The sequence below is a fragment of the Paraburkholderia phymatum genome, from assembly GCF_040965635.1.
Classification (GTDB): Bacteria; Pseudomonadota; Gammaproteobacteria; order Burkholderiales; family Burkholderiaceae; genus Paraburkholderia; species Paraburkholderia phymatum_B.
The window spans coordinates 1-49,797 of record NZ_JBFRCH010000046.1; the positions used below are offsets into that span (position 1 = coordinate 1).

The window sequence follows — 49,797 nt, forward strand, 5'->3', positions numbered from 1 at the left end:
GCTGCCCATTCAAACACCATCCTTCGACACTGCGTGATCTTTAACCCATGAAAAGCAACCCCTGAACCCCTTAAACCCGGACATCTCTATCTAGCCGGGAAGCGGACATCTGAATCTGGCCTCGACAGAGCTTGCAAAACCGTTTGGGTCACGGCCACTGTGCACGGCTTCGACGTTCCGGAAGACCGAACCACGAAGCCTTACCCGAATTTGATCGTCAACTGACGGACCCGTTGTCGCGTCCCCGAGTCGCTTAAGACTAGCGCTTGAGCAACCACGCTGGCATCGACGAGCCGCGCGGCACCAATACCGCCGCGTAATGGCCCGGCGTGCGCGTCATGCGCACCTGGTCAGTGACGCCTTGGTAACGGCCGACTGGTGTATCGGCCGTAAAGAGATCGGGCTTTGCGTTCTCATGCGCACTGCTCGAGCCGGCCATCTCGTGCGCGTAGGTCTTATCGAACAGGCCAAGCGAATACAGCCACAACGATGCGCGCGACAACGACACATGCACGCGATAGCTGCCGCCCTCTTCCGCACGTCGCATCAACGCAGCGAGCGCGCCCGTGGTCGCGAGCCACGCAACCATGTTGTCATTGACGACCATTACAGGCGGCAATTGAGGCGCCTCGGGGGAACCCTCCAGCGTCGTGATCCCTGTGACGGCGCCCGCAGTCTGGTCGAAGCCCGCGCGCGGTGCCCATGGCCCCATCTCGCCATGTAGGATCACTGTCACGTGGATGATGCCGGGACGCAGTTGCGCAGCTTCTTCGGCAGTAAGTCCGACCTTGTCCAGAAACCCATGGCGCCGGTTCGCATAGAAGATATCCGCACCGCGCAGCAGCTCCTTGATACGCGCGTTGCCTTCGCTCGAACCTACGTCGATGAGTGTGGAGCGCACGCCGACATTCGCGGTCCTGTACATCGTGTCCACTTCGAAATCATCCGGACGCCAGACGTTCAGCACATCCGCGCCGCGATACGCAAGCGCGCGCCCGATCGCGGCCCCCGCGATCACCCTTGCCATGCCGAGCACGCGCACGCCATCCAGCGGCGCGACAGGGTCGCGCGCGAATGGCTCGGGGTCCGAGTCACCGATCTTTTCGATCTGAACAAGCGGCATTGAAGACAAGTGGTCGACGTATTGCGTCTCTCGCATGAACTCTTCCGCACTGCGCACCATAGGCATCACGACGCCTGCTACCGAGCCTGCTTCCTCGAGTTCGCGTGCATCCCATTTGCGGAACGCCGCCGCGACTGCTGCGGGTTCGTCAGTGCTCTGCAAGAGCCGCAGCGCGGATGAGCTGAGCCGTGGATTAAGGTTGAACGGCATCATCCAGCGACCATCGCGAGTTTCGAAGAATGCGCGCACGAACGGATTGGTCGGATCGGCCGTATTGCGCGGCGCGTAACCATTCAGCAGTTCTCATTTGCGCTCCCAGAACGGACAAAGGCGACGTGGCGCTTTCCTGATGTCGAGATGGAGATCCTGCCCTTCGCCCGTGCGCATCGCCCATAACGCTGCGATTGCGACGGACTTCGTCATCAGCGCGAGGCCCGCTGCCGCGCCGAGACGGAACACGCTCGGTACGATGGGATCGGCACCTTCGAACGCGGATCGGCGTGCTGCGCGCGGCGGGCCATGGTCCGTCGTTTCTACGCATCCTTCGACGCGGCGGTCCCGCCGATATCCGTGCACTAGAAATCACCGACGAAGTCGGGCTGCTCGACAAACGCAACGAGCCCGCCGCCCTGATCTCGTATGCGGACCAGCGCGCGCTGGAAATTGCACTCGCGCTTGCGGGCAACCAGAAGGTATTGCTCTTCGACGAGCCGACCGCGGGCATGAACAAGCACGAAACCCACAACATCATCGAACTGCTGCAGCGGGCTGCGCGAGGCCGACAGCTCACGCACGATGGTCATCATCGAACATGACATGGATGTGGTGTTCGAGCTCGCCGACCGGATCTCCGTGCTGGTGTACGGCGAGATCATCGCGTGTGATACGCCCGCGCAAGTCCGCGCGAACCGCGCGGTGCAGGAAGCGTATCTGGGCACGCCGGCGGGCGCGGCTCAAGCCGCCGTGCAATCACAAAGGCATTGAAGCGATGAACACACAGTCAAACGCCGAATCGTGCACACGTTGTGGGCCGCTTTTCAACGCATCCGGAATCGTTGCCGGTTATGGGCAGAGCCAGGTGTTGCAAGGCGCGAGCATGCGCGTCGAAGCGGGCGAAACCGTCGGGCTGCTCGGGCGCAACGGCTCCGGCCGTTCGACGTTTCTCAAGGCCGTGATGAAGCTGTTGCCGTCGCGCGGTGCGATCAGCTTCAACGGCGTACCGCTCGAACGCGCGAGGACGCACGAGATCTCCCGCGCCGGAATCGGCTATGTGCCGGAAGACCGGGCGATCTTTCCCGACCTCACCGTGCGCGAAAACCTGTCGGTCGGTCTGCCGCAATCGGGCCGCATGAAAACGCCGTCGTCCGCACGTTTCAAGCCGTGGACCGAAGACGAATTCTTCGAGCTCTTCCCGAATCTCAAACGGCGCGCGAACGTCGCGGGCGGCGCGCTGTCCGGAGGCGAGCAGCAGATGCTGACGATCTGCCGCGCGCTGATGGGCCAGCCCGCGCTGCTGCTCGTCGACGAACTGACGGAAGGGTTGAGCCTCTCGATGGTCGATCACGTTGCTGAGCTACTGAAGGAAGTCGCGAGACGCGGCGTGGCCGTGCTGCTGGTCGAGCAGAAGCTGATCATCGCGCTCGGACTGTGCGACCGGATCAATGTGATGGGACACGGCCGGATCGTGTTCGACGGGACAGTCGACGAGTTCGACGACAACCCGGGCGTGCGGGCGGAATGGCTCGAAGTCTGAGTGGCCAGCGAGCCGTTCGCCGACAAACGCAACAGATATCAGTGAGTGATGTGCGGGCGGAATGGCTCGAAGTCTGAGTAGACAGCGAGCCGTTCGCCGAGAAACGCAACAGATATCAGTGAGTGAGGAGCACAAAATGATGAAGTACATGACGGCGGCCGTGCGGCACGTGCTGCGCGCCGGCCTCGCGATCACCGCCGGCGCGGCGTTGCTGGGCAGCGCACATGCGGCGGCGCCGATCAGGATCATGGTAATCGAGCCGATGTCGGGGCCGCAATCGTCGACGATGGAATTGTCGGCCAAGAACCTGCAGTTCATCGTCAAGCGCGACAACGCAGCGGGCGGCGTCCTCGGCTCGAAGATCGAGCTCGAGTTCTGCGACGACAAGTTCAGCCCGAAAGACGGCAAGAACTGCCTCGATCGCGCGATCGGCAACGACGTGCATTTCGTGATGCAAGGCGTCGGCGCGAACGTGACGATGACGCTGCTCGACGCGATCGAAAAGTACAACGCGCGCAATCCCGGCAAAGAGATCATCCTGATCAACTGGGCCGGCCTCGATGAAGCGATGACGGGCAAGTACTGCTCGTTCTGGCAGTTCCGCACCGACGGCCACATCGGCATGAAGATGAAGGCCGCCGTGCTGTCGCTCGACCCGAAGGTCAAGCGCGTGTATCTGATCAACATGGACTACTCGATGGGTCAGAGCGCCGACGCAGCGCTCCGGCGTCTGCTCAAGCAGTTCCGCCCCGATATCCAGATCGTCGGCAGCGAACTGCATCCGCCCAACAGAGTGCAGGATTTCACGCCGTACGTCGCCAAGATCAAGGCGGCGAATCCCGACGCAATCTTCAGGGCGAACATCGGCACTGACCTGAGCCGTCTGATTCGCGCGGGCAACGACATCGGCCTGAATGCGCCGTGGTACACGGTCTATGCATCGCAGCACGGCCAGGTGACCAGCATCGGCGAGAAAGGCGTCGGCAAGGTGTATCAGGCGTCCGATTCGATCATGAGCATGAACATCCCCGCTATCGACCAGTTGATGGATCAGTCGTGCGCGGGCGGCTATGGCGACTTCGAAGGCATGCGCATCTATCGCGGCTACCTGTTCCTGACCGACGCGATTCGCGACGCGAAGTCCACCGAGCCGCTCGCGGTTGCGAAAGCGATGGAAAAGACGACCGTGTCGATCGGCGACTACAAGGCGACGATGCGCTCCACCGACCATCAGGCGCAGTTGCCGTTGAACCTGTCGGTGCTGACCAGCGATGCAAAGTACAAGCAGGACGGCACGCCCTGGGGATTCAAGCTGATCAAGACCTTCCCCGCCGCGCAGGTGAGCGAGCCGGTGGACGGCTGCAACATGAAACGGCCGCCGGGCGCCTGAGCGCGGCAGCATACTTCGGCATCGGCGCTTATACGACGGCACACTGCCTTAACGCATTCGGCGAGGCCGTGTCCGTCGTGCTCGTGCCGTTGGTCGGCGGCATCGCAGGGCTCGTTCTCGGCGCGTGCGTGGCACTCTTCACCGTGCGCAGCGGCAAAGTGGTCTTTGCGATGATCTCGCTCGCCGTCGGCCAGCTCGCGTATTCAGCGGCGACCATCATGACCGGCTTCTCGGGCGGCGACGAAGGCATCCGCATCGATCCGACGCACGCAGCTGGATGGGGCATCGATTTCGGCTCGCCTGTGAACGTGTACCTGTTGATCGCCGTATGGGCATGTGCGCGGCGCTCGCAATGTACGCGTTGACGTTCATACCGCTCGGGCGGCTGATGAACGCGACGCGCGTCAATCCGGAGCGGATGGACTTCGTTGGCTTCAACCCCGTTGTGATTCGCGGGTTCGCGTTGACGCTGTCGGCGGGATTCGCGGGCATTGCGGGTTCACTCTACGCGTTGGGCTTTCAGGTCGTTACGCTCGACACACTGAGTCTCGCCCAGAGTACGGCAGGCATGCTTCACGCGTATGTCGGCGGCTACACGTCGTATTGTGGGCCGGTGGTGGGCGCGCTCCTGATCACGCTCGCCACGGCACACCTGTCTACGCTCCCCGATGCATGGCCGTTGTACCTCGGCGTGTTCTTCGTCACAGTGACGGTCTCATGGCGCTACGGGCTAACGGGCGGTCTCACAGACCTGTTGCGTATCGCGCCCAAAACATGGCGGCAAAAAGGACCGGCTTACGTCGCCCGATGCACCCTGCCCGTGTTGTTGGGCGCGCTCGCTACCTGCGCGGGATTCGTCCTGCTCATCGAAATGATCCAGTCGCTCAATGCGAACATGGGCGCGCCGGTGCGACTCGCGTTCTGGCCCGGCTCCATCGCCGCCGACCCGCGCAGCACCATACCGCGGATCGTTTCGATCGTGCTGCTCGCAACGGGGCTGGCCTTGCTCTACATGAAGCGGCACGCGACACGTACATAGAGCGAAGCCGTCATTGTTTCTCCGTGGACGGGCGCGTCGCACGCATTGCCCGTTCACGTCAAAGGATCGTGTCTGCCTGACACGGTCCTGAATCACTCGCAATCCATAGCCTGTCGTTTCGCTCGCTGGCCGAGCAAGGCTCTGCTGTTTCGCCTGCTCGCCGTACCAAAGTGCGATACCAAACCAATAACTACAGCAAGTAATGGAGACTTCAATGAAAAGGCTTTGCTTTGCGGCGCTTGCTTTGGCAGGAGGCGCTGTGTCCGCTGCCCATGCTCAGAGTTCGGTGACGCTCTACGGCATCGCCGACAGCGGCATTCTCTACAAGACACATGCTGCAGCAGGCGGAGGCTCGGCGTGGTCTGTCGCGAGCGGCATTGATTCGACGAGCCGCTGGGGTCTCACCGGACGCGAGGATCTCGGCGTGGACTGCAGGCACTGTTCGAACTCGAAAGCGCCTTTCGCATCAACACCGGCCAATCCATCAACGGCGGCCAGCCGGCGAGCGCGGGCAACGTATTATTCGATCGCGGCGCGACAGTCGGCATCGGCAGCAAGACCTTCGGCAACGTACTGCTGGGCAAGAATCGCTCGCCGTTGCTGCGTATCCTGAGTCGTCTCGACATCGAAGGTTATTCGAACTTCGGCTCGCTGAACACCTGCTCTATCAGAACCTTTCGGGTTATACCGGCTATCAGTACTCGTGGGTCGACAACTCGGCCGAATACATTAGCCCCGAAATCGCCGGTTTTCAGGGCATGGCGATGTATTCGTTTGGCGGTGCAGCGGGAGATTTTCAGAAGAAGAGCGCGATGTCGTTCGGGGCAAGCTACAAGATCGGCGACTTCATGGCTGCTGCGGCCTACTTCAACGGCCGCGACATCACGGGAGCAATCGATTCAACTACGGCACGCGCATACACGGCCGGAGCGAACTACGGCTTCGACGCATTCAAGTTCATGCTCGACTTCGCCAACTTCAAGAACCCGGCGCGCGGCACCAGCGACAACTTGTACACCGCTGAATTTTCGTATGCTCCAACGCCATTCTGGACCATCAGCGCAACTTACATCCGTCAGGACGACCGCGTCACGAATGATCGGAACGCGAGCCTGTACAAACTCGGCGCGAACTATTCGCTGTCGCGCGCGACATCGCTCTATTCTTTCGTTGGCTATGTGAAAAACAACCGGCTCGCGACACTCGGTTTGCAGAACTCGACGCCTGCCGGTGTTCCGGGCGGAAACCAGTTTGGCGTCGCTATCGGGGTTCGGCATCTGTTCTGAGTTCAGTCGGTTGCGGGTATGGCTCCACACCACCGTTGAACATCCTGGCGGAGATGAAAAGTGCGGCCCGGCTGCTATCTTGCGAGACGGGTCGCTGTACCATCGCCGGACGATCTCCCCGAAGTCCGGCAGGCACTTTTCCGCTGACCTCCCTTAGCCGATGTCCGCAGCGTCGGCAGGCCGCGGCTCTTCTCCTGAGCGCTCGATCCACCCGCCCCCAAGCGCACGATACAGATCGACAAGGCTCGTCAGACGCTGCATCCTCGCGGTGATCAACGACTGGCGCGAAGCGTACAGGTCATTTTGCGCGGTCAGCACCGACAGATAGCTGTCGACGCCGCGCCGGTACCGCAGCTCCGACAGCTCGAGCCGACGCTGTTCAGCCAGCGTGTCATGCTGCCGGGCCTCGATCTCCTGATCGTACGTGCCGCGCGCCGCAAGCCCGTCAGCCACTTCGCGGAACGCGGTCTGGATCGCCCTTTCGTATTGCGCGACCTGAATCTTCTTCTGCACGTTGGCCAGATCGAGGTTCGCGCGGTTTTCTCCACCCTGGAAAATCGGCACGGATATCTGTGGTCCAAAGGCCCATGCCGCGGAACCCGGCTTGAACAGCCCGCCCAGCGACGGACTGAGCGTGCCGAAATTGCCCGTCAGCGAAACCTTCGGGAAGAACGCTGCGCGCGCCGCGCCAATATTCGCATTCGCCGAGATGAGGTTCTCTTCGGCTTCCATGATGTCCGGCCGGCGACTCAGCAAATCAGAAGGCAGACCCGCCGGAATGTCCTTCAGCAAATCCTGTCCGCCGAGCGTCGCGCCCGGCGGCAGATCCGCAGGCAGCGGTTCGCCGATCAGGAACACCAGCGAGTTCTCGGCCTGAGCGCGCGCACGTTCCTGTGCCTGCAAGTTCGCCTGCGCCTCGTCGACCACCGTCTGCGCCTGGCGCAGATCGAGCTCAGAACCGGTGCCATTGTCGAACCGCAGCCTCGTGAGCCCGTACGAATCCTGCGCGGTCTTGAGTGTGTCGCGCGTGACCTGGAGCAGCTCATCGTAGGCGATCATCGTCAGATACTGGTCCGCCACTTCCGAAACCAGCGAGAGCTCGGCGGCCTTGCGAGCCTGCGATGTGGCCAGATATTGCGCGAGCGCCTGGTCCTTCAAGCTTCTGATCCGGCCAAAGAAGTCGATCTCCCAGGATGCGTTCAAGCCGACCGAATACACGTCTGAGACGGTGCGCGACGTAGGCGATAAATCTGCCGGCGTGCGCTGCTTGTTCTGCGAAGCCGCCGCATGGACCGTTGGAAACAATCCCGCGCGCGTGATCTGATACTGCGCACGTGCAGCCTCGATGTTGAGCACCGAGACGCGCAAATCGCGATTGTTCTTCAACGCAATCTCAATGAGTTGCTGCAGGCGCGGATCGACGAAGAAGTCGCGCCAGCCGATGTCCGGCGCCGCCTGTCCGTTCGCCGAGCGCTTGCCGCTCTCTGCTAGCGGCTGCGTCTGATAAACGCCACCGTTCGGGAACGACGCCGCCACCGGCGCATCGGGGCGATGGTAGTGCGGCTCCATCGTGCAGCCGGTGATCAGGATCGCAAGCGCGATTGGCATCAACGAAAGTTCTCGCATTCCACTGTCCTCAACCGGCCGTTTCATCGTGGACGCCAACCTCGACGCGCTCGCCGGAAGCATCGGGTTGGTGCGGCTCGTCGTGCGGGAACGCGTGAATCGAGTCATCTTTCTCACCGGAGAACATCGAACGGACTACGACGAAGAACATGGGGATCATGAAAACGGCGAGGAACGTCGCTGTCAGCATCCCGCCGATCACGCCCGTGCCGATTGCGTGCTGGCTTGCCGATCCCGCGCCGTTGCTGATGGCGAGCGGAAACACGCCAAGGATGAATGCCATCGACGTCATCAGGATCGGCCGCAGCCGCAAGCGGGACGCCTCGAGCGCCGCTGCCACGGGCCCCATGCCCCGGGTCTGCTGCAATTCCCGCGCGAACTCCACGATCAGGATCGCGTTCTTCGCGGACAGGCCCACAGTCGTCAACAAACCCACCTGAAAGAACGCGTCGTTTTCGAGTCCGCGCAACGTCGCGGCGAGGAGTGCGCCGATCACGCCGAGCGGCATGACCATGATCACCGAGAAGGGAATTGACCAGCTCTCATAGAGCGCCGCAAGACACAGAAACACGACGAGGATCGAGATGCCGTACAAAACGGGCGCCTGCGAGCCGGACTCGATTTCCTGGAGCGACAAACCGGTCCATTCGAAGCCGACGCCCAACGGAAGTTGCGCGGCGATCTTCTCCATCGCGCCCAGCGCCTGCCCGGTACTGCTGCCCGGCGCGGCCGCACCCTGGATTTCCACGGCCGACACACCGTTGTAGCGTTCGAGCTTGGGTGACCCGTATGTCCACTGGCCAGTCGCGAACGCGCTGAACGGCACCATCCCCCCCGAAGCATTACGCACGTACCAGACATTCAGGTCCTCCGGCGACATCCGGAACGGCGCATCGCCCTGCACATACACCTTCTTGATCCGGTTATCGGTATCGAGGAAGTTGTTCACGTATTGCGACGCCCATGCAATCGAGAACGTCTGGTCGATGGCGGCGGGGGTGACGCCGAGCGACAGGGCTTTCTCGCGATCGATGTCCACCTTGAACTGCGGCGTGTCGTTCAGACCGTTCGGGCGTACGCGCGCGAGCGCGGGATCCTTTGCAGCTATCTCCAGCAGCCTGTTGCGCGCCGCCATCAGCACATCGTGCCCCACACCGGCGCGGTCTTCGAGTTCGAAGTCGAAGCCGGACGCCGTCCCCAGTTCAGGTATCGACGGCGGGTTGACCGGGATGACCAGTGCCGTCTTGTACGGCGCGAACCGCGCGGCGAGTCGGGCGATCAACGCTTGTACCTTCTGATCAGCGCGTTGCCGCACTGAGTAGTCCTTCATCCGGATGAAGACGAGACCGGAGTTCTGGCCACGCCCGGCGAAACTGAAACCGTCTACCGTGAACGTGGCGTCGACAATGCTCTTCTCGTCGTTAAGCAGGTAGTCGGAAATATCTTTCAGCGTACGCGCCGTGGTTTCCTGGGTCGAACCCGCGGGCGTGCGGACCAGCACGAACATGGTTCCCTGGTCCTCGTCAGGCAGGAACGACTTCGGCAGCTTCACGAACAGCAGGCCCACTGCGGCGATCACCGCGACATAGATGATGAGCCAGCGGCCTGAGCGCCTGATCACGTGGTGCACGCCCGAATGGTACCTGTCGCGGCTCTTGTCGAAGGTGCGGTTGAACCAGCCGAAGAAGCCCTTCTTCTCTTCGTGATGATCTTGCGGAATCGGCTTGAGGATCGTCGCGCACAGCGCGGGCGTGAGAATGAGCGCGACCAGCACGGACAGCACCATCGCCGCCACGATGGTCAGCGAGAACTGCCGGTAGATCGCGCCGACCGAGCCGCCCGAGAACGCCACGGGCACGAACACGGCGGCCAGCACCAGCGCGACGCCGACCAGTGCGCCCGTGATCTGGCCCATCGCCTTGCGGGTCGCGTCGCGCGGCGACAAGCCTTCTTCCGACATCACCCGCTCGACGTTTTCGACCACCACAATCGCGTCGTCCACCAGCAGGCCGATTGCGAGCACGAGACCGAACATCGACAGCACGTTGATCGAGAAGCCCACCGCGCTCATGATCGCGAACGTACCGAGCAGCACCACGGGCACCGCGATCGTCGGAATCAGCGTGGCGCGCAGGTTCTGCAGGAACAGGTACATCACGAGGAACACGAGGACGATACCTTCGAGCAACGTCTTGATCACATCCTCGATGGACAACTTCACGAACGGCGTCGTGTCATACGGATACTTGACGACCAGACCATGCGGAAAGTACTTCGACAACTGGTCGATCTTGTCGCGCACGGCCTTCGCCGTCGCGAGCGCATTCGCGCCCGTCGCGAGGTAGATGCCGACGCCCGCGGCCGGTTGGCCGTTGTACTTCGTATCGATGTTGAAGTTCTCGCCGCCCAGTTCGACATGTCCCACATCCTTGATGCGGATCTGGGAGCCGTCCTGATTGACCTTCAGGAGGACGTTGCCGAACTGCTCGGGTGTGCGCAGCAACGTAGCCTCCGTGATGGTGGCTTGCAGCGCCTGGCCGGGCACGGACGGCGTGCCGCCGATCTGGCCGGAAGCCACTTGCACATTCTGCGTCTGCAAGGCCTGTTCGACGTCGACGGGGGTCAGCCCGAAGTCGTCGAGCTTGTGCGGGTCCAGCCACACGCGCATCGCAAACTGCGTGCCGCCCAGGAGCGTCACCGTGCCGACGCCGTTGATCCGGCTAATGGGATCCTGCACCTTCGAGGCCACGTAATTGGCAAGGTCGTACTTGCTCATGCTCCCGTCTTCGGACACGAAAGCCAGGATCAGCAAGAAGCTGCTGCTCGACTTGGTGACCTTCGTTCCGAGTTGCTGAACCGCCTGCGGCAAAAGCGGTGTCGCCAGTGACAGCTTGTTCTGCACCTGCACCTGCGCGGTATCGGGATTGGTGCCGGCCGCAAAGGTCAGCGTGATCGTCGCGTTCCCGAAGTCGTCCGACTGCGACGAAATGTAGAGCAGATGATCGAGACCGTTCATCTGTTGCTCGATCACCTGGGTGACGGTGTCTTCCACGGTCTTTGCGGACGCACCCGGGTAGGTCGTCGTCACCTGGATCGACGGCGGCGCGATTGTCGGATACTGCGCTACAGGCAGCTTGAAAACTGATGCCGCGCCTGCCAGCATCAGGATGATGGCGATGACCCAGGCGAAAATTGGGCGATCAATAAAGAAGTTGGCCATGACTCACCCGTTATCGCGCGGCAACCGCTTTCACGACTGCACCCGGTCGAACCTTCTCGGTGCCTTCGACGATGACGCGATCTCCGGGGTTCAAGCCGGCTTCAACGATCCAGTTCGCGCCGGAAGTCGACGATGTCACGACCTGACGCAAGACCACCTTGTTGTCCTGCCCGATGACCAGCGCCGTTGCACGGCCCTTCTGATCATGCGCGATGCCGATTTGCGGCACCACGTATGCGCCTTGCCTGACGCCCTCCTGAATTCGCGCGCGCACGAACATGCCCGGCAGCAGAATATGGTTCGGGTTCGGAAAAAGTGCGCGGATCGTCACCGACCCGGTGGTCTGATCGACGGTCACGTCCGAGAATTGCAGCTTGCCTTGCAATGGATAAACGCGGCCATCTTCGAGGACCAGCGAGACGGCAGCCGCGTTCGGTCCGGCCGCGTCAAGCTTCCCCTCCTCGAATTCGCGGCGCAATCTCAAGCCATCGAGGCTCGATTGCGTCACGTCCACGTACATCGGGTCCAACTGCTGGATCGTGGCCATCAGCGTCGCCTGGCTCGTCTGCACATACGCGCCAGGCGTGACTTGCGATATGCCTACCCGGCCCGAGATCGGCGATATCACGTCCGTGTAGTTGACATTGATCTGCGCGGTATCGACGGCCGCCTTCGCTGCGGCAATGTCGGCTTCCGCTTGTCCAGCCGCAGCCACGGCGTTGTCGTACTCCTGCTTGCTGATAGCGTTTGCAGCCGCCAGCGGTTTATCGCGCTGAGCGAGGGCATCGGCGGCCATCGCGTTTGCTCTCGCCTTCGCGAGCGAAGCCTTTGCGCTATTCAACGCGGCGATATAGGGCGCCGGGTCGATCTTGTAGAGGCGTTGCCCTTCCTTTACGTCGTCGCCTTCTGTAAATCCGCGGTGTTGGACGATGCCGTCGACGCGTGCCCGAACCTGTGCAACAAGAAACGCATTCGTGCGGCCCGGTAGTTCGGTTGTCGTCGTGACCGCCTGCGGTGCGACTGTAATCACGCCGACCTCAGGCGGCCCCGGTGGATGTACGGGCGGCTTTTGCCCACATGCGGCGAGAGCTAGCGTTCCCGCCACCGCGCCCACCATTCCCAACTTGATCCGTCTGACATCCATAACCAATCCATACAAGTAGCAAAAATTCGAGTGCGGGTAGCCGGCAAACGAGGTATTACGGTTTTCGAAACCAACCGTGCATATGCATACTTTCGTGCATGGTTAGTCAATCGACTCCGTTCGTCATCAGCAGAGGCGGACCTGAAGTGCGTGCAATGTGACCGGCGACAACGCAAAGGCGAGGCGGACTACGCCACTATCGCGCCGTCATCAGCCTTGAGTTGAACGCAGCGATAGCGAGGCTTCGGGGAGTGACCTGCGCAAAGGTGCAGGAGGAACGACTGTCTTCACGACGCCGGTTTTGACGTCGTAGACCAGCCTTAACACGAAGTGCATTAGTCATTGAAAAATCTTTACTCGTGAGCGGCTTTATACGCCTCGCCATATGGATGCATGCTGTGCATATGCACGTATTGGCGAAATTTAGTGCATCCACGCCATCCGATCAAGAGGAATTGCGGTACATAAATTGCACTTCACTGTTTCACAATTTCGCGGGGCGTCCTGACGCCGTTGCGCTGGAAATGGCCGCGCCCAGGCAGGCCAGCAGCCGGCTCGCCAGCGCGCTCCCGATGCCCGGTGCCAATGCAATGACCCGAATGGCAAGAACGAAGATCACAAGACAGGTGAGCAGCAATCGCTTGCCCTGCCATGGCGGCGATGAATGGCGACAGTAGCGCAAAGCTCAGCGTGTACCGATTACCAACTGCTAATCCGCTGGCAGCTCGTTCGCGATCGACGACAAGGCAGATGCACTTTCTTTACCCAACATCCTTTTCGCCGTCTGCTGAGCTGCACGCCAGGCCGGCATGGCAGTCACCAGCAATTCACGCCCAGCATCGGACAGCACGATGGGACGACTGCGTCCATGTGTAGGCTTCAACTCCTCAACCCAGCCCTGATCCAGTAGTAGCTGAAGATTGCGCGTTGAAGTCGATCGCTCCAGATGATTGGCGCGGCCCAATTCAGCGCGGCTGCCACCGTTCATTCTCGCGATCAGGACCAGCATGGAAAATTGCGAAGAATTGACGTCATACGAGCGAAGTGCCCGATCATAGATGCCGGTAACGACACGCGAAATGGATCGCGTTCGTGTGAGCAAACAATGCCGGGTTACCTCCTCGACCAGGTCAGGTTGGAATCCCTGCTTGTTCGGTGATTTGGTAGTCATATGCTGTACTAAAGTGTAGATGCCGCTGATGCATCATATGTCAATGTATGGCGCTGGCTGCGTCGACGGCGCACTCGCTCAGTCACTCTCAGGATTGCCCCCCGCGCTGAACGCGGCCCGGACTTCGTCCACCGTCTGTTCAGGCGCTTGCAGATGCGGATAATGGCCGAGTTTAGGGAGAATTGTAAGCTTCACACCGTTACGGTTCGCGTACTCAACGCCCATTTCCTTCTTGATGTAGATATCCTGCTCGCCCCACACTACCTTCACGGGGACCTTCAGCATTGCCATATTGGCTTCGAAGTAGTCCTGATCGCGGGTGAAGTAGGAGTAGTAGTGGTAGAAGGCGTCTGCCGCTGTGATATCACCGCCCCAACCTTTCGCGATATCGTCCCTGAACTCCTGGGGCAATGCGTAGCGTTCCTCCGCCGGCGTGCCGCGGAAGAATGTGTTTGCCAGGATTTCGTCACGGTTCTTGTTCATCGCGGCATGCACGGCGTCAGACGAAGGCTTGGACTTCAGGCCCTGCAGGCTTTCGTACATGTACTGTGGGCGGTTGAACGGGGCAAAGTCGCCAACGATGATCTCCCTGGCGATATTCGGTTGCTCCAATGCTGCCAACAGCGCCGGTAGCGCCCCGATATCGGTGGCGTAGATCACCAGCTTCGAACTGTCGATGCCCGACGTGCGGATATAGTCTTCCAGCACATGGGCGTAATCCTTCGGCGCATACGAGAAGCGATCGGCGCCTGGACGTGAGGACTGTCCGTAGCCCGGCCAGTCAAACGCATGCACCTCGTAGTCGCTGGACAGGGATTCGGCAATCGGCTTCCACGCATACATCGTCTCCGGGAAGCCGTGCAGGAACAGTACCGTGCCCTTAGGATGCGCGGGCCGATAGACCATATGACGCAGCTTGATGTCAGGATTGACCTGCACCTCGCCGACTTCAATCTTCGCCGCCGACGAGGATGACGCCGGCAGACTGGAGCATGCGGAAAGGCTCATGGCTACCGCGGAGAAGACTGTCGCCTTCGTTAAAAGTTTGAACATGATCGTGGTTCTCGTTTAGTGCTTGTGTGACGCATTCGGTGCATATGCACGATAAGAGGCCATGCAGTGTAGATACATCATATGCTCAAGAGAAATTGCGTTAAGTAAAGTGCACTTCAATGTTCCAGAATTCCGGACGTCTGCTGAGTATTCGACAGTAGGCTCCAGCGCCTTCTATTGGGGCGAGATCGGATTTACAAGCTTGCTCAACGGCTTCAGTGGGCCTATTGGGAGGAGCGAGAATGTCATCAGGTGCGCTTTCCCCAAGGGAAGTGCCTCAAGCATTTCATGTGCTAGAGCCACATCCGTAACGTTCAGGATGAACGCCACCCCGGCTCGATCTTGCAGCGAATACCACTGGTCAATCTTGCCTTCGAGGTAGAGCTGCGCCGTCTCGCGAACTTCGGTTGGAAGTATGTGTTGGACAAGTTGCATGTCCGTGCCCGGGGGAAAAGTGCCAATCGCCAATATCTTCGTGGTTGGCGTGGTTGGCATCGGAGTGGTGTGTGCCATGGAGACTCCAGCAGAAGCGACCATCACGGACGCCATTGTCAAATTAAGAAGAAGGCGTTTCATAGCGCGCAGCTTCAGGTCCCGTCAGATAACAATCGCGGAAGCGCTCATCGACGCGTTCCCACATCAGTTTCGAAAACAGCAGCGCTGCGTCAAGCGGACGATGATTGATGACCACGGAATCCGTCTCGCCGTGTTCGTTCAGATGCGCGACGACCACCGTCTCGATCGGCACGCCCTGAATCTGCGAGCGATAGGATTCCATGTACAAACCGTTGCCGATCTCGCCCTTGTAGCTGTGATGCTGGAACTCGTAGAGCGAGACTGCGTGTTTGATCACAGAGAGAATATCGGCTCGTCCCTCGATCGGACTCTTGAGGACGGTGGCTTCGAGCGTCGCGTTTTCAGCGAGGTTGGCCAGCCAGAGTGGCGGACCGCCAGCGGGTGCCATTACGGGGGCTGTGTCGTTGAATTTCATGCTGGGTGCTCCGTTACTGTTTGTTCGTGATGCCCGCGCTAGCGACATCGAGCGCTGCTTCGAGCGTGATGCGCGCCTTCTCGCGGCGGCGTCGCGCGAGGCGTTCAACGCCCGCGCCGCGCTCTGACTCGCCCGCGAGCAGCGCATGAATGTCCGGCAGCTTCCAGATCGCGCCGCGCGTCCCCCACGCGCCATCCGGTATCTCGGTCGGGAAGACCCACACGCGCGGCGCGACGTCATCGAACGGCCGGTTTTCCGCGCGCGCCACCGCTTCCGTCACGCTTCTGACGAGCGAGCGACGCGATTCGTCGGTGTATTGCCCTTCGGGTACAGACGGAATGATCCGGTAACGTATCGTGTTCGTGCGTTCACCGCCGATATAGATCGCAGCGGGTCGATGAAGATGGAATACGGTGACGCGTTGTGCGATCGGACTGGCGGGATCGTAGCCCTCCGCCTCGATGAGGATATCGGTCAGTTCCTTGACGAGGCGCGCTTCGGCCTCAGACGCCAAGGCGTCTTCGGGCCACAGTGCATCGATCATTGGCATGGTGCTGCTCCTGCTTTCGGTTCATCGGATGCGGCCATGATCGGGGTTTACTCGTGCGCCTGGAAGTGGCAGTATCGCCATTATTCATGGAATTTCAGACACGCAAATGGCCATCGTCCGCATCTGGGTCTATGACGGAATCCTCGCATCCGGCGTCGCGGGTCCTGTTGACGTCTTCAGCGCGGCCAATCAGTTCCATGCGCGCAAGGCTGCGCCAGGCTCGACCTCCGCGCCCGTGTTCGGGTGGCGGGTGGAATCGCTCGACGGGCGGCCCGTTACGGCCGCGTCAGGCCAGACCATTCACGTCGACGGCAAGATCGACCCGCGCAAACGGGCCGACGCCGTTCTGCTGACAGCACCGTTCTTCTCGAACATCGACGCGTTCATCGGGCGCCGCGAGCAGTTGAACGAACTGTCTTCCGCGCTGCGGCGCCAACGCAAAGCAGGCGCCGTGCTGGCGGCTTATTGCACGGCCAATTACCTGCTCGCCGAGGCCGGGCTGCTGGATGGCCGCGCCGCCACGACTCACTGGGCGAGAGCCGCGGACTTCGCGCGCCGCTATCCGCGTGTCGAAGTTCGCGCACAGGAACTGCTGATCGAGCAAGACGGCATCATCTCGGGCGGTTCCGTGACGTCGTATCTGAATCTCGCGGTGCGGCTCGTCGGAACATTCGCCGGCGAAGAACTCGCGGCGATGACCGCGAAGGCCCTGTTGATCGACATGAACCGGAATTCGCAGGCTTCCTATGCAACGCTTCTCGACGAACATGGGCACACCGACACGCTCGTCGCGCGCGCCCAGCAGCAGATGGAGGCAACGTTGCAGCAGGGATTCCGGTTGAGCGATCTGGCGGCATCGCTTGCTGTCAGCGAACGCACGCTCAATCGCCGGTTCAAGGAAGCCGTCGGGCTCGCACCGTTGACGTATCTGCAGAATCTGCGCATCGAGGTCGCGAAACGGTTGCTGGAAACGCGGCCAATTGGGCTTGAGGCGGTCAGTCAGCGTGTCGGTTACGGCGATATCAGCACATTCCGGCAATTGTTCAAGCGGAAGACCGGGTTGTCGCCGAGTGAATATCAAATGCGGTTTTCGCGCGCCGCGGCGACGGAGAGCGTAGAAGTCGAGCCAGGCAACAACAGCGGCTGAGGCTTCGCGACGTCACGTCACCGCCCTCGTCATTTCCCTTCCCTCTCGCCCCGCACCTTCCCTTTGTATCCCTAGGTATCTGCAAACAGATAGGGATACGCGCGTCACCAACTTTCGGACACGAGTGCGATACGCTCGTCCGCTCAAATACACCCATCGCGAGCAGAACGCCGTACCGCAAAAACTGGGCTTACCGAGGTAGTGCATATGCAACACGAGAACGAAATCGTTGAACTGGACCGCACAGCGGATGAATCGCTGAGCATCCAGATCGCGCGCAATTGTCTGCTGACACGTGCCCGACAGTTTGCGGCATGTGAAGAACCGATGATCTTCGCGAATGAAGTGCGCACGGCGTTGAGACCTTTGCGTGCGTAAAGTGCGAAGCGCTCCGATGCGCATGCGTCGGAGCGCTCGTCGATTGGTTCGGTCATTTTCGACGAACGCTGGCGCGTGTGTCTGATATTCCTCGAAAGATGGCGACATTGCCACTTCCGCCCGTTTCACCAAAGCCCGATGATCGGGCGAACTTCCATTGCCGGTTCCCTAATATGACGACAGACGCCTACTTCTCGACAAACCTGCTGCTTGCCTACGCAGCGTATTTCGTTGGCACCGCGAGCCCCGGGCCGAGCAACCTTGCAATCATCTCCATAGCGGCCAGTCACGGCAGGAAGGCGGCGCTGATGTTCGCACTCGGTGTCATCTCAGGATCGATGTTTTGGGCGACGGTGGCAACGCTAGGCGTGTCTGCTGCCCTGATCGCCTATTCTCAATTTATCATTGCAGTCAAGATTTTTGGCGGTCTGTATCTCTTGTGGCTAGCCTTTAAATCCGGACGCAATGCGCTTGCGGCTTCAACTGCGTCGGTAGTGGAGGTGGAACGAACACCGACCTTGACGAGCATCTACTCACGCGGCGTGATGCTCCATCTCACCAATCCCAAAGCCATCCTCGTGTGGGTTTCGATTGTTGCTCTATCGTCGAACGGCACAGGGCCTACCCATAGTGCTCTGGTTATGGGCTGTGCGGCCATCGGATGTCTCGTGTTCGGCAGTTATGCAGTACTGTTCTCGACGGATTCGGCTCGCAGGATGTACGTGCGGACCCGCCGCGCCCTGGAAGGATGCCTGGCCGTAGTATTCGGGATTGCCGGCATCCGCCTCCTGGCGTCACGTCTGTAGAGCGCTATCGGTCAGTCCATCCCGCGCTGCCCAGCCGATGCGAGCGCGCCATCAACCGCAGCCCGCTCGCGATTCCGCCTATGCCCGCGAAGATCGCGCCGCCAAGCAACGCGAGTATCGGCCCGTGCTGGCCGTCCAAACCAAAGCACAACGCGACCAGCGCGGCGCCCGTGGCCTGGCCGATCAGACGCGAGGTCGCGACGACACCGCTGGCGCCGCCGCTGCGCGCATGAGGCGCGCTTGCCATCAACGCCTTGATGTTCGGAGACTGAAACAGGCCGAAGCCGACGCCGCAAATGGCCATCCGCACCGCGATCGCGTACACGGAAGGATGAGCGGGCAACAATGAGAGCGACACAAGGCCCGCGCACAGACAGGCGAGCCCGGCCGCGCCCAGCGCGCCTGGCGGATAGCGGTCTGACAGGCGTCCGGCAACGGGCGCCACGAGCGCTACGACAACCGGCCAGGGTGTAATCAGGAACCCCGTCTCGATCTGACTGAGATGCAGCGCGTCCTCGAAATAGAACGGTAGCGACACGAACGCGAAGCCCTGCGCGGCGAAAGCGCAAACGGCCGTCACGGCCGACAGCGCGAACTCAGGCCGCTGGAAGAGATCGACGGGCAGCATCGGCGCGAGTCGCGTTGCCTCGCGCCGCATCAGACACACGCCGAAAACGAGTGCGATGACGAGCGCGCCGAGCACGCGAATCGTGGGCGCACGCTGCCCTCCTTCACCGAGCGCGACAATCAGCGATGCAAAAGTGATGACGTTCAGCACGGCCGCAACGGGATCAAATGGATGCGTGCCTCGGGGCGTCTGCGGCAGCGCTGGCAGCGCAAACGCGAGGGCAATGACTCCAAGCGGCACGTTGATCATGAAGAGCCATGACCACGACGCTGTCGAAAGGATCAGCGATGCGATCGTCGGCCCGACAGCAACCGACACGCCAACGACGAGCGCATTGACCCCGACGCCGCGTCCAAGCCGGTGTCGCGGATACAGCGCACCGACGAGCGCAATGCTGACGCTCGTGATCGCGCTGCCGCCCAGCCCTTGCAGAAGACGCGCGGCGGTGAGCAACGGCAGCGTCGGCGCCGCCGCGCAAGCCAGCGATGCGGCCGTGAACAGTGCCAGCCCGCCGATGTAGACGCGCCTGTGCCCGAAAACGTCGCCCAGCGCGGCGAAGGGCAGTATCGTCGCCACCATCGCGAGCTGGTAGCCGTTGACGATCCATACCGATTCGGCTGGCGTCGCGTGAAGACCGGTGGCTATCGCGGGCAGCGCTGTGTTCGCGATCGCGGTGTCGAGCGTCGCCAGCGCAACCGCCAGCATGACGGCCACCATCGCGAAGCGGTTCGCGGCCGGCATTGGCGCATCAATGCCGGTTGCGCACGCATTGGAAAGGTCGGACAAGATGCCTCCTCGAATCGAACGAAACATGATGTCGTCATTGTTCGACGCATCGCTCGGAAAGCGAGGCGAGCTTTGATTCCCGGGAGGAATACCGTCGCCGCGGTGATTGGATTTACGCTAGAGTGGGACTGGACAACGGCTGGCAGAGAACGAATGAGAATCGAAGACTTGCGCGTGTTCTCCATGCTCGCTCAAACGCGCAACCTGCATCGCGTTGCGCAGAAAACGGGGCTGACGCAATCCGCCGTGTCGAAGATCCTGCAACGGCTCGAAGCGGAATTCGACACGCGCCTCGTCGATCGCAAGGGCCGTGGCGTCGAACTGACGGCAGCAGGACGCGTGCTCCTGGAGCGTGCCGCCGATGTCGGTGCGTCGGTCGCGCAAACCTACGCTGACATGGCGGCGGCGAAGTCTGCGTCGGCGGACAAGATTCGCATCGGCGTCGTGCCGGCCCTGCTGGAATCCGCGCTACTGCCCATCCTCGCCCGTTATACAGCGCGCGAGAGCGCCGTCTCGTTCAGACTTTCCGTGCAGGTATCGGCGCTGCTGTTCGACGAACTGAAGGACGGGCAACTCGATCTCGCGCTTTGCTTCATGCCGGACACCATAGAAGACGAAGAACTCCAGTCCGATGAGATCGGCGGGCAGCGCTACCGGATCGTTGCACGGCAAGGCCATCCGCTGGCGCATGCACCCGCCGGTCCACGCCTGCTGCGAGGGGCGAAATGGTTGCTGCCGCTGCCGGGACATGGACTGCGCCAGATCGTCGATCGATACTTTCAGGACCACGATCTGGCGTCACCGCAGGCGGTTATCGAAACCGACGCGTCGATTTCGCTGCTGACAGCGTTACTGCGCAATAGCGATCTGATTACCATGCTGACGGAGCAGATGCTCCAGACCTATGCGGGCCGCGATCTCGCTGCCCTGCCCTACAAAACGGCACTATTCGAAAGCAGGATCCGGCTTTTCTACCGCAGGAAAACAACCATGTCGCCGGCCGTGCAGAGATTTCGCTCGACGTTGCATGAAGCACTGACTGGCCCTTGAACGCGATCCCTGGCGCTTCAATGGTCGGTGGCTGTCATGGGCAGCGAGCCCGTCTGCCCATAAAACTCCTGCAAGGCAAAAGCTTCGCGCTCCCGCTGCGCGCGAGCACCGCGATCCAGCATCGAGAAAGTCCAGATTCCCGCGAACGCGAGGGGCACTGAAACCAGCGCGGGATTGTCGAGGAACACGGGCGTATGCGCGTGATGCAGCACGTCGACCCAAACCGATTTCGACAACAGCGTCAGCAGCACGGCAGAGGTCAGCCCGAGCGCGCCGCCGATTACCGCGCCACGCGTCGTCATGCCCCGCCAGAAAATCGACGACACCAGCACCGGGAAGTTGGCGCTCGCCGCGATGGCCGCCACGAGGCCGACCAGAAACGCCACGTTGACGTGTTCGAAAAGGATGCCGAGTCCGATTGCGGCGACGCTCAATATCAGCGTGGCTACGCGCGAGATACGCATTTCATGTGCTTCGCTGGGTTTGCCCCGCGCGAGCCAGCACGCGTACAGATCGTGCGAAACCGTGGTGGCCCCGGAGAGCGTGAGGCCCGCCACCACGGCCAGGATCGTCGCGAACGTCACGGCGGCGATGAAGCCGTAAAACAGGTTGCCGCCCACAGCCTGCGCCAGCTTGACAGCGACCATGTTCGAGCCGCCGAGCAGATCGCGCGTGAGATTGAAATGCCCGTCCGCCGCCGTCTTGAAGAACTCAGGATGCTGCGCGAGCAACGCGATCGCGGAGAAGCCGATGATGAAGGTCAGCAGATAGAAGTAGCCGATGAACCCCGTCGCGATGAATACGGACTTGCGCGCCTCTTTCGCGCTGGGCACCGTGAAAAAGCGCATCAGGATATGCGGGAACCCCGCCGTGCCGAACATCAGCGCGATGCCGAGCGACAGTGCGTTGAGCGGGTCCTTCAGCAGCTTGCCGGGTGCCATGATACTGAGCGCGCCGGGATGAACATCGACAGCGCGCCGGAACATCTCATCGGGACTGAAGCCAAACTGCGCCAGCGCGGTGACGGCCATGAAAGTCGCGCCGCACAACAGCAGCACGGCCTTGATGATCTGCACCCACGTGGTTGCCGTCATGCCGCCGAAGAACACGTACACCACCATCAGCGCGCCAACGATCACTTCCGCCATCCAGTACTGCAAGCCGAATAGCAGCTGGATCAGCTTGCCGGCGCCGACCATCTGCACGACCAGATAAAAGACTACGACGACGAGCGACGTGCTCGCCGTCAACAGACGGATCGGTGCCTGCTCGAAGCGGTAGGCGACCACATCGACGAATGTATATTTGCCCAGGTTACGCAAGGGTTCGGCGAGCAGGAACATCACAAACGGCCAGCCGACCAGAAAGCCAATCGAATAGATCAGGCCGTCGAATCCGAACAGATACACCATGCCGGAAAGGCCCAGGAACGATGCCGCCGACATGTAATCGCCGGCGATTGCGAGTCCGTTCTGGAAACCGGAGATACCGCCACCCGCGCTATAGAAGTCGCGCGTCGTGCGCGTTTTGCGCGATGCCCAGCGTGTGATGCCGAGCGTTACGAGCACGAATAGCAGGAACATGCCGATCGCAACGGGATTCAGTTCGACGTGACTGGGCACCGGACCTTCGATGCCCGACGCACGAGCGAGCCCAGCCGTCGATGCGAGACACGCGCACAGCAGGGAGCGAACGAGCTTCATGCTTCACTCTCCTTCTGTGCGAGGAGCAATGCGCGCATCGCAGGATCGAGCGTGCGGTTCGCGTGAAGCACGTACCAGCCTGTCAGCCCGATCGCCACCGCAATGATGCCGACGCCCACGACGACGCCGAGCGTGGTCGTCGCGCCCGCATACAACGGTCGCGCCAGCAGATGTGGCGCCACTGCGACGAAGAGGATGAAGCCGTAGTACGCGGCGATCATCAGCGCGGTCAGCGTGAAGCTGAAACGGCGGCGTGACGCGATGAGCCGCCGGTATGCGGGGCTCGCCTGGATTGAATCGATGTGGGCTTGCTGCATGCGTTTGTCTCCTGTCGGCCGGAGTTGGAGCTTTAGCCCCTTACCTTGGCCCCATGCAAGTTGGTTGAGGCCTGTTGTCTGTCGCCGGAATGAAATGAGCCTCTTGTGCTCGATGCAACCGCTCTGCGGGCTTCTGTCGGCACCGCTTGCGTGCACAGCGTCAGTGGCTGGCCAGCCGTCCCATCGCCTGCCGCATGTCGTTCTCGAACCGGCGCACGATGTCGGCAAGCGGCTCGACCTTGTCGGTGAATGCGAGCGACTGTCCCGCGGAGAGCAGTCCCTTCGACCAGTCGCCCGTCACGTACGCGTTGCGGCCGATCTTGCCCGCGACCATCGGCATCAGGTCCTGAATCGTGAGGTCCGGGTTCTGTGCCTCGAGTGCCTTCACGGCGGCCGTCGTCTCGTTGCGCAGCGTCCGCACGGTATTGCGCACGGACTGCATGCACAGATCGGTATCGGTCGGTCCTGCTTCCACCAGACGGCGCTTGTAGTCGTCGTGCGCCCAGATCTCCTCGGCCACGGCGAAGCGCGTGCCGACCACCACGCCCGATGCGCCCATCGCGAGTGCCGCGGCAAGCTGCGAGCCGCGACCGATGCCACCGCCGATCAGATAGGGAATGTCGAGCTGGCTTTCGGCCCATGCGGCGTTCACGAACGAGCCCACCATGTCGAGTCCGGGATGACCGCCGCATTCGGCGCCGACGATCGCCACAGCATCGACGCCGACGGCAGCCGCCTTGACCGCGAATCGAACCGCGGGCACCTTGTGGAGTACCTTGACGCCGGCCTCTTTGAGCAGCGGCATGAATTCCTCGGGATTGCGCCCCGAGGTTTCGACGCATTTCACACCTTCATCGACGATCAGCTCGAACACTTCGCGCGTTCTCTCGCCCGGAACGAGCTTCGGCAACATCGACACGTTGACGCCGAATGGGCCGCCCTCGCACAGTTCGCGGCAGCGCCGGATCTCGGCGCGCAGCGCATCAGGTTCAGGGAAGCTCGCGGCCGTGATGAAGCCGATGATGCCGGCACGCGAGGCGGCGGCGACATAGTCGGCATCGGCGAGCCACATCAGGCCACCGGCGACGATAGGGAGCCGTGTGCCAAACAGCTCGGTCACGGCGTTGGAAAAAGCGGTCTGGCTCATTGAAAGTCCTTGCGCAATAACGCGCGATGCAGCGTCACACGACGCCTTCTACCTTCAGTTGCGAAAGCCGTTCGGCGGACAGCCCGAGCAGCGACTGGAGCACTTCGCTCGTGCCTTCGCCGAGTTGCGGCGGGGCGCTGCGCACCGGAAGGCGCGCGCCGTCGAAGCGATACGGCGGCGCGAGCACATGCGTGGTACCTGCTTCGGGATGCTCGAACGTCGTCAGCAACCCGCCTTGCGACGCGCGCGTCGAGGTGAGCGCCTGATGCAAGCCGAGCACTTCGCCGCCCGGAATCCCCGCCCGCGCCAGCCGTTCGAGAAGCAGCGCGCGCGGTCTGCCGGCAATCTCGCGCTTGAGTTCGGGCACGAGTGTTTCGCGGTGCGTCGCCCGCACGAGGTTCGTGCGATAGCGGTCGTCGTCGAACAGATCCGGCCGTTCGATCACCTCGCGACAAAAGCGCTCGTACTGGCCGTTGTTGCCGACCGCGATGACGAGCGGCCCGTCCTGCGCATCGAACACGCCGTACGGCACGATCGAAGGATGCGCGTTGCCATAGCGCGGCGGGTCTTCCCCCATCAGCATCGACTCCAGCCCGTAATACGAAGTGATCATCAGGCCGCAATCGAACAGCGCCAATTCGACATGACGCCCCTTGCCCATCTCCCGACGCTGGAACAGCGCGGCGAGCACCGCTTGCGCGGAATACATTCCAGTGAACAGATCGACGGCCGCCACGCCGAACTTGAGCGGCGGCTGATCGGCATTGCCATTGAGCGCCATCAGCCCCGCCTCGCCTTGCAGCACCACGTCGTAGCCGGGACGCGCCGCTTCCGGCCCGTGCCGGTCGTAGCCGGAGATCGAGCAGTAGATGAGGTCCTCGTGTCCTTCCTTGAGTTGCTCATAGCCGAGGCCAAGCTTTTCGGCGCCGCCGAACTTGAAGTTCTGGATCACGACGTCGCTCTGGCGCGCCAGGTCCCGTGCGATCTGCTGCCCTTCTGCCGTTTGCAGATCGAGACACACTGAGCGCTTGTTGCGGTTCACGCTATTGAAATAGGCCGTTTCGGTAGTGCCGACGCGTATGCCCCAATCGCGCGTGTCGTCGCCGCGCTTCGGATGCTCGACCTTGACGACTTCTGCGCCAAGATCGCCGAGCACCATCGCGCACCACGGCCCCGCCAGCACGCGGGATAGATCGAGAATGCGAACACCGGCAAGCGGCAGGGAGGAATCGAGGTTCGACATGAAAGATCCGGAATGACAAAGAGTGACGAAGGCGCCGCGTCTAGTGAGAACCGACTTCGGACGCGCGGCGCAATGCTGAAAAATCAGCGGCGCGTTTGTCGAAGAAGGCGTTGATGCCTTCGGCGGATTCGTCGTCACCGAGCGACTCCGTCATGTATTGGGCTTCGAGTTCGAGCTGCGCTTCGACCGTGTTTCCGCCTGCCTGGCGGCACAGACTTTTGATCCGTCCGATTGCGCGCTCGGGTCCCGCCGCCAGCGATTGCGCCAGCGCAACAGCTTCCGGCAGCGCACTGCCCGGCTCCGCAAGACGGTTCGCGGCGCCGAGCGCGTGCATGCGTTCGCCCGTGACAGGCCGCCCCGTCAGACACAGCTCCGTCATCAGCTGACGGGAGAGGACACCGGACAGGAAAGCCGTCGCGCCGCCGTCGGGCGACAAGCCGACCTTGACGTATGTCACAGAGAACGACGCATTGCGCGCGGTCACCAGCATGTCGCACGCGAGCGCGATCGAAAGCCCCGCGCCTGCTGCCGCGCCCTCGACTGCTGCGATCACCGGCTTGCTGCAGTCACGCAGCGCGCGAATCATGTCGTGCAGACTTTCGATGCCCGCGCGCCGCTCGGGCGGCGTCACCGCGCGCCGTTGTGCGAGCCGTTTCAGGTCGCCGCCCGCGCAGAACGCGCCGCCTACGCCTGTCAGCACGATCGCGCCGACTTCCCGATCGTTTTGCGCCGCTTCGATGGCAGCCGGAAGCGCCTTGTACACCTCGGCCGTGAGCGCATTGCGCGCAGACGGATTGTTGAAGGACAGCACCTGCACCGCGCCTTCGCGGCGCGCAAGGATAGGTTCGTTCATGGTGTCAGCTCCTGCTCAAAGTGATATAGCGTTCGAGATGGTGATCTTCGTCGCCCAGCTGATGGTCGATCATCACGAGGCGCTTCGCGTAGTGGGCAAGCGGCAATTCCCATGTCATGCCGATGCCGCCGTGCAGCTGGATGGACTCTTCGGCCACTTGCGCACCGACGCGCCCGATCGTATATTTCGCCGCCGACAACGCGCGTTCGCGCTCTACCCGGCTCCCGCCAAACGCGGCGGCGGCATTGATGACCGACGAGCGTGCCTGCTCGATCTCCAGTAGCAGATCGGCCATGCGGTGCTGCAATGCCTGGAAGCTGCCGATCGCGACACCGAACTGCTTGCGCGTGCGCAGGTATTCGAGCGTGTGTTCCTTCGCGACTTCCATCGCGCCGAGCGCCTCGGCGCACAGCGCGAGCACGCCCGCGCCGATGCTGGTTTCGAGCGTCGCGAATCCCTTGTCCCTTTCGCCGAGCAATGCAGCGTCGGGGACGCATACTTCGTTCAGGTGCACCTCGGCGGCCCGTCCACCATCGATATTTCGATAGCCGCGCACTTCGAGGCCCGGCATCTCGCGCGGAACGACAAAGAGCGAGATCCCTTCTTCGGCTTCGGCTGTGCCGCTCGTGCGAGCCGAGACGAGATAGAAGTCGGCCTCCGCGCCCTGCTGCACAACGGTCTTGACCCCCGCCAGCACCCAGCCGTTCGGGCCCCGGTCGGCGCACGTCGACACCCTCGCCAGTTCGTAGTGCGAGCCGGGCTCGTCGTGTGCGAATGCGGCGACGGCGCGTCCCTCTATCAGGCTTGCGATGAGAGGTTTGTGCGCGTCGTTGCCTGCATGGGCAAGTGCGTGCCCGACAGCGAGCGCGCCCAGGAAGGGCTCGACCACGAGGCCGCGCCCAAGGCTCTCGAAGACGACGGCGATGTCGAAGCCATCGCCGCCGAAACCGCCGTCGGCGTCGTCGAAGAGCGCGCCGACGACACCCAACTCCGCAAAGCGAACCCATAGTTCGCGGCTGAAGCCCGACTCGCTGCACGCGAGCTCGTCGCGCTTCACGAAGCCGTACTGCTCGCTCACGAAACGGTTGAGCGTGTCCGCCAGCATGCGGCGGTCTTCGGTATGCTGGAAATTCATCGCGATCCTCTTACAGTCCCAGGATCATCTTCGAGATGATGTTCTTCTGGATTTCGTTGGAGCCGCCGAAGATCGACAGCTTGCGGTTGTTGAAGTAGAGCGCGGCGGCGCTCGCGGCCTCGTCGGGGCCGATCGGCGCGTCGTCGTAGCCTTCGTGCAGCGCCTCCTCGACAAACGGCTGCGCGTACGGCCCCATCGCGCGGCGCATCAGTGACGAGATCTCCTGGCGAATCTGCGTGCCGCGAATCTTGAGCATCGAGCTTTCCGCGCCCGGCACGCCGCCGCCCGCTACTGCGGCGATCACGCGCAGGTTGGTCGTCTTCATGTTTTCGAGGTCGATTTCGACGCGAGCAAGGCGCGCCGCAAAGAACGGATCATCGGCTAGAGGACGGCCGTTGCGCGTGACCTTCGACGCGGCCCGGCGCAGGCGCGCCAGCGCCGCAACCGAAAAGCCGACGCCCGCGATGTTGGTGCGCTCGTAGGTCAGCAGATACTTGGCGACCGTCCAGCCCTTGTTCTCTTCGCCGACGAGATTCGCGGCGGGCACGCGCACATCGGTGAAGAACACTTCGTTGATCTCGTGTTCGCCTTCGAGCGTGATGATGGGGCGCACTTCGACGCCCGGCGAATTCATGTCGACGAGCAGGAAACTGATGCCCTCCTGCTTGCGTACATCCGTTGCCGTGCGCACGAGGCAGAAAATCATGTTCGCGTGCTGGCCGAGCGTGGTCCACGTCTTCTGGCCGTTGACGATGTAGTGCTCGCCTTCTTCATCGATGCCGCGCACCGCGCTCGTCTTCACCGACGCGAGATCGGAACCCGAGCCCGGCTCCGAATAGCCCTGGCACCACCAGTCGGCGCCATCGAGGATGCGAGGCAACCAGTGGCGCTTCTGCGCTTCGCTGCCGTACCTGATCAGCACGGGACCGAGCATGTTCACGCCGAACGGCACGATGCGCGGCGCGCCCGCCAGCGCGCACTCGTTCTCGAAGATGAACTTCTGCACGGCGTTCCAGCCCGGGCCGCCGTATTGTTCGGGCCAGTGATTCGCGAGCCAGCCCTGTTCGTTAAGGATCGCGTGCCATTCGGCCATGTCGCCGCGCGTGAGGCGCAAGCCGTTGCGCACCTTGCCGGAGAGCCTCGGAGGCAGTTTGTCTTTCAGGAAGCGCACGACTCGCTCGCGAAAGGCTTCCTCTTCGGGGGTAAAGTTCAGATCCATATCCTGCTTCTTTCAATAGATTTCGAAGAGACCGGCGGCGCCCATGCCGCCCGCGATGCACATCGTGACGACCGCGTACTTCACGCCGCGACGGCGGCCCTCTATGAGAACGTGGCCCGCGAGGCGCGAACCCGTCATGCCGTACGGATGGCCGATGGAGATCGCGCCGCCGTCGACGTTGAGATGCTCGGACGGAATGCCCAGGCGCTGCTGGCAATAGACCGCCTGCGATGCGAATGCTTCGTTGAGTTCCCACAGGCCGATGTCGCCGACCGTCAGCCCATGGCGTGCGAGCAGTTTCGGCACGGCGAGCACGGGGCCGATGCCCATTTCATCCGGCTCGCAGCCGGCTACCGCGAGCCCCCGGAATGCGCCGAGCGGTGTGAGGTTTGCGCGCTCGGCGGCTTTCGCTTCCATCATCACGCAGGCCGAAGCGCCGTCGGAAAACTGTGACGAGTTGCCTGCCGTGATGTACTTGTCCGGACCCTTGACGGGAGCGAGCTTCGCGAGTGCCTCCATGGTGGTGCCGGGGCGATTGCAGGTGTCGGCGGAGACCGTCACCTCGCGCTGACTCACTGCGCCCGTCTCCTTGTCGGTCACGGCCATCGTGGTCGTTACGGGCACGATCTCGTCGGCATAGCGGCCGGCGAGTTGCGCTTCCGCCGTGCGCCGCTGGCTCTCTACCGAGAACCGGTCCTGCGCTTCGCGGCTGATGCCGTAACGCTGTGCCACGATGTCGGCGGTGTCGATCATCGTCATGTAGAGCGAAGGCTTGTGCTCGACGATCCACGGGTCGAGCGCGGTCACGCCGTCTTCACGCGTGCGGATGCTGGAGATGCTTTCGACGCCGCCGGCGATGATCGCCGGCGCACCGTCGACGACGATACGGCCGGCCGCCATCGCGATGGCCTGCAGGCCGGACGCGCAAAAGCGGGTCACCGTCGTGCCGGCGATCGAAAGAGGCAAGCCCGCGCGGATCACTGTCTGGCGCGCGATGTTGCGGCCCGTGTTGCCTTCCGGATAGCCGCAGCCGAGAATCGCGTCCTCGATCAGGTCCGGGTCGATGCCCGAGCGTTCTATGGCTGCCCGCACGGCGAACGAAGCAAGCGTGGGTCCGGGTGTGAGGTTGAATTCTCCACGGTGCGCTTTGGTCAACGGCGTGCGCGCGGTGGAGACAATGACGGCTTCTCGCATGGTCTGAGTCTGCAAAGAGGGATGAAGAGTTGAACGGATCAGGCGATGTGGTTGAGGCTCGCCAGCGTGGCGCCGCGCTCGACCAGCCCGACGATCAGCGGCGACGGTTGCCAGAACACCGGGTCCTCTTGCGCGAACTCGCGGATGTCGGCGAGCACCTTCGCGAGACCGACGGTGTCGGCGTATTGCATCGGGCCGCCGCGATGGCGCGGAAAGCCATAGCCGTAGAGAAACGTCACGTCCACATCGAGCGGACGTAGCGCGATGCGCTGATGCACGACGTTCGCGCCTTCGTTGATCATCGCCGCCATGTAGCGACGCATGATTTTTTCGTCGGAGAACGTGCGTGGCGTGACGTTCGCACGCTCGCGCTCGGCATCGATGATCGCCTCGACTTCGGGATCAGGCGTGCCTGTGCGCGCGCCGTCGGGATACAGGTAGTAGCCGCGCCCCGTCTTCTGGCCGAACCAGCCGCGCTCGCAGATGCGATCGGCGATCTGCACATAGCGCTGCTTCGGGTCGCGCGTCGCGGCGCGGCGCTTGCGCGTCGCCCAGCCGATGTCGCCGCCCGCGAGGTCGGAGACCTGGAACGGCCCCATCGGGAAGCCGAACTCGCGCACCGCGCGGTCGATCTGATACGGCGACGCGCCGTCTTCCATCATGTGGTCGGCGGCTGCGCGGTAGACCGCGAGCACGCGATTGCCGATGAAGCCGTCGCACACGCCCGCTCGCACGGGCACCTTGCGCAGCTTCTTCGCCAGATCGAATGCGGTAGCAACCACGTCGGCGCTGACCTGCGCGGGCACCACGACTTCGAGCAGCTTCATGATGTTCGCGGGGGAGAAGAAATGCAGGCCCACCACATCGCCGGGGCGCGACACGCTTGCAGCAATCGCGTCGATGTCGAGATACGAGGTGTTGGTCGCGAGCACCGCGCCTGGCTTGCAGACGCGGTCGAGTTCCGCAAATACGGCCCGCTTGATGGTCATTTCTTCGAAGACGGCTTCGATCACGAGATCGGCACTGGCGAGCGCGTCGTAGGACGTGCTGCCGTTCCAGCGTGCGAGCACGGCCGCTTTCGCGTCGGCTGTCATGCGGCCCTTCGCGATCAGTCCGTCGTAGACCTTTTCGATGTTGGCACGGCCGCGTGCGAGCGATGCATCGTCGCGTTCGATCATCGTCACGGGCAGCCCCGCATCGAGCAGCGCGACCGCGATGCCTGCGCCCATCGTGCCGCCGCCGACCACGCCAACGCTCGTCATGGCACGCGGTTTCGCGTGACGCGTTTCGGGCGCTTTGAGCACTTCGCGTTCGGCGAAGAATGCGTGAATCAAGCCGGCTCGCTGCGGACTGTCGAGACATTGCAGAAACAACTGGCGCTCATGGCGCAGACCGTCGTCGAAAGGCAGTTCGAGCGCCGCCTGCACGGCATCGACGATCTTCAGCGGCGAGAACAGCCCTCGCGACTTCTTCGATGTTTCGGCGCGCGCTGCTTCAATGGCGGCTCGACTGGCCACCCGGTCCGCGAGTCCGTCAGCATCGCGAGTGCGGCGCACGGGAGCCTTCGCATCAAGCAATGCCTTTACGTAGTCCAGGCCCTCCGTCAGCACATCATCCGTTTCGCCGACGCGGTCGACGAGACCAAGCGCGAACGCTTCCCGTGCTCCAACGTGACGCCCGCTCAACATCAGATCCAGCGCGGCCATAGCGCCGATGAGACGCGGCGCGCGCTGCGTGCCGCCTGCACCCGGCAGCAAACCGAGCGTCACTTCGGGCAAGCCGAGCCGGGCGTCGACGAGCGCGATCCGGTAGTGCGCGGCGAGCGCAATCTCGAGGCCGCCGCCGAGCGCCGCGCCGTGGATGGCCGCGACGACCGGCTTGCGGCACGCTTCAATCCTGTCGCAGACGACAGGCAGCGATGGCGGTAGCGGCGGCTTCCCGAACTCCTTGATATCCGCGCCGCCGATGAAGTTGCGTCCCGCGCCGATCAGCAACACCGCGTCGACGGCGGAGTCCTTTTCCGCTAATTCGATGGCGTCGCTCAGCGCGCACCGCACGGCCACGCCAAGCGCGTTGACGGGTGGATTGTCGACAGTGAGAACAAGAATGCGATTGCGCAGTTCGCGCCTGATGTCATGCCCGGCCGATTCGGAAGTCATATCCCATGTCTCCATGTATTTCGTTTGGCTGATTGTTAAATGCGCGATGCGCATTGACAATCCAACTGACAGTTGACGAACTGTTAACTGAAAGTTGACACCGGACGCGGGAGAGTCCTGTGGGGCGGGATGGCGTACTTGTTGGGGTGGAGCGCTAACTCCAGGTTTGCGCGAGCGACAGGATTTCGGCGCGCAAATAGTCGATCAGCGCTTGCGTCGCGGGCGACGGATAGCGATTGGGCAGCGTCACGATATACAACGTGTTCTGCATGCCGGCGACGCGGAAATGCGGCAGGACTCGCAGCAGTTCGCAGCTCGTCGGCGCATGCGGCACGTAGGCCGGCAACAGTCCGACGCCCATGCCCCGACACACGGCCTCCGTCAGGAACGGATAGTCCGAAGACTGCAGCGCGGGCTGCATCGTGATCGCGTGGACGTCCGTCTCGTCCTCGCGGTTCGTGAGCGTCATCGTGACGCGACGGCCCGGATACGCTGACGCGATCAGCGTCTGCTTTTCGAGGTCGCTCGGGCAGTCGATCGGACCGTGCTGCTTCACATAGTCGGCTGACGCAACCAGGTTCCAGTCGATCGAGCAGATATTGCGCGCCACGTAATCGAGCGGCGGCGTCGCCGTGATTCTTATCGCGACATCAACTTCGGCCGCGATCAGGTCTTCGATGCGGTTGTTGAACGTGACCGTGAGCGCGATGCCCGGATGCATGCGCGCGAACTCCAGCAGCTTGCCGCCGAGAAACATCCTGCCGAAGCCAGTGGGCACGCTGATGCGAACGCGCCCGCTCAAGGTCTGTCCGAGGCTGTCGATAGAAGCCTGCGCCGTGCTCAGGTCTTCGAGCATGCGCTGCCCGCATTCGTACAGTGTGTGGCCGGCTTGCGTCATTTCGAAGCTGCGCGTCGAGCGGCGCAGCAATTGCGCGCCTGTTTCGCGTTCCAGCAGTTTGAGCCGCTGACTGATATTCGCGCGCGTCATCCCCAGCTTGCGCGCGGCGGCACTGAGGCTACGCGATTCGACGATCTCGACGAAGAGGCCGATCAGGTTCAGGTCCATGGTTTGATGGTGCGTGTGATTGCCTGGCGATCGAGTGCAACCGCTTCCCCATTTCCGGCATAGGCCGATAGTTTAAGTCAGCGTCAACCGCGGCCTTCATGCGAATAGCGATGACCGCTTCGCGTCGCGGGTGACATTGGGTGCCGTTCAACGGTCCGCGAACACCAGCAGCGGCTTGGCGTCGTGTGCGGCGCGCTCGGCGGCCGTGAATGCCTTGAGTGCACGATCCACGGAGTAGCGGCGCGCTGCCGGCGGCTTCAAGGTGCCCTCGGCCATACGATCGAGCAGACTGCGCAGCGTCCGGCTGCTTTCACTCACCCGCTTGCGTGCGAGCCACGAGAAGATAAACCAGCCGCGCACCTCGGCAGCTGAGTAGACCAGCGCCGGAGCGAAAACCGGCATCTCGAACGCCGCCGGGTCGGTCTGACGATGCGAGGACAACGCTCCATACACGAGCAGGCGTCCGTTCGGGGCCAACTGACGCGCAAGGGTGGCGCCCGTGCGGCCGGCGACGCAGTCAATCGCGCTTACGATGCCATTGCCGCCCGTGGCCGTCGTCAGTTGCTCCGACCAGCTTTCGTCCGCGGTGCATAGCACGACGTCACCGCCAAGCGCCTGAATCTCGGCGACCTGCTCTTCACGGCGTACAAGGTTGATGGTGCGGAACCCCTGCGCTTTCGCGATCTGCAGCACGAGCCGACCGACCGTCGATCCGGCCGCGCTCTGGACCAGCCAGTCTCCGCGTTCGAGTTGGTGCTCGCACATCGTCATTGCCCATGCCGTCATTGGGTTGATCAAAGCCTGCGCAGCGTCCTCGTCGGAGCTCGCCGCCGGTACGGGTATCGCGCGGTCGGCTGGACTGGTGACTTGTTCTCGCCACGTTCCGGGCACATCCAGCAACACAACGCGTTCTCCTACCCGCGTACTCGACACGTCGCTGCCCACGGCGTCGATGATGCCGACGCCCTCTGACCCGGGCGAGGCTGGCAGTTCCGGCTGACGCTGGCGTGCGAAACGTCCACGGATGATGTGCAGGTCGGACGGGTGCACGGGCGCCAGCAGCATCCTCACGCGGACTTCCGCTGGACCGGGCGTGGGCTCGGGCAAATCATGCCGGTGGACTACCTCTGACGGCTCGCCGTTGCGTTCGAATATCAAAGCATTCATGTGCTCACCAGAAGGTTGGGAGAGACTGCGATGAAAACCGGGATTTCACCGCAGTCGATTGAGTTCAGCCTGCCAATGGCTTCAGATGAAGCTGAGGGATTCAACCTTCGCTCGGCTCAAACGGCGACGCCCGGTTTTCAAGCTTCCATTTCTTCTCAGCTTCCGTATCGGGCCGAGGCGGTCGAATGCCGTCGATCAACCACAGTTCTCGCGGCGTTTCGCCGACATGCAGTTCGTAGTGGTAGCCCCGCTCCTGGACAAATGGCGCAATTGCAGCGTTCGCCTTGCGTAACCACGACTCCGTCCATTCAACGTCCTTGGAGATGTGCCTGGCGAACTGATCTAATCGGATTCTGACAAAATCATCCCGCGACTCACCTCCCATGAAGAAAGAGTCTTTCGGTTGTTCATGAAACAGAACACCGACATAGAAGCGAGGAATGATGTAAATGTCGGCGATTCGATTCGCCATCTCCTGCTTGTCTTCTGCCGTGTAGGCACCGGGGGGATGATAGATATTCCACAAAGGCATTTTTGTCTCCATGCATCAATAGATGCCGCGTTTCTTATGTCAGAACATCCGGGTCTCTTGAAAGACAAGATGAGCCAGACACGAGTGAGGCGGCGTTATAGATAGCCCAAGGATAGGCTACCGTTTGAAATCAATGCTTTCGCCCGCAGCATTGATTGCGACTCGTCGGATAGAAGTGCGATCACATCGTCGTTTCCGCTCTATTGGCGGCGGGAAAGGCCGAGTATGCTGCGAGCCTCGTCCGGTGTTGCCACGTCCCCGCCGATGCTTTTGACGATACTGACCGCGCGTTTGACCAGCGATGCGTTGCCCGGCGCCAGTTCCCCTTTGGCAAGATAAAGGTTGTCCTCCAGGCCGACGCGGACATGCCCCCCGAGGATCACGCTTTGCGCGACGATCGGAAATTGGGCGCGCGAGATGCCGAACGCTGACCAGCGGGCGTTCTCGGGCAGATAGCGCTTCATCTGAAGAAGACTCTCGGTGTCGGCGGATGCGCCCCATGGCACGCCAAGACACAACTGGAACAGTGGAGCCTGCAAAATGCCCTGCGTTTCGATCAGATGGCGCGCCAGACGCACGTGGCCCAGATCGAAGACCTCGAGTTCCGGCTTTACGCCAGCTTCTTCAATCAAGGTCGCCATCTTGATCAGATGATCGGGCACGTTCACGAATGCGCGACTGCCGAAGTTCATGGTCGCGATGTCCAGGGTGCAGATTTCCGGACGCAACTCGAGCACATGCCGCACGCGCGCCTCGGGCGTCATCATCGTACTGAGTTCGCTTCCCCGGTTCGGGTCTTCGTCGCTGGGATCGAAACGGGCACCCGGGCCTGTCGTCAGATTGATCAAGATCGGGCATCCGCTATTGCGGATACGAGAGACGACTTCTCCGTAGAGCGACAACTCAGTGCTTGGAGCGCCGCTTTTCGGGTCACGCACGTGAATGTGCGCGATGCTCGCGCCGGCCTCACATGCAGCAATGGCCTCGTTGGCGATCTGCTCGGGCGTCACGGGCACTGCGGGGTTCAGCCGCGGCGTGTCATCGCTTCCTGTGAGTGCACAACTGATAATCGTCTTGCTTGTCATGATGCTCGTTCAAAGGAAATAAAAATTGAGTGCCGCCATCGCGCGTTCAGGCAGTCCGCGCAGGGCCGAACGGTGAAGCCCCGACAGGCGCAACCCTGATCAGCTTCTTGTTGACGAATTCGTCGAAGCCCAGGAGAGAAAGCTCTCGACCAAAACCTGAGCGCTTGACGCCGCCGAACGGCAGTTCCGCCGCCGTGCCGAACGGCTGATTGACGAACACCATGCCGCTGTCGATCTGCGCGGCGACTCGCTCGCCGCGCTCGGTATCCGCGGTGAACACCGACGCGCCGAGACCGTACGGCGTGCCATTGGCGAGCGAGATCGCGGCAGCCTCGTCCTCGACGACGTGGAACGCGGCGACCGGGCCGAACAGCTCTTCGGCGAAGACAGGATTCTGCGGCGAGATGTCGGTCAGGACAGTCGGTTGCAAATAGAAGCCTAAGCGCGCGACGCGCTTTCCGCCACACACGATGCGCGCGCCATGCGAAGCCGCGCGATCGATCTGCTCAAGCAGCAGACGCAATGCACGCTCGGATGAAAGCGGTGCGACAGCGGTTGCCGGATCGGCTGGATCGCCCGTCTCGAGCGATGCCATACGCTGCGTGAAGCCTTCGAGAAATGCGTCACCGCGTTCCTTGCCGACCACGATGATGCGTTTCGAACCCACGCAGCATTGACCCGCATTGAGCATCCGTCCAGCGACCGCGCTTTGAATCGCCCAGTCGAGCGGCGCATCCTCGAGCACGATGAACGGATCGCTGCCGCCCAGTTCGAGCACGACCTTCTTCAGATTGCGGCCGGCACGCTCGGCGACGGCGGCGCCAGCGCGCTCGCTGCCCGTCAGTGTCACGCCCTGGACACGCGGATCGTCGATGACACGGCCAGCCTGTTCGATCGAGATGAACAGATTTGTATAGACGCCTTCAGGCGCGCCCGCTTCCTCGAACAACCGGGCAAAGGCCAATGCCGATTGCGGGACGCTCTCCGCATGCTTAAGCAGCAGGACGTTGCCGACCATCAGTTGCGGCCCGGCTACGCGCGCGATCTGGTAGTACGGAAAATTCCATGGCTCGATGCCGAAGAGCACGCCGATTGGCTCGATGTGCACCGCCGCACCGGGCGCTTCCGCAAGCGGGCGCGGTTGCAGATACGCGTGCGCATGTTTTGCGTAGTAGTCGAGAATGTTCGCCGACGACTCCACCTCCTTGCGTGCTTCGCCGCTGCGTTTGCCCATTTCCAGCGTCAGATAGGCTGCGTATTCGTCGGCCTTCTCGCGCAACAGCGCCGCCGCGCGCGACACAATGCGCGCCCGGTCGCTGACGGGACGGCGGCGCCAGTCAGTTTCAAAAGCGCGCTGCGCAGCAGCGAGCTTCGTTTCGAGCAACTCGTCGGATATGTCGGCGTAGGTGGCGAGCAGTTCGCCGGTTGCAGGATTGGTCGTCGTGTACGGCATGAAGTTCTCCACGAAAAAGTTGGCAACGAGTCATCGCATTGGCTCATGCTAACATCGTTAACACGCATCATGGCCAGCTTTTTATGGCCAGGAAAAACCCTCATTGATATCCATGTTAACACCGTTACTATGATCACGTATCTTCTTTCAACTTGGGGGAAGCGAAATGGCAAAGGGATATTGGGTGGCGGCGTATCGGGCAGTCCATGACGCAAGCAAGCTCGCGGCATACGGCGTCCTCGCGACCCAGGTGGTGAAAGCGGCGGGTGGAAAATTTCTGGTGCGGGGCGGCGAAGTCGTTGCATTTCAGGCGGGGCTCAAGGAACGGACCGTCGTAGTCGAATTCCCGAGCTTCGAACAGGCGCTCGCCACGTTTCAGAGTGAGGCTTATCAGGAAGCATTGGCCGTATTGGGAGACGGAGCCGAAAGGGACGCCCGCGTCGTTGCAGGCCTTGATGATTGAAATGCTCCCACGTGCCAACCGACGCCGCCGCCTGCGTCCACCGCTCATCTTTGATCTTCGCGATTGTGATCTTTCGCGAACGATAGACGTCCGCTACCGCACTCTCCATGTTGTGGATTTCCAGAGAAAGTTTTGGCTTGTGAACAAAAATCGCTGCGTACTTTGGTCGACCATTGGCTTGTGCCCGGTGCGACGCATCAGGTTAGAGTCGTCGAGTTTCGGAACAACCGCGCCAGGCAGCAGTGCTACGTACGTATAGAGGTGTCAAAGACCGGAGAGCGCGCGGCAATGTTCTTCTTTCGTCACGACGATGGCATATGGCGCGTATTCCCTCCCGCACAAGTTCGGCCCGTGATGGGCGCCAGCTGTGCCTTTACTCATTGGCATTGGTCAACAACCGGATCTGATAGACATCCGTATTCAAGTTAATCCTGGCGTTATATTTCAGCCAAATGTTATGTGCGTTAACATTTGAACTGAAAGACGTGCAAATCTGAGGAAATGGAGCAAAGATGGACGAAGCAATTGTTCAAACTGAAATCAAAGGCCACGTGACGGTCCTTACGATGAACCGTCGCCCGCACAACCTGATGGGCCCGACGCTGTATCGTGCGCTACTCAATGCATTCGAAGAGGCAGTGAAACGCGGCTCGCGCGCGATTCTGCTGCGCAGTGGTCTGCGGCACTTCTCCGCAGGAGCCGAAGTAGCGCTTTTTCCGGATCGCATTGCCAAGCAAGGCAAAGCACTGATGGATCCGCTTGAGGTGCTGCATGGCTTCGAGACACTACCGATCCCGATCGTCGTGGCGGTGAACGGCACATGCCTCGGCGGTGGATTCGAAGTGGCGCTCGCCTGTGACTTCAGCGTCGTCGCCGAATCGGCCAAGATCGGCTCGGTTGAGGTCGCACTCGGCTTGCATCCGCTGCTTGGCGGCATCCAGCGTCAGGTGATGCGAGCCGGTCCAGCGCGTGCGAAAGAACTCGCGTTGCTCGGTCGCCGTTACGACGCGGCCACCCTCGAACGCTGGGGCTTGATCAATCTCGTTGTGCCCGACGACAAGCTCGATGAAGTGGCATTGTCGGTTGCGCAGGAACTGGCCGCCGGTCCGACCATTGCGCATGCCGCCACCAAGCAGCTAGTCCGGGTCGCGGTCAACGAGGGCTTGGCTGCCGCCGACGAGGCGATGTTCGAACTGCAAAAGCCGATCTGGGCATCGCAGGATCTCAAACGTGGACTGGAGGCCTTCGAAAAGGCCGGTCCCGGCACCGCCGTTTTCGAAGGGAATTGACATGGCCGGACCGCTCGAAGGACTCAAGGTCGTCGATTTTTCCCGCGTGCTGGCCGGCCCGCTGTGCGCGCGAACGCTAGCCGATCTCGGTGCTGACGTGATCAAGATCGAGCCACCGCGGCCCGACGTATCGCGTGCGGCGTTCCCGAATCGCGATGGCATGTCGGGCTACTACGCTCAGCAAAATAGCGGCAAGCGCAATATCAGCATCGATCTTAACGCACCGGGCGCACGTGAGTTCGTGCTACGCCTGTGCGACGAGGCTGACATCATCGTCGAGAATTTTCGGGCCGGCACGCTCAAGGGTTTTGGACTCGACTACGCCACTCTCGCGAAGCGCAATTCAAAGCTGGTCTATGTGTCGATCACAGGTTACGGCCAGCGCGGCCCATGGGCTTCGCGCATGGCCTACGCGCCGACCGTGCAGGCCGAAACGGGATTCACGCACAACACGCTGCGCCATTTCGACAGCGCGGGCGACGGTCGCAGGTGGACCGATCCCCTGTCCCACGCGGACGTCTACGCTGGCCTGCAAGCAACTATCGCCGTGCTCGCGGCGGTGCGAAAGCGTGAAGTCACCGGGCGCGGCCAATACATCGACGTCGCGATGGCGGCTGTGATGCTGTCGATCAACGAACGCGCTCACCTTGATCTCGCGGGTATCGATACGGGCGCCGAGCCGGGCATCCTCGGCGCCGCCGACGGACCGCATTTCGTCGGCCCTGGTGGCGAAGAGTTCGTGGCGGCGCAAAGCATCGTCGGCAGCAACACGTTTCCGAACTACTTGCGCGCAATGCGCCGTATGGACCTTGCGCAGGATCCGCGTTTCAGCACCGCTGAGCGCCGCCTGCAGAACTACAAAGCACTGCACGCAGTAATCCAGACGTGGATGCTGTCATTCCGCGATCTCAAGACACTCGATGCGCAACTCGACGAGGCCAAGATCGCGATTGGCCAGATTCGTACGCTGAAGGAATTGGCCGAGACCGATTGGGCAAAGCAATGGGGTGCGGTTCACGAGATCACGGATCGTCGCGGCGGCTCATATCTGATACACGGCTATCCGTGGCACTTTTCCGACGACGAACTTGGGATGCGCAGCGCGCCCGCGTTTCGCGGCGAGCACAACGAACAGGTGTTCCGAGAAGCGGGAATGGCGGATACCGAAATCCGCAATGCAATCGATACCGGCATTCTGGTCGGCGGCGCGCCTCCGTCCGCGAAGAAGATCGACGCTTCCGTTCTTGCGCAAGCGAGTGAGTTGCAGAAAGTGACGGACGAGCTCTGATTACGGCGATACGCCTCGTATTTCCGGTATCAACACAACAGGTCGGAGGACTGAATGGAAGTGGTGAAACAAGCCTGCGTGGAGGCGTTATCGTCGGATGATAATGCCCTCCTTCGGAAGGCCTACGCTTCGGCGCAATGGAGAATACTGCCGATACTGTTTGGCTTATGGATGCTGGCGTGGGTCGGCCGTTCGAACGTTGCTTTCGCGAAGTTGCAAATGGTAGTGGATCTGCGATTCAGCGAAACGGTGTATGGATTGGGGGCCGGCCTCTTCTTCGTCGGCTACGTGCTGTCCGGCGTCCCTACTACGATGCTGCAAAAGAAGTTCGGTGCACGCGCCGTGCTTACTGGCATTGCCGGCGCCTGGGGACTGACGAGCGTCGCGATGACGTTCGTCAATAGCGCGCCGTCGTTCTACGTGCTGAGGTTCCTGCTCGGTGTGTTCGAGGCCGGCTTCTACCCGGGCGTCGTGTTGTACTTCAATGCGTGGTTCCCGGGGAAAAGGCGCACGCGTAACTTCAGCATCTTCCATTCGGGATCACTCTTCTCGACGGTCACGATTGGTTTAACGGGGGGATTCGTGCTCGAGCACATGAACGGACTGGCCGGCTTTCAGGGCTGGCGATGGATGTTCTTTGCTCAGGCGATCCCCACGGTCGTGCTGGCGTGCGTCGCGTTCATGATGCTTCCGGATCTGCCTCGCGGCGCCAGGTGGCTCTCCGCGCGACAGCGTACGCTCGTCGAGGATGATCTCCGACAGAATGCCGGAACGATGAGCGATACCGGCGAAGACGGGCGTCCTCTGTTGCTCAACCCAGCCGTCTGGATCTTGAGCGCCGCCTACTTCTGCCTCCTGGCCGCTACCGCCGCACTGTTTTTCTTCTCGCCGACGATACTTCGTGAGGCGGGATTCAGCGGATACAAAGAGATTGGCCGTGCAGTCGCTGGTGCCTGCGCGTTAGGAGCATTGGGCAATGTGCTCATCTGCAGCATCGGGGGCAGTGCGCAGCGTCGGCGGCTCTTCTGTGCGCTTGCGTCCGTCTTTACTGCGGTAAGCCTTTCAGCGCTTGTTTTCGTATGGCACAGCAGTACTATCGCGACGTTTTTGCTGCTCGTCCTCGGCTTCGCGGGAACGGGGGCGGGTATAACGCTCTTCTGGCAAATGTCTGTCGGTTTTCTCAGCGGCAGGTCGTTAGTGGTCGGCGTGCCGTTGATCAGTTCCGTCGCCAATGTCGCCGGCTTCGTTACGCCTTTTCTGATTGGATACGTCCGCGACGCAACAGGAACTTACGCGAGCGGGTTCATCATGATTGCCTGCGTGCAGGCACTTGGTGTCGTGGTTCTTCTTTTTGGCGTGCAGCGCATTGCCAAAAGGCGATCGCCCGTTGACGATGTGTCGGTTCGATGCCCAACATGATTAATCGATGTCGCCGTGGACTCGCCAGGCATGCGCCCTGGCCTGACAGCCAACGCCGCCATGACGCGGCTAGAATGCAGATAGGAAAACACGGTTGTCAGCACATGATCCGCAATATTGCGTGCCTCTCTACGCAGAATTTATAATCTATTCCTTGTCGTACTCCACGAACGAAGGCCACGTGAGTCCTAAGTCATCTATCGCGAAGAACGCGGATTACCACCATGGCAATCTGCGCAATGCGCTCATCGAAGCGGGGCGCAGCGCGCTCATGGATGTATCAGCACAGGACTTGAGCCTGCGTTACCTCGCGCGCATGGTGGGCGTATCGGAAGCCGCGCCCTCGCGACATTTTTCAGGTATCGATGAGTTGCTGGCCACGATCGCGGCGAGTGGTTATCGTGACCTCGCAGCGCTGCGCGTTGCGATCCGTGACAGCGAGGATACGGCGCTTTCCAAGGCGTACCGGATGATGCGGGTATACGTTGAGTTCGCGCAGCGTCACAATGGGCTGTTCGGCCTGATGATCGGGCCTCGCATCGTCGCGCATCAAGCGTATCCAGAACTCATCGAGGAAAGTAACAGGTCTTTTGGGTTGTTTTGCGAGACGATTGAGGCGCTGGCCATCGAGACTGGCTGGACCCAGGCCGATCTCAAGCTGGTGGCACATGCCGCGTGGAGCATGGAGCATGGTCTCGCCACGCTGCTCCTCGCGAATCGCGCGCCGCGGGCGGACACCAAAGTCGCGATACCAAAGTTGATCGACTTTGTCTTGATGACCTTGCTTAGCGCGATCACGGCCGGTCCGGATCATCTCCAGCGCGTGATCCAGCAATGCGCGCTCTCTGAGAAGGCCGTGGGTATGCGCACGTCTCGCAAGCGCGTCAAAGCTTAGTTATCGCCGCTGTTGAATATAAAAACCCGCCGTCGAATATCGTTCTGAACGTGTGCGGTATCGTGATCGATGAGGGCCTTGTCGAACGATAACCGCTACATCGCCAGTTTCAAGAAGACCATCTCAGAGCCTCGGCCTCCCGCTATCCTCGACGCTGCGCCCTGTTGCCATCGCGATGTCCGCAGGCTCAAAACTCTATTTTCCCGTGAAACCGCGTCAAGGGTGCGGACGCCTTTCGTGACGGCGCCCGCACATCTGTCGCGCAAGACTAGAAACGGTGTGTCATACCAATCAGCGCCAAGGTCTGCGATGTACCTTGTGCCTGCACGCGAACACCCGGCCAGCTTGTGGTCGCCTCGCCATGATTCTTCATATAGCCGGCGCGCGCGTACAGGCTCGTGCGTTTTGACAACGAATGGTCGTAACCTGCCTGAATTCCCCATGTACTGTCTTCGGCGCCGCGCACGTTGCGGTTGATGCCCGCGATTTCAAACACGTCCGCTGGCGTCGCCTGGTTCGTAGCACCTACTTCGGCGAGACTGTATGGGTGCGAGGTGTCCAGCAATGCCGCAAGCGAATGCGTCGGTACATCCTTTGCGTGGTTGTAGGAGTAGTTGGCCTGCAGATTGACGACGCCGATGCGATACGCGAGTCCCGCCGAATAGTGCTCGGTGTTGGCGAGCGTCAGCGCGGCGGGCAGGCCGGGTATGGTAGCGAACCCCGAATGCTGGTACTGATAGGCGATGCCGACGTACAGTCCGTACCCGTTATATGAGGCGGAAACGTCCAGAATGTTGCCCGTCGTGGCCGGCGTCGGTTGTGTGACCGTTGCCGCGAAAGCATACATGGCATCGATCTGGAATCCGGCCAGCACAGGCGACTGATAGAGGATCGAATTGCTGGCCCGTCCCGCTACGTATTGCGTTGAAAGTGTATTGCGGTCCACGGCCAATACGCCGGCCGACAGTGGCGACATGATGTCGTTGGCCCGGAATGGATCGGTTGGGTAGATCGCTCGAAAACTCGGCTCGTACTGGCGGCCGAACGTCAATGTGCCATAGTTGCCATGACTCAATCCCACCCACGCCTGCCGGTAAAACAATGCGGATGTGTCGATGAATCCCGTTCCGTTATTGATGTTGAACCCGTTCTCCACATCGAAGTCAGCCTTGAGACCTCCGCCGAGATCTTCGCTGCCTCGCAAGCCGAACATCGAACCTGTACTGCCGCCACTACGCTCCGAAACGGAGCTCATGCCGCCGTTGTTCAGGTACTGAATGAAAGTGTCGGCAACTCCGTGGAGTGTCACGCTCGACGGATCAGCCATCGCTGCGCCCCCTGCCATTGCCACTATCACGCTTCCAATGCCACGGCTCATCCGGCTAAAACGCATGCATGTCTCCTTTCCATGTATCCCCGCTCGTTGGCGGATGGTTGCACTGCTGGTCCTACGGGTGAAACCAGAAGGGTGCGCGCGGTGACGCACGTGCCCCTTGAATTCTTCGTGCAAAAGAAGCGGCTGCAGAACAGCGTGTGATGCAGGTGTTTGCATGGACACCTGCGTTCTGGCGCAGAGTCGTATAGCGAATGAAGTGAAGACAACCGATCAGCCGACTTGCCGGCTCTGGTTTTCCCAGTAATGCGCGCGCAGGTCTCGCTTGAGAATTTTTCCCGCCGCGGAAAGCGGCATTGCCGAGCGGAACTCGACGGATTTCGGACACTTGTATCCGGCGATGAACTGGCGGCAGTGCTCCCGCAGATCATCTACGCTCGGATTGCTCCCCGGCCGTACCACGACCACGGCATGGACGGCCTCGCCCCAACGCGCATTCGGAATGCCGATGACCGCGCACTGGACGACGGCGGGATGGCGAGACAGCACGCTTTCGACTTCAGCCGAGTACACATTCTCACCGCCTGTCACGATCATGTCCTTTATGCGATCGACGATGAACAGGTAGCCGTCGTCGTCCATATAAGCACCGTCGCCCGTATGGAGCCAGCCGTTGCGCAGCGTTTGCGCGGTCTCCTCATGCCTGTTCCAGTAGCCCTGCATCACGTTCGCGCCTCGCACGACGATTTCGCCGATCGTGTTACGCGGCACTTCCACATCATTCTCATCGACGATCTTCACCGTGACGCCGAGGCTGGCGCGACCGGCCGAGCGGTAGAGCCCGCTAGTCCGCGCTGCGGCTGAGTGATTGAGGGGTGGATTCACCGATACGACGGGCGATGCTTCCGTGAGTCCATATGCGTGAAAGAACTCGATGCCGGGCAACACGGCAAGCGCGGTATCGAGCACGGCCGCGCCGATCGGCGATGCGCCGTAGTAGATGCGCTTCAGCGTGCTCAGGTCGCGTGCGCCGAAGTCGGGGTGCTCGAGCACGGCCTGAAGCATGGTGGGCACCAGCCAACAATTCTTCCACCTTGTGACGCTCGATCGTTTCGAGCACGGCACGCGGGTCGAACGACGGCAATAGCACGTGCGTATCGCCCGCGGTGAAGTGGCCGACCGCGCGCGCCATCGCTGCGATGTGGAACAGCGGGGCCGCGTGCAGCGAAACAGTCGTGCCTTCGAAGTGGCGATATTCCGCCATGCGCGACACGGTCGACGACCACAGGTTCAGATGCGACTGCATCACGCCCTTAGGCTGGCCGGTCGTGCCGCCCGTGTACATGATCGCGGCAAGATCGTCGCCGCCGCGAAAGGAATCGTCGACGGGGGCCGTATAGGAGATCAACTGCTCATACGAAAGCATGCCGGCAGGGGCACTGCCCTCGCCTGCATAGATGAGGACGGGACGTCTGCGCGCGCTATCTGCGATCGTGGCGACCATTCGCAGAAAGTGGTCGTCGACGATCAGGATGACGGCGTCGCAATCGTCGAGCGAATACACGATTTCCGCCACGCTCCAGCGAATGTTGACGGGATTGACTACCCCGCCGCCCCACCAAACGCTCAGCAGATACTCGATATAGCGGTCGGAGTTGAGCGCGAGCATCGCGACACGCTCGCCCGTTTTCATGCCGAGTTTCTGCATCGCGCCCGCCAGCCGCGCGACGCGCCCGTGCAGTTCGCTGAACGTCTCCGAGCGTTCGCCGAAAATGACGGCCGCGCGGTCGGGCGACTGTTGCACGCAACGGTGCAAGCCTTGGGTCAGGTACATGATGTCTCCGTGTTCTTGTGCCGGCCATTGATTCGGGGAAGGCCGATCCTTGCTCGAATCGATACCTTAGGGGGCGCCATGCGTGTTGTCCTGTATCGAAAGGAGGAAATCGCGGACGGATGTCGAATAGTTCGAACGAACTACGACGACGCTTTGCGACTGTGGAAGAATTGCGCGGCAAGGTTTGCGCCGCAGCGACGCGAGGGAATTGGGTGGGATAATGATTACGCTTCTGTCGAAGGTCATCGCCGAAAAGCTGTTCGTTTCAGAACTTACCATCAAGTCCCATTTGCGAAAGATCAGTGCCAAGCTCGGTGCCAGGAACCGGACTCAGGCTGTCGCAATAGGAAGAGCGACGGGTTTAATTCCCTGACGACGGGGTCGTGGTCAACCCACGGCTATGCGCCCTGATAAGCGCCAAAAGGTTGGCAAAGGCTGCAGTGAAGGCCATGCCTTTACCGCGCGTGCTGCTGACATGCTCCCCGCGCTTTAGCCCGATAACGGTGTAGATACCATGAACTTTTTATGCACCTATCCCACCTGCCTGCCGTTGATAACTGCCTCACGGCAATCGCCGCATCCACACGGTGACAGACCGGTATCGACGCGACTCGGTTGGCTGAACTGCAAAGGTGACCGTCCACTAACCGATCATCATGAGACGCCCGAGGCGTGCAAGGGGGAGCCGCGAAGAGTCCAGGATATCGGAATTACGCGCGACCTTCGCCGCCCGTGTGTTCTGCGTGCGGGGCCACAGCAACGCTTGACGAAGCCGCGCGTGTCGAAGTTGACGAGCGCGCGCGGCACGGTCGTCCTCAACGTTGAACTCAGCGCAGCGACTGGAAGCTCGCGCGAACCTCTTGCGCGAAATCCCGCGGCTGCTCCCAGGCTGCAAAATGTCCTCCTTTCGGAAGGCGGTTGTAGTGAATGAGTCTGGGATACGCCTGCTCTGCCCAGCTTCGCGGAGCGGCGTACAGTTCGTCCGGAAAGACGCTGACGGCAACGGGAATGGTGACGTGCTTCGGGGCAAAGAAGTTGAACTTGTTTTCCCAATACAGGCGTGCCGATGAGATCCCGGTGTTGGTCAGCCAATAGAGCGTTACGTTGTCGAGAACGTCGTTTCGCGAAAAACCTTCGGACTGTCCGTCAAACACGCGTGTGATGAGTGCGAGGCTGGCTGCATCGTGATCGAGCATCCACGACGCGAGGCCGACAGGCGAATCTTCGATCCCATACAGCGTCTGCGGCCGGCCCGCCATCTCCTGTGCATAGCCGAGACCGTGCTTGTAGAAAAAGTCGAGCTGATCGAATGCATGCTTCTCGTCGGGCGAGAGACCGGCGGGAGCCGGCTCGCCGAATTTGAGTGCGTGCGCAACGTCGTCCGGTACGGTTGCCGGCATGTTGGTATGGATGCCGAGCAGTTCCGGCGGCGTGAGCAGCGCCATCTGTTCCGTGACAGCGTTCCCCCAATCACCACCTTGCGCCACGTATCGCCTGTATCCGAGGCGCTGCATCAGAACAACCCAGGCGCGCGCGATGCGAGCCGGGTCCCAGCCGGTCGTGGTTGGCTTGCCTGAAAACCCGTAGCCGGGCAGCGAAGGAATCACGACATCGAAAGCGTCCGATGGACTCCCGCCATGGGCCGTCGGATTGGTCAGCGGATCGATGATCTTCAACTGCTCGATGATCGAGCCGGGCCACCCGTGCGTGACGATGATCGGCAACGCATTCTGATGTTTCGAACGAACATGGATGAAGTGAATGTCGAGCCCATCGATTTCGGTGACGAATTGCGGCAAGGCATTGAGCCGCGCTTCGATCTTGCGCCAGTCGTACTCCGTCGACCAGTAACGCGCGAGTTTCTGCATGGTCGCGAGCTGCACGCCCTGCGATGCATCCGTGACCGTTTCCCGCTCAGGCCATCTCGTCGCCTTGATGCGCCGGCGTAAATCGACAAGTTGCGATTCCGGCACATGCACGCGAAGCCGACGGATAGCGGTCTTGTCGCCGCCCTTCGGTTGTGCGACTTCAGTGATCACCTGATTCGTTTCTGCGAAAGCGAGCCGGGACAACGAGGCAGCAGCAACGGTCGCCGCTGCGACACCAACAAAGCGGCGGCGCGACGGGGTCTGCGGAGGGATATCGTTTAACACTCTTGCTCCTATTGGCAATCAGTTGGGCTAGCGATGAGTGATCAAGCACTCTCGTGATTGCCCACCTGAGCCGTCTTCAAGGTTCGGCACGTAGGCCCTTAGTAGCTGGCAACTTCGATCACTGCGTCCGCAAAGGCCTTGGGGGCTTCCTGCGGCAAGTTGTGACCGATTCCACCTGTGATGGTCCGGTGAGCGTATTTGCCCACGAACTTCTTCGCATACGCCGCAGGCTCCGGATGAGCCGCGCCATTCGCGTCGCCTTCGAGGGTGATCGTCGGCACAGTGATGACGGGTGCGGCCGCGAGACGCTTTTCCAGCGCGTCGAGGTTCCCCGGTTGAGAGACTCAATCGCCAGCGGTAGTTGTCGATCACGATGGCAACATGATCCGGATTTTCGAAGGCTCTTGCGGATCGCTCAAACGTTGCATCATCGAAGTTCCATTTCGGCGACGCAAGTTGCCAGATGAGCTTCGCGAAGTCGTGTCGGTTGGCTTCATAACCCTGCCTGCCACGCTGAGTCGCGAAGTAGAACTGATACCACCATACGAGTTCCGCCTTCGGCGGCAAGGGCGCCTTGTTGCCGGCCTGACTGCCGATCAGATAGCCGCTCACCGAAACCAATGCCTTGCAGCGCTCCGGCCACAGCGCGGCGACGACATTGGCCGTGCGCCCGCCCCAGTCGAAGCCGCCGAGGATGGCCTTCTGGATCTTCAGCGCGTCCATCAGCGCGATGACGTCGACGGCCAGCACCGACTGCTGGCCATTCCGGACCGTATTGCCGGAAAGAAAATGTGTCGTACCGTAGCCGCGCAGATAAGGAACGATGACCCGATGGCCGGCCGACGCGAGCCGAGGCGCGACGTCAACGAAACTCTGGATGTCATAGGGCCAGCCGTGGAGCAAAATCACGACCACGCCGTTGACCGGGCCAACTTCGGCATATCCGACATTCAGAACGCCGGCATCGATCTGCGTGATCGCGCCGAACGAACTATTCGACATCGCGGTATCCGCGCTTGCAGCGGGCTGGCTCGACTCATCGACTTGCGCGTTCGCCAGCCCGCTCAGGACCGATTCCATCGCACCCACGCTGACCACTGCCGTCCTGAGAAAGCGTCGACGGCGGGTGTTGATCTGATTCGACATCGGTACCTCTTCTCTTCAGGTTGATTCATATCGCTGTGTACACGCGTGGCTTGAGTCGACGCTTTGCGCTCTGCGCTGAACACGAATGGCAATCGTCCTATCCATTGCGATGAGCGACGGACAATCACGCGACGCGACCAAAGGGCTAGTGGCCGGTGAGCAATGCAGCACAGAGGCCCGCTCCGAAGGCGTATGTCCCCAAAGCCCCGATAGCTCGGGCCGGATTGGATTTCTGCATGGACGGCCAGGCAATTAGCGCGACCACCAGGAGCAAACGGCAGACAGTTGCGCCGACCATGCACCAGAGCTGCCAGTAAGGCGGATGCTGAGAGCCGAGGTACAAACAGAGCACCGCCAGAAATGGGACGTACTCGGCGGTGTTACCGTGAGCGCGCACCAGTTTGGTCAGCAACTGATCGGGTTCAGATGCGTAGCCACTTAGGGCAATGCTGATCAAGTCCACCGTTCATGGCTGTCATGCGTTATTGCGTAGACATGCAACGGTAAAAAAAATGAAGAACCAACTGACACTGGCGATGGCGGTCGATCAATGCGGAGGATTC

43 protein-coding genes and 4 pseudogenes are annotated in these 49,797 nt (G+C 61.5%); 17 read left to right on the forward strand and 30 right to left on the reverse strand.

Features of this window, described 5'->3' with window-relative positions; translation table 11 throughout:
• Positions 1-259 precede the first annotated feature (259 nt).
• Positions 260-1,336 (reverse strand): CoA transferase, encoded by a 1,077-nt coding sequence (locus AB4Y32_RS36515; RefSeq protein WP_368725940.1) that lies wholly within the window; start codon positions 1,334-1,336, stop codon positions 260-262.
• 90 nt (positions 1,337-1,426) lie between these two features.
• Positions 1,427-1,582, reverse strand: coding sequence for a hypothetical protein (locus tag AB4Y32_RS36520; RefSeq protein ID WP_368725941.1), 156 nt, complete (start codon positions 1,580-1,582; stop codon positions 1,427-1,429).
• A 41-nt stretch (positions 1,583-1,623) separates the two neighbouring features.
• Between AB4Y32_RS36520 and AB4Y32_RS36525 the strand changes: the two genes are divergently transcribed.
• From AB4Y32_RS36525 to AB4Y32_RS36560, 8 genes are all read left to right on the forward strand, one after another.
• Positions 1,624-1,938 (forward strand): ATP-binding cassette domain-containing protein, encoded by a 315-nt coding sequence (locus AB4Y32_RS36525; RefSeq protein ID WP_368725942.1) that lies wholly within the window; start codon positions 1,624-1,626, stop codon positions 1,936-1,938.
• Position 1,939: 1 nt separating this feature from the next.
• On the forward strand, positions 1,940-2,107 hold the full coding sequence (locus tag AB4Y32_RS36530) for a hypothetical protein (protein ID WP_368725943.1): 168 nt from the start codon (positions 1,940-1,942) through the stop codon (positions 2,105-2,107).
• A gap of 4 nt (positions 2,108-2,111) precedes the next feature.
• A complete protein-coding gene (locus AB4Y32_RS36535; protein ID WP_368725944.1) occupies positions 2,112-2,876 on the forward strand; it encodes an ABC transporter ATP-binding protein in 765 nt (254 codons plus the stop codon).
• A 136-nt stretch (positions 2,877-3,012) separates the two neighbouring features.
• Positions 3,013-4,266, forward strand: coding sequence for a branched-chain amino acid ABC transporter substrate-binding protein (locus AB4Y32_RS36540; RefSeq protein ID WP_368725945.1), 1,254 nt, complete (start codon positions 3,013-3,015; stop codon positions 4,264-4,266).
• A gap of 68 nt (positions 4,267-4,334) precedes the next feature.
• Complete coding sequence (locus tag AB4Y32_RS36545; RefSeq protein WP_368725946.1) at positions 4,335-4,631, forward strand: hypothetical protein; 297 nt, start codon at positions 4,335-4,337, stop codon at positions 4,629-4,631.
• A complete protein-coding gene (locus AB4Y32_RS36550) occupies positions 4,619-5,305 on the forward strand; it encodes an ABC transporter permease subunit (RefSeq protein WP_368725947.1) in 687 nt (228 codons plus the stop codon). Before AB4Y32_RS36545 ends, AB4Y32_RS36550 begins: the two co-directional genes overlap by 13 nt.
• A gap of 214 nt (positions 5,306-5,519) precedes the next feature.
• On the forward strand, positions 5,520-5,918 hold the full coding sequence (locus AB4Y32_RS36555; RefSeq protein ID WP_368725948.1) for a porin: 399 nt from the start codon (positions 5,520-5,522) through the stop codon (positions 5,916-5,918).
• Positions 5,919-5,964: 46 nt separating this feature from the next.
• A complete protein-coding gene (locus tag AB4Y32_RS36560; RefSeq protein ID WP_368725983.1) occupies positions 5,965-6,591 on the forward strand; it encodes a porin in 627 nt (208 codons plus the stop codon).
• Positions 6,592-6,744: 153 nt separating this feature from the next.
• Here AB4Y32_RS36560 and AB4Y32_RS36565 read toward each other — a convergent pair whose 3' ends face one another.
• The 8 genes and pseudogenes from AB4Y32_RS36565 to AB4Y32_RS36600 all read right to left on the reverse strand — a co-directional run bounded on the left by AB4Y32_RS36565 (position 6,745) and on the right by AB4Y32_RS36600 (position 16,346).
• Positions 6,745-8,217, reverse strand: coding sequence for an efflux transporter outer membrane subunit (locus AB4Y32_RS36565; protein WP_368725949.1), 1,473 nt, complete (start codon positions 8,215-8,217; stop codon positions 6,745-6,747).
• Positions 8,218-8,227: 10 nt separating this feature from the next.
• A complete protein-coding gene (locus tag AB4Y32_RS36570) occupies positions 8,228-11,437 on the reverse strand; it encodes an efflux RND transporter permease subunit (protein WP_368725950.1) in 3,210 nt (1,069 codons plus the stop codon).
• A 13-nt stretch (positions 11,438-11,450) separates the two neighbouring features.
• Positions 11,451-12,581, reverse strand: a pseudogene (locus tag AB4Y32_RS36575) (efflux RND transporter periplasmic adaptor subunit); the annotation flags it as partial.
• Between the two features lie 709 nt (positions 12,582-13,290).
• Positions 13,291-13,752 (reverse strand): MarR family winged helix-turn-helix transcriptional regulator, encoded by a 462-nt coding sequence (locus AB4Y32_RS36580; RefSeq protein WP_368725952.1) that lies wholly within the window; start codon positions 13,750-13,752, stop codon positions 13,291-13,293.
• 78 nt (positions 13,753-13,830) lie between these two features.
• Entirely contained in the window at positions 13,831-14,805 is a 975-nt protein-coding gene (locus AB4Y32_RS36585; protein ID WP_368725953.1) for an alpha/beta fold hydrolase, read from the reverse strand.
• Positions 14,806-14,979: 174 nt separating this feature from the next.
• Positions 14,980-15,318, reverse strand: a complete 339-nt coding sequence (locus AB4Y32_RS36590; RefSeq protein ID WP_368725954.1) for a hypothetical protein — start codon at positions 15,316-15,318, stop codon at positions 14,980-14,982.
• Between the two features lie 43 nt (positions 15,319-15,361).
• Positions 15,362-15,796: a hypothetical protein gene (locus AB4Y32_RS36595; protein ID WP_368725955.1), complete on the reverse strand. Its 435-nt coding sequence runs from the start codon at positions 15,794-15,796 to the stop codon at positions 15,362-15,364.
• Between the two features lie 13 nt (positions 15,797-15,809).
• Positions 15,810-16,346: a 4-oxalocrotonate tautomerase family protein gene (locus tag AB4Y32_RS36600; protein ID WP_368725956.1), complete on the reverse strand. Its 537-nt coding sequence runs from the start codon at positions 16,344-16,346 to the stop codon at positions 15,810-15,812.
• A gap of 106 nt (positions 16,347-16,452) precedes the next feature.
• Here AB4Y32_RS36600 and AB4Y32_RS36605 point away from each other — a divergent pair, with 106 nt between their 5' ends.
• Both AB4Y32_RS36605 and AB4Y32_RS36610 read left to right on the forward strand, forming a co-directional pair.
• The gene (locus AB4Y32_RS36605) at positions 16,453-17,493 is read left to right on the forward strand and encodes a GlxA family transcriptional regulator (RefSeq protein ID WP_368725957.1); all 1,041 of its coding nucleotides are present in this window, start codon (positions 16,453-16,455) and stop codon (positions 17,491-17,493) included.
• Between the two features lie 551 nt (positions 17,494-18,044).
• A complete protein-coding gene (locus AB4Y32_RS36610) occupies positions 18,045-18,677 on the forward strand; it encodes a LysE family translocator (RefSeq protein ID WP_368725958.1) in 633 nt (210 codons plus the stop codon).
• A 4-nt stretch (positions 18,678-18,681) separates the two neighbouring features.
• Here the strand turns inward: AB4Y32_RS36610 and AB4Y32_RS36615 are convergent, their stop codons facing one another.
• Positions 18,682-20,046, reverse strand: coding sequence for an MFS transporter (locus tag AB4Y32_RS36615; protein ID WP_439899886.1), 1,365 nt, complete (start codon positions 20,044-20,046; stop codon positions 18,682-18,684).
• 198 nt (positions 20,047-20,244) lie between these two features.
• Between AB4Y32_RS36615 and AB4Y32_RS36620 the strand changes: the two genes are divergently transcribed.
• Positions 20,245-21,141 (forward strand): LysR family transcriptional regulator, encoded by an 897-nt coding sequence (locus AB4Y32_RS36620; protein ID WP_368725960.1) that lies wholly within the window; start codon positions 20,245-20,247, stop codon positions 21,139-21,141.
• A 17-nt stretch (positions 21,142-21,158) separates the two neighbouring features.
• Here AB4Y32_RS36620 and AB4Y32_RS36625 read toward each other — a convergent pair whose 3' ends face one another.
• From AB4Y32_RS36625 to AB4Y32_RS36690, 14 genes are all read right to left on the reverse strand, one after another.
• Positions 21,159-22,844, reverse strand: a complete 1,686-nt coding sequence (locus AB4Y32_RS36625) for a cation acetate symporter (protein ID WP_368725961.1) — start codon at positions 22,842-22,844, stop codon at positions 21,159-21,161.
• The gene (locus AB4Y32_RS36630; protein ID WP_368725962.1) at positions 22,841-23,161 is read right to left on the reverse strand and encodes a DUF485 domain-containing protein; all 321 of its coding nucleotides are present in this window, start codon (positions 23,159-23,161) and stop codon (positions 22,841-22,843) included. Before AB4Y32_RS36630 ends, AB4Y32_RS36625 begins: the two co-directional genes overlap by 4 nt.
• A gap of 160 nt (positions 23,162-23,321) precedes the next feature.
• Positions 23,322-24,308, reverse strand: coding sequence for an NAD(P)H-dependent flavin oxidoreductase (locus AB4Y32_RS36635; RefSeq protein WP_368725963.1), 987 nt, complete (start codon positions 24,306-24,308; stop codon positions 23,322-23,324).
• A gap of 34 nt (positions 24,309-24,342) precedes the next feature.
• Positions 24,343-25,551 (reverse strand): CaiB/BaiF CoA transferase family protein, encoded by a 1,209-nt coding sequence (locus AB4Y32_RS36640; protein ID WP_368725964.1) that lies wholly within the window; start codon positions 25,549-25,551, stop codon positions 24,343-24,345.
• 40 nt (positions 25,552-25,591) lie between these two features.
• Positions 25,592-26,404 carry an oxepin-CoA hydrolase, alternative type gene (locus AB4Y32_RS36645; RefSeq protein ID WP_368725965.1) on the reverse strand — a complete coding sequence of 271 codons (813 nt, stop codon included), beginning with the start codon at positions 26,402-26,404 and terminating at the stop codon, positions 25,592-25,594.
• 4 nt (positions 26,405-26,408) lie between these two features.
• Entirely contained in the window at positions 26,409-27,539 is a 1,131-nt protein-coding gene (locus AB4Y32_RS36650; protein WP_368725966.1) for an acyl-CoA dehydrogenase family protein, read from the reverse strand.
• Between the two features lie 10 nt (positions 27,540-27,549).
• Positions 27,550-28,758 (reverse strand): acyl-CoA dehydrogenase family protein, encoded by a 1,209-nt coding sequence (locus AB4Y32_RS36655; RefSeq protein WP_368725967.1) that lies wholly within the window; start codon positions 28,756-28,758, stop codon positions 27,550-27,552.
• Positions 28,759-28,770: 12 nt separating this feature from the next.
• The gene (locus tag AB4Y32_RS36660; protein WP_368725968.1) at positions 28,771-29,952 is read right to left on the reverse strand and encodes an acetyl-CoA C-acyltransferase; all 1,182 of its coding nucleotides are present in this window, start codon (positions 29,950-29,952) and stop codon (positions 28,771-28,773) included.
• Positions 29,953-29,990: 38 nt separating this feature from the next.
• On the reverse strand, positions 29,991-32,111 hold the full coding sequence (locus tag AB4Y32_RS36665; RefSeq protein ID WP_368725969.1) for a 3-hydroxyacyl-CoA dehydrogenase NAD-binding domain-containing protein: 2,121 nt from the start codon (positions 32,109-32,111) through the stop codon (positions 29,991-29,993).
• Between the two features lie 154 nt (positions 32,112-32,265).
• Positions 32,266-33,177 carry a LysR family transcriptional regulator gene (locus AB4Y32_RS36670; protein WP_368725970.1) on the reverse strand — a complete coding sequence of 304 codons (912 nt, stop codon included), beginning with the start codon at positions 33,175-33,177 and terminating at the stop codon, positions 32,266-32,268.
• A 147-nt stretch (positions 33,178-33,324) separates the two neighbouring features.
• Positions 33,325-34,344 (reverse strand): zinc-dependent alcohol dehydrogenase family protein, encoded by a 1,020-nt coding sequence (locus AB4Y32_RS36675; protein WP_368725971.1) that lies wholly within the window; start codon positions 34,342-34,344, stop codon positions 33,325-33,327.
• A 100-nt stretch (positions 34,345-34,444) separates the two neighbouring features.
• Positions 34,445-34,876, reverse strand: a complete 432-nt coding sequence (locus AB4Y32_RS36680; RefSeq protein ID WP_368725972.1) for a tautomerase family protein — start codon at positions 34,874-34,876, stop codon at positions 34,445-34,447.
• 200 nt (positions 34,877-35,076) lie between these two features.
• On the reverse strand, positions 35,077-35,961 hold the full coding sequence (locus AB4Y32_RS36685; RefSeq protein ID WP_368725973.1) for a 3-keto-5-aminohexanoate cleavage protein: 885 nt from the start codon (positions 35,959-35,961) through the stop codon (positions 35,077-35,079).
• A 46-nt stretch (positions 35,962-36,007) separates the two neighbouring features.
• Positions 36,008-37,414: an NAD-dependent succinate-semialdehyde dehydrogenase gene (locus AB4Y32_RS36690; protein ID WP_368725974.1), complete on the reverse strand. Its 1,407-nt coding sequence runs from the start codon at positions 37,412-37,414 to the stop codon at positions 36,008-36,010.
• Between the two features lie 166 nt (positions 37,415-37,580).
• Between AB4Y32_RS36690 and AB4Y32_RS36695 the strand changes: the two genes are divergently transcribed.
• The 5 genes from AB4Y32_RS36695 to AB4Y32_RS36715 all read left to right on the forward strand — a co-directional run bounded on the left by AB4Y32_RS36695 (position 37,581) and on the right by AB4Y32_RS36715 (position 42,768).
• Positions 37,581-37,877, forward strand: coding sequence for a DUF1330 domain-containing protein (locus AB4Y32_RS36695; RefSeq protein WP_087737666.1), 297 nt, complete (start codon positions 37,581-37,583; stop codon positions 37,875-37,877).
• Between the two features lie 512 nt (positions 37,878-38,389).
• On the forward strand, positions 38,390-39,166 hold the full coding sequence (locus AB4Y32_RS36700; RefSeq protein WP_368725975.1) for an enoyl-CoA hydratase/isomerase family protein: 777 nt from the start codon (positions 38,390-38,392) through the stop codon (positions 39,164-39,166).
• Position 39,167: 1 nt separating this feature from the next.
• On the forward strand, positions 39,168-40,454 hold the full coding sequence (locus AB4Y32_RS36705; protein ID WP_368725976.1) for a CaiB/BaiF CoA transferase family protein: 1,287 nt from the start codon (positions 39,168-39,170) through the stop codon (positions 40,452-40,454).
• Positions 40,455-40,508: 54 nt separating this feature from the next.
• The gene (locus AB4Y32_RS36710) at positions 40,509-41,873 is read left to right on the forward strand and encodes an MFS transporter (RefSeq protein ID WP_368725977.1); all 1,365 of its coding nucleotides are present in this window, start codon (positions 40,509-40,511) and stop codon (positions 41,871-41,873) included.
• A gap of 181 nt (positions 41,874-42,054) precedes the next feature.
• Positions 42,055-42,768, forward strand: a complete 714-nt coding sequence (locus AB4Y32_RS36715) for a TetR/AcrR family transcriptional regulator (protein ID WP_368725978.1) — start codon at positions 42,055-42,057, stop codon at positions 42,766-42,768.
• A 268-nt stretch (positions 42,769-43,036) separates the two neighbouring features.
• Here AB4Y32_RS36715 and AB4Y32_RS36720 read toward each other — a convergent pair whose 3' ends face one another.
• Both AB4Y32_RS36720 and AB4Y32_RS36725 read right to left on the reverse strand, forming a co-directional pair.
• Complete coding sequence (locus tag AB4Y32_RS36720) at positions 43,037-44,161, reverse strand: porin (RefSeq protein WP_368725979.1); 1,125 nt, start codon at positions 44,159-44,161, stop codon at positions 43,037-43,039.
• Between the two features lie 213 nt (positions 44,162-44,374).
• Positions 44,375-45,935, reverse strand: a pseudogene (locus AB4Y32_RS36725) (long-chain-fatty-acid--CoA ligase).
• Positions 45,936-46,173: 238 nt separating this feature from the next.
• Here AB4Y32_RS36725 and AB4Y32_RS36730 point away from each other — a divergent pair.
• Positions 46,174-46,308: pseudogene (locus AB4Y32_RS36730) on the forward strand (helix-turn-helix transcriptional regulator); the annotation flags it as partial.
• 454 nt (positions 46,309-46,762) lie between these two features.
• Here AB4Y32_RS36730 and AB4Y32_RS36735 read toward each other — a convergent pair.
• The 3 genes and pseudogenes from AB4Y32_RS36735 to AB4Y32_RS36745 all read right to left on the reverse strand — a co-directional run bounded on the left by AB4Y32_RS36735 (position 46,763) and on the right by AB4Y32_RS36745 (position 49,691).
• The gene (locus AB4Y32_RS36735) at positions 46,763-48,088 is read right to left on the reverse strand and encodes an epoxide hydrolase family protein (RefSeq protein ID WP_368725981.1); all 1,326 of its coding nucleotides are present in this window, start codon (positions 48,086-48,088) and stop codon (positions 46,763-46,765) included.
• Between the two features lie 98 nt (positions 48,089-48,186).
• Positions 48,187-49,234, reverse strand: a pseudogene (locus AB4Y32_RS36740) (alpha/beta fold hydrolase).
• A gap of 145 nt (positions 49,235-49,379) precedes the next feature.
• Positions 49,380-49,691, reverse strand: coding sequence for an MAPEG family protein (locus tag AB4Y32_RS36745; RefSeq protein ID WP_368725982.1), 312 nt, complete (start codon positions 49,689-49,691; stop codon positions 49,380-49,382).
• Positions 49,692-49,797: the final 106 nt, after the last annotated feature.

What these genes read in the sequence shown, in the direction of transcription:
- AB4Y32_RS36680 (WP_368725972.1), bottom strand. Translation starts at nt 34,876, where the DNA reads ATGCCTTTGTGGAATATCTATCATCCCCCCGGTGCCTACACGGCAGAA.
- AB4Y32_RS36515 (WP_368725940.1), bottom strand. Translation starts at nt 1,336, where the DNA reads ATGATGCCGTTCAACCTTAATCCACGGCTCAGCTCATCCGCGCTGCGG.
- AB4Y32_RS36625 (WP_368725961.1), bottom strand. Translation starts at nt 22,844, where the DNA reads ATGAAGCTCGTTCGCTCCCTGCTGTGCGCGTGTCTCGCATCGACGGCT.
- AB4Y32_RS36645 (WP_368725965.1), bottom strand. Translation starts at nt 26,404, where the DNA reads ATGAACGAACCTATCCTTGCGCGCCGCGAAGGCGCGGTGCAGGTGCTG.
- AB4Y32_RS36705 (WP_368725976.1), top strand. Translation starts at nt 39,168, where the DNA reads ATGGCCGGACCGCTCGAAGGACTCAAGGTCGTCGATTTTTCCCGCGTG.
- AB4Y32_RS36675 (WP_368725971.1), bottom strand. Translation starts at nt 34,344, where the DNA reads ATGAATGCTTTGATATTCGAACGCAACGGCGAGCCGTCAGAGGTAGTC.
- AB4Y32_RS36580 (WP_368725952.1), bottom strand. Translation starts at nt 13,752, where the DNA reads ATGACTACCAAATCACCGAACAAGCAGGGATTCCAACCTGACCTGGTC.
- AB4Y32_RS36535 (WP_368725944.1), top strand. Translation starts at nt 2,112, where the DNA reads ATGAACACACAGTCAAACGCCGAATCGTGCACACGTTGTGGGCCGCTT.
- AB4Y32_RS36650 (WP_368725966.1), bottom strand. Translation starts at nt 27,539, where the DNA reads ATGAATTTCCAGCATACCGAAGACCGCCGCATGCTGGCGGACACGCTC.
- AB4Y32_RS36555 (WP_368725948.1), top strand. Translation starts at nt 5,520, where the DNA reads ATGAAAAGGCTTTGCTTTGCGGCGCTTGCTTTGGCAGGAGGCGCTGTG.
- AB4Y32_RS36610 (WP_368725958.1), top strand. Translation starts at nt 18,045, where the DNA reads ATGACGACAGACGCCTACTTCTCGACAAACCTGCTGCTTGCCTACGCA.
- AB4Y32_RS36540 (WP_368725945.1), top strand. Translation starts at nt 3,013, where the DNA reads ATGATGAAGTACATGACGGCGGCCGTGCGGCACGTGCTGCGCGCCGGC.
- AB4Y32_RS36720 (WP_368725979.1), bottom strand. Translation starts at nt 44,161, where the DNA reads ATGCGTTTTAGCCGGATGAGCCGTGGCATTGGAAGCGTGATAGTGGCA.
- AB4Y32_RS36565 (WP_368725949.1), bottom strand. Translation starts at nt 8,217, where the DNA reads ATGCGAGAACTTTCGTTGATGCCAATCGCGCTTGCGATCCTGATCACC.
- AB4Y32_RS36660 (WP_368725968.1), bottom strand. Translation starts at nt 29,952, where the DNA reads ATGCGAGAAGCCGTCATTGTCTCCACCGCGCGCACGCCGTTGACCAAA.
- AB4Y32_RS36700 (WP_368725975.1), top strand. Translation starts at nt 38,390, where the DNA reads ATGGACGAAGCAATTGTTCAAACTGAAATCAAAGGCCACGTGACGGTC.
- AB4Y32_RS36690 (WP_368725974.1), bottom strand. Translation starts at nt 37,414, where the DNA reads ATGCCGTACACGACGACCAATCCTGCAACCGGCGAACTGCTCGCCACC.
- AB4Y32_RS36585 (WP_368725953.1), bottom strand. Translation starts at nt 14,805, where the DNA reads ATGTTCAAACTTTTAACGAAGGCGACAGTCTTCTCCGCGGTAGCCATG.
- AB4Y32_RS36530 (WP_368725943.1), top strand. Translation starts at nt 1,940, where the DNA reads ATGGATGTGGTGTTCGAGCTCGCCGACCGGATCTCCGTGCTGGTGTAC.
- AB4Y32_RS36655 (WP_368725967.1), bottom strand. Translation starts at nt 28,758, where the DNA reads ATGGATCTGAACTTTACCCCCGAAGAGGAAGCCTTTCGCGAGCGAGTC.
- AB4Y32_RS36635 (WP_368725963.1), bottom strand. Translation starts at nt 24,308, where the DNA reads ATGAGCCAGACCGCTTTTTCCAACGCCGTGACCGAGCTGTTTGGCACA.
- AB4Y32_RS36640 (WP_368725964.1), bottom strand. Translation starts at nt 25,551, where the DNA reads ATGTCGAACCTCGATTCCTCCCTGCCGCTTGCCGGTGTTCGCATTCTC.
- AB4Y32_RS36595 (WP_368725955.1), bottom strand. Translation starts at nt 15,796, where the DNA reads ATGAAATTCAACGACACAGCCCCCGTAATGGCACCCGCTGGCGGTCCG.
- AB4Y32_RS36615 (WP_439899886.1), bottom strand. Translation starts at nt 20,046, where the DNA reads ATGCCGGCCGCGAACCGCTTCGCGATGGTGGCCGTCATGCTGGCGGTT.
- AB4Y32_RS36600 (WP_368725956.1), bottom strand. Translation starts at nt 16,346, where the DNA reads ATGCCAATGATCGATGCACTGTGGCCCGAAGACGCCTTGGCGTCTGAG.
- AB4Y32_RS36695 (WP_087737666.1), top strand. Translation starts at nt 37,581, where the DNA reads ATGGCAAAGGGATATTGGGTGGCGGCGTATCGGGCAGTCCATGACGCA.
- AB4Y32_RS36665 (WP_368725969.1), bottom strand. Translation starts at nt 32,111, where the DNA reads ATGACTTCCGAATCGGCCGGGCATGACATCAGGCGCGAACTGCGCAAT.
- AB4Y32_RS36670 (WP_368725970.1), bottom strand. Translation starts at nt 33,177, where the DNA reads ATGGACCTGAACCTGATCGGCCTCTTCGTCGAGATCGTCGAATCGCGT.
- AB4Y32_RS36630 (WP_368725962.1), bottom strand. Translation starts at nt 23,161, where the DNA reads ATGCAGCAAGCCCACATCGATTCAATCCAGGCGAGCCCCGCATACCGG.
- AB4Y32_RS36605 (WP_368725957.1), top strand. Translation starts at nt 16,453, where the DNA reads ATGGCCATCGTCCGCATCTGGGTCTATGACGGAATCCTCGCATCCGGC.
- AB4Y32_RS36590 (WP_368725954.1), bottom strand. Translation starts at nt 15,318, where the DNA reads ATGGCACACACCACTCCGATGCCAACCACGCCAACCACGAAGATATTG.
- AB4Y32_RS36550 (WP_368725947.1), top strand. Translation starts at nt 4,619, where the DNA reads ATGTACGCGTTGACGTTCATACCGCTCGGGCGGCTGATGAACGCGACG.
- AB4Y32_RS36710 (WP_368725977.1), top strand. Translation starts at nt 40,509, where the DNA reads ATGGAAGTGGTGAAACAAGCCTGCGTGGAGGCGTTATCGTCGGATGAT.
- AB4Y32_RS36620 (WP_368725960.1), top strand. Translation starts at nt 20,245, where the DNA reads ATGAGAATCGAAGACTTGCGCGTGTTCTCCATGCTCGCTCAAACGCGC.
- AB4Y32_RS36685 (WP_368725973.1), bottom strand. Translation starts at nt 35,961, where the DNA reads ATGACAAGCAAGACGATTATCAGTTGTGCACTCACAGGAAGCGATGAC.
- AB4Y32_RS36570 (WP_368725950.1), bottom strand. Translation starts at nt 11,437, where the DNA reads ATGGCCAACTTCTTTATTGATCGCCCAATTTTCGCCTGGGTCATCGCC.